Below are 57,671 nucleotides of genomic sequence, written 5' to 3' on the forward strand. Positions count from 1 at the left end.
GAGCGAGCAAGGTAATAAAGCGGTGCATTTCTCCGTAGAGATTCAATTCTTTGGCAATGTCTCTCGTAAATACCTTGAGCGCACAACCGTTGTCTTTGATGTCAAGGTTGGTTACTCTACGTACTAAGAAGTTGGCAATTTTGGAGGGTATTTTTTTTACCAGAGAATCTTTCCTCTTCTGACGTATTCCAGTTACGACATCATAATCATCTTGAACGGCATAACCCAACATTTCAGGAATATCACTTGGGTCATTTTGCAAATCGCCATCCATGGTAATAATATATTCTCCTTTGGCATGATCAATTCCCGCTGCAAGCGCCAAACTTTGGCCGTAGTTCTTCTTAAGTTCAATCAAGTGAACCCTTTTGTCGTTCATTCCCTTAACAACCTTGCGGGTATTGTCTGTTGAAAAATCATCGACATAAATGATTTCATAGTTATACCCTGCCAAACTCTCATGAATCTTTTCGGTTAAAAGAACAGCATTGTCTTGCTCGTTATAAAAAGGGACTACTATGGAAAGTAAAGAATCGGTAACTACGTTCATCGACTGCGAATTGCTTGGGCAAATTTAGGTATTTATTTATGATGTGAGTGTAGTAATTTTTCCGCTGCTCGAAAGGGGGATATTTTATTGTTGATCACATCATTAATCAAATTTTCAAGTTGCATAGCGACCTTTTTATCTTGATAAAACCGTTGTTTAAGTCGGTCATCAAGGGTTTGTAATAACCAATTTTTATTCTGTTTTTGACGTTTTATGTTAAAGAAATTAGACACTTTGTTTTCTGAAATATAGTTCAAAACCATCTCCCAAATTTCGTCAAGCCCGGTATTTTTCAATGCAGAACAACTTAGCACTTTGGGAACCCACCCATTTTCTTTTGGCGGGTATAAGTGTAGTGCCCTAGAAAACTCAACAGCAGCACTTCGGGCTCGCTTTAGATTGTCACCATCTGCCTTGTTGATCACAATAGCATCGGCCATTTCAATAATACCCCTTTTAATACCTTGAAGTTCATCTCCTGCTCCTGGCAGTTTTAATAACAAGAAGAAATCGACCATACTGTGAACGGCGGTTTCACTTTGACCGACACCTACCGTCTCTACAAGAATCACATCATAACCTGCTGCTTCACAAAGGATAATAGTCTCCCGAGTTTTTCGGGTAACTCCACCTAATGATATTCCAGAAGGGGAGGGGCGAATGAAGGCATTGTCATCTTTGACCAATTCTTGCATTCGGGTTTTATCACCTAGAATGCTTCCCTTTGTCTGTGTACTTGTTGGGTCAACTGCAAGAACAGCGACTTTTTTTCCCAGAGCAGTTAATTTCTTCCCAAAGGATTCTATAAAAGTACTTTTACCAACCCCGGGAACCCCGGTAATTCCGATTCGAATGCTATCCGTTTTTGTTGCCAAGCACTTTTCAATAATAGTATTGGCTTTTTCAAGATTCTCTTTTTTGGTGCTTTCTACCAAAGTAATAGCTCTGGCCAAAGCGGTTTTATCATTGTTAAAAATACCAGAGGTAAGTACTTCCACGGTGGGAATCAACTTCCGGCTATCTTGAATTTTAGCAATTCGTTCCGAAGATGTTTTTTTTTGAGATGCCAAATTTAGTTGTTGATAGGAATTTGAACGATGGTCTCATCCCATGACAAAGAGAGGTTTACCGGGTTTCCTTCATCAAAAGAAATCGTAAAACTTTCTCGTTCTGCGGAAAGTGAGTTTGACGGAACTTCGACTTGTACGACATCGGTTGCGGCATCCCTGGTGGTATCCTTCCCGCCGCTCAGAAGTGTAACACCCCAATCAGGTACCTCGCTATTGAATATAACCGACCAACTATCTTTGCCAGGAATAGTCCAAATAGCATAGGTGCCTGCAGGTAGCTCCTTGTCTATAATCTTAATTGCTGTTTTGGTAGTAAAGGTCGTGGGTTCATTCGCACCGGTTCTCCAAACAGCGTTATAAGGAACGAGTTCTCCAAAAATAACTCTACCTTTCTTAAAGGGACTTGAGTATGCAACTGACAAATCCATGCCATTTTGGGTATATGTTGCCACTTTTTGGGGACTAATTTTTTTGGTTTCTCCCTGCATATAAGGCCATGCAATAAATTTGAATATCAAAAACAAAGCGCCGAAAGTTAGCAGCAAGCCGATAAGCCATTTTTTTAATTTCATGTTTATATATTTAAAGTTAGTCTAAGTTACTAAATCGGTAGCTATTCGGGTAATATTGAGGAAAGCCTCCTACAAAAGGTCAAAAACAAAAAGCGATTCATTTTTGTAGATTTCCCCTGGACGAAGTTTGCTATTTGGGAAGTTTTTTTTATTCGGCGCATCGGGATAGTTTTGAGTTTCAAAACAAATCGCTGGAAATTCTTGAGGTGTATAGCATATCAAGGCAGGCTGATTTGTACTAATTTCCATGGCTATTCCTGTTTTTTGAGAAGAAACCATTCCTGCTATTTTTGACCCTGAGTCAAGCACGAAGGGTGTATCTAATCGCGTAGTGCCTATTTTCCTCTTCTTTAGAAAATCGAAGGATGTTTCCTTGACGGAAATCAATTTACCCGTAGGTAATAAATCCGTATAGGTTTCGACCAGTTTTGAACAATGCAATTGAAGATCATAGTCGTTTATTTGACTCTCATCATCCAATCTGAAATAGGAATGATTGGTCAAATTGACCACAGTAGTGCGGTCTGTAGATGCTTCATGTATGATATGCAATTGGTTGTTTATTAATTTGTAGGTGACAAATACTTTTAGATTTCCTGGATATCCTTCCTCCAAATGCTTGCTATGGTAAGATAGCTTTACAAAAGGTTGCCTGCCTTGATGTACCTCTTCAATAGTCCAGTATTTTTTACCAAAACCTTCTTTACCTCCATGCAGGTGCACACCGTCTTTTTGAAACAAATGATACATTTCACGATCTAGTTCGAATCCTCCATTGGATATACGTCCAGCATATCTTCCTACGCAGGCACCTAAAAATTTATTGTCCTCCAAATAGCTGTTGGGAGTATTGTAACCAGCAACAACGTTGACTGATTTTCCATTCTTGTCTTTTACCAGCACCTTTTGAATAATCGCACCGTAATCCAACACAATTAAGGTAATAAATGGGGTGCTGATGGTAACTTGCTTCATAAAATTCTAATAATTATCTGTGGAAAGCTTTCAATCAAATACGTAAGTTTCCGTTAAATCGATGTTCTTGCAATCGACTTATTTTTTGAATTCCATATAAAATTACCTGTTTTTTGCAACATCCTATTTTTTTGTTCGTCCTTAAAGTGAATTCAACGTCAAAACCAACAACGAAACTGCCAAATGTTTCAAATTGATATCGTAGAAGAGTGCAAAGCCAACAATCGCAAAGCACAATTAAAGCTTTACAAACAGTATTGTGAAGGAATGTTCTGTGTTGCTATGCGGTTTCTGAAAAATGCGGATGATGCGGAAGATGTCATACAGGAGGCATTCATAAAGGCATTTCAAAAAATTCATCAGTTTAAGGGCGATGTAAGCTTTGGAGCTTGGTTGAAACGAATTGTTATTAATACTAGTATTGACTTTTTAAAAACGAAACAACAAAAGTTGGTAGCATTGGATGAGGGTTATATGCATGTAGAAACTGATGAGAACTGGTCAATCGAAGCAGGTATATCACTTGATGATGTAAAATTAGCCATTGAAAGCTTACCTGAAAAATACAAGTATGTAGTGATGATGTTTTTGATGGAAGGTTTCGACCACAGTGAGATTTCACAGGTGTTGAACATTACAGAGTCGGCTTGTAGAACTAGGTTGTCACGTGGAAAAGGATTTTTAAAAGAATTACTTAAAAACAAAAGATATGTCTCAGGATCTTAGAGAATTATTCAAGAAAGATAGGGAGAAGCAGAAGCCCGTTATGAATGACGGTCACCAAGAACGGTTTTTGAAGCGTTTGGAGAAAGAGCTGCCGCAAATGAAGAAATCGTCATTCGGTCTGCTTAAAATTGCGGCGACGGTATTGATTTTACTCACTGCAGGATATTTTGGATACAAGAAGTACTCCGAAAAACCGATCAAAGAGATCATTGTGGAAGGGAAAAATGAAATAGTTGAACCCAAAGGTATTTCATTGGGCGACTTATCTCCAGATCTGGAAAAGGTAGAAAACTACTATGTGGCTAACATCAATTTAGAGCTATCGAAACTGGAGGTGTCACAAGATAATAAAGCCCTTGTTGATAGCTTTATGGAACAATTAGAGAATTTAGATTTGGAGTATAATAAGCTTAATGCAGAGCTAAATCAAATTGGCCCAAACGACGATACGATATCAGCCTTAATCCAAAACTTACAGTTGCGCTTGCAATTGTTACAGCAGTTAAAAAAGAAGTTAAACAATTTAAACACATCAAAAAATGAACAAGTCGAGACAAACACAATTTAAAATGCTCACTTTGCTCCTATGCTTCATCGCCATAGGGGTATATGGGCAAAAACAAACAAAAACCTTTAAGGAGACCTTTAATGTTTCTAGTGATGCGCTACTAGATATCAATACGAGTCATGCAGATATCGAGTTCGAAACATGGGCCAAAGCTGAAGTCGAAATTGAAGCAATTATTGAGATTGATGGGGCTACCGATGAAGAAGCTGAAGCGTACTTCGAAAATTCAGGTTTACAAATTTTAGGGAACAGCAATAAGGTTTCTATTAGCACGGGTTCTACGAATACATGGCTTTGGCCTCATGCACTTAGTGATGCACAAAATTTTCATATCGAAATGCCTGAGTTTCCAGATTTGCATACCTATACCTTCGATTTTGATTTCGACGAGTTGAGTAATATTCCTATTCCGCCCATGGCAAAATTTGACCACAAAGCCTTTAAAGAAGATGGTGACGCGTACTTAAAGAAATGGAAAAAGCAGTTTAATGAAAGTTATGATGAGGAGCATGTTGCAAAGTTAGAGGAATGGGCAAAGCGAATGGAAGAAAAGCAAGAGAAAATAGCAAAGAAAAGAGCAGAGATGATGGAAAAGCGCCAGGCCATGCATGAAAAACGAAATAGAGAACGAGCGGAAAGACACGAGAAGATGGCCGAAGCGAGAGCGAAGAGAAATGAAGAACGTGTAAAAATAAGAGAACAACAAATATTGAGATTGAGAACGGGTGATAGTGGGAATGATTCAAACGATCTTTTTATCATAGATAGCGACGGAGAAGGCAAGCCAAGTATTTTTTATCGATCTTCAGATGGTTTTCATAAAAACTATAAGGTCAAAAAAACGCTTAAGGTTAAAATGCCCAAAGGGATGAAAATAAAAATGAATGTGAGACATGGAGAGGTGAAACTAGCGGAAAACACCAAAAACATCAATGCCACACTTTCACATTCTAGCCTATGGGCGACAACTATCGACGGTGATAAAACAACGATTAGCGCTTCTTATTCTCCTATCAGCGTTCAGAATTGGAACTATGGTCAGCTACAAGCAAAGTACTCTGAAAATGTAGCCTTGAAAGAGGTGCTTAATTTACGTTTAAATGCTACCTCTTCTGATGTCACTATTGATCGTTTGATTAATAGTGCTTTTATTAAGAACGACTTTGGGCCGATACAGATTAAGTCGGTGTCGAATAGTTTTAAAGATATTGATATTACATTGCAGAATGCTGAATTGAATTTTAAGGCTCCAACTGTTCCGTTTACGATATACGTAAACGGAACATCGTCTAAGCTGATTTCTCCGGCGAGCATTACTTGGAATCAAACAAAGAATCATAATAATACGATTCACCGGGGTTATTTTAAGCGTGAAGATGCTGGGAGTTCAATAGTGGTCAATTCTAAGTACAGTGAAGTGGTTATGGAGTAATCAGTCTTTCAGCAAGATTGTACCAAAGATATCTGCATTTATCCAAGCTTGATTTTTATCTTCACCCGGAACAAAAACGGAACCTATAAAGTTTTCTCGCTCTGTGCTTTGATCATTATCGCAATAGGCAAGCGCAAAACCAATTTTTTTGTTAGCTTTTAGAATCGTTGCCCCGTTCTTACTTCCTTCGGTGTAGCTGTCATCGTAAATTTTAATGGCCATTTCCCAAGTACTTAGATTTCCTTCCGTAACTCTTTTTGAAGAAATATGCTCATTGTACAACTTTGGCTCCTTACTAGGCGCTAAGTCTACTACATTGCCATCTAATGCAATGTGATACCCAAAAGCATTGTGACTCTGTTGGTGAAGCCCTCCTGAGTTGTCTTCGTCAACAAAGACCTGAATTGAATCATCGTTCCACCATAATTTTAATGGTTCCTTTACGCGATCGTAGAGCGAATCATCGATAATTTCCACAAGTATATAAAGGTGATTTTCGTCCCAGTTTAGCTTAAAGCGACCATTAAAGTCATCATGCTCGTAGGGGCGCCCCAGCCAATTTTGATCTAGGAGATGCCAGGTCGCCATGTTCCATGAGTTTTCATTGCCTTTCCCGTCTATGGTGGGGCTTTCAGAAACTCTGTTTACTTCAATAATTTGATGGTCTTCTTTCTTCTGTGGTCCTAGATTACATGACCATAGGAAAAGCAATAGAAACAGTGGGGCAATTAGCTTCATAGGTTACAAATTTGGGGATTTGCAACTCTAATATAGTAATTTCTTACGTTTTTGATAGATTTTAATTCTTCAATTGGAAATAAAAAATCCGAATTAGTAAGAAAAAAAGCGACGAATAAGCCGCTTAAATTTAACAACATGCATTGCTAATGGGCCTCTTCCTTTAAGTAATCTCCAAAGTTTGCCTTGAATCGATTAAGTCTTGGTATTGAAACGTTGGTGATATAGGAGTTATTTGGGTGCTTCTTTTCGTAATCTTGATGATAGTCTTCTGCAATCCAAAATTTTGTAAACTCGGTAACCTCAGTAGTAATGGGATCTTCATCGTAAACCTTCTGTTCTTTTAACGCTCCGATATATGCTTCAATGATCTTTTTTTCTTCTGCATTCTTGAAAAAGGCAACTGATCTATACTGCGGACCGCGATCCGGTCCTTGTCTATTTAGGGTGGTGGGGTCATGAGAACCAAAAAATACTTGTACTAAGGCAGTAAAAGAAATCACTTTTGGATCGTAGTACACTTCTACCGCTTCTGCGTGACTGGTTAATCCGGCACCCACCTGTTGATAGGTTGGGTTTTCTTCGGTTCCACCAGCGTAGCCTGAAACCGCTTCTTTTACCCCTTTTACACTTTCAAAAATAGCTTCAACACACCAGAAACAACCACTAGCAAAATAAGCCGTTTCATATGCACTAAGGTCTTCTTGGGAAACTTTCGCATTATCTTTTTTTAATTCTTGCTGAGGCTCAGTATTTTCTTTTTTCTGATTCGACTGGCAACTCGCGGAGATAAACAGAATAGTTGCCAACAGACTAGTTTTTAAAATTTTCATGCTTTTCATTTCAAAGTTTGTAGACCAAGTTACAAACTCCTTACAGTATTGTTGGTAAAAATGTGTTAACAAATACAGGTGTTTGATGTTGATATTGCCAGCTGCTAATTAGCACAACGTAAAAACCCCGCTACTAAGCGGGGTTTATGTTTTAATAAAATTGTGTGCTACTTTCTAAGTAATCAGGTGCTTTTAGGGATCAATTGTTCCATTACCGAATACTTCGATTGCTGAAATCTTAGGCTTGTCTACGGTAGAGGTGAAAACAATATTTAGCTCTCCATCAGTAACCTCAATATCGTACATTTTAGTAATTGCTTTGGCAGGACCTTCGGCAACTTTGAAGACGTCAAAACTGTTTAATATAGACATTTCTTCCATATCTATATCAAAAATTCTACTACCTTCGCCACCTTCTTCTCCAGGTGCATCCGTCTTGAGAACCCCCCAATATATTTCTGCAAAGTGAAACTTCACAGTATATGTACCGTTTGTAACGGGGATGTCATACGAAAATGGGCCGTTGTTATCGTCATTTGCTGTTATGGTTTCTGTGAGGTAGATTTCATCAAGATCTGTATTTTCAATTTCAGTTATACTTGGGTGAGCTGTATAAGAGGCTAGAGAACCACCACGAAATCGTTCGTCGGCCGCCCATATGTCAGTTCCAATGGTAACTTCAGGCCCTCCAGAATTAATTCGCAAAATATTAGGTCCGGCTTCTTCTGTAGATTCTTCCGCATCTTGCGGGCAACCATCTAGTGCCGCAACACCAGCCTCATTAGGGCATGCATCATCGCCATCTGCAATTCCATCACTATCTGCATCTGGGCAACCACCCAAAGCGGCAAGACCAGCTTCGTTAGGGCAAGTATCATCTTTATCAGCTACGCCGTCACCGTCTGCATCTGGGCAACCACCTAAGGCAGCAACACCAGCCTCATTAGGGCAAGCATCGTCTTTATCAGCCACCCCATCGCCATCAGCATCAGGATCGGTCTGAACTATGGGGTCCGAATCATCGCTACCACAAGAAATGGGAATTAAGGCGAGAGAAAAAACAAATAAAATAAGTGCAATTCTCCAGATTTTTTTTCTTTTCATAATAAACACATTATAGGATTTAAACTGTTTCTTTTTCAAATTTTATGGCGTAAAACTATTTATCCTTGTAAAATTCACCAACTATATTTTTACTTAATCGACAAAATGCAGGAGCAGTTTTCATGCCCAACTACTAAAACTAAAATCTAATTTAACAGTAAAGTTAACATGAAATTACTATATAATTGCAGGCAACGAAAACTATAACCTCTTTTTTTTTAACAATTTAATGGGCAAAAACCCTAAAATTGCATGAAATTTATTTAGTAGTCAAAGTGTATGATTTCATCGTTTAAACGAATATGTAGCCGTCAAGCACCTATAGGTTCTGTACTCGAAAAGGGCATTTCAATAGACCATTATTGCTCACTAGACCTCAGTGTATCAAATTTAGCAATAGCCGATATGGATATCAGTGACCCTAAGAATTGTCAAACGTATATTGACCAAGTTCTGATAAAAAAAAATGCAGTTGTTGCCTACGGAGGGTATTTAGAAAAAAGGAATCTTTACGGTGGTACACCAAGTTTTACCAAAAATGGAACTGTAAGAAATATTCATTTAGGACTTGACTTTTGGACAGCCGCAGGAACCAAGGTGATTGCACCATTGATGGGGAAAGTACATAGTTTTCAAAATAATGCTAAATCAGGTGATTATGGTCCCACCATAATTCTAAGCCACGAAGTTGAAGGAGTTGTTTTCTATAGTCTGTATGGGCACCTCTCTTTGCCGTCTTTAGTAAACATGAATGTTGGGCAAGAATTTAAAAAAGGAGCTACCATAGGAACGCTGGGTACGCCTGATATCAATGTTAATTATGCGCCCCACCTGCATTTTCAGATAATACTCGATATGGAGGGAATGCAAGGCGACTATCCTGGAGTTTGTTCGGTAGACACCCTCGATTTTTATGCTAAAAACTGCCCTGACCCCAATCTGTTGCTAAAGATGTAAGTCGAAGCTACCGTCAAAAAGCACATTTTTTCGATAAGACGAAAATGGCATTGTTTCCTTTTAGCGAAGGTTTTCTACACTTTATCCTAGCTTTTGTCATTTAACTAAAATATGACCTCTTAAACGATTCAGAACCCTTCAGAATACGCTTGCACGAGTTATAATAATAACAAAATGCAAGACATGAAAACTATACTTACTTTGTTATTCGTTTTATTTATCGGGTTGGCTGCTCAAGCCCAGTCTGCTGTTGAAGATACCCAAGTTAAGGTAGAAACAATTGAAATGGGAATTGTGACCTCTACTTCTTATGAAAAGACTGAAAACGATAACAAAACTGAAGTAGCACGTTTGTACAAGTTCAAAAATTCTAGAATAAAAAAAGCTTTGAAATTCACCACAAAAAGAAATAAGGCCAAAATGGCTTAATCGCCGTGAAATTCTTTTTTAAAGAAGTTCCTCTAAAACAGCCCAAACATTGTTTGTAACAATTTTTTGCCCCTCTGCGGTGGGGTGAATTCCATCAGGTAGATTTAATTCTGGCTTTCCGGCAACACCATCCAGTAAAAAAGGAATCAATTGCAAGTCATTCTTTTCTGCCAAATCGGGAAATATGGTTCGGAATTCTCTAGTGTATCCTTGTCCCATATTCGGAGGTATTTGCATCCCCGCCAAAATAATTTTTGTTTCGGCATTCTTATCACGAACTACATCGATTATCGTTTGAAGGTTACTCCTTGTTTCATTTAATGGAATACCTCTTAAACCGTCATTCGCACCCAATTCTAATACAAAAATGTCAACCTTTTGTTTTAAAACCCATCCCAATCGATTTTTACCGGCAGCCGTGGTTTCTCCGCTAAGTCCCGCATTGATAACTGTATAATTTAAGTCAAGTGAATCCAACCGGTTTTGTATCAAGGAAGGAAAAGATTCTTTGGTATCCAAACCATATCCAGCTGTTAAACTGTTTCCGAAGAACAATATGGTTTTGGTGTCTTTGGCCTTAGAAATCTCGCTATCAACCTCTGTTTTCGCTTTTACTTCGTTCGTGGTTTGTTCATCTGCCTTTTTGGTAGCTGTATCACCACACGAAACCATCCCTAGAAAAACAAAAAAATAACTAAACTTTAAGAAGATGCGCATAACAGTAGGGTCTATTTATCAGAATCATTTCCTTATTTTGCAATTTGCTATCGGAAACTGAAATTTATGACAAAGATATTAAACGTTCGCAACCTAGGGAAGACTTATACAAGCGGTTCGAAGCGATTGACAGTATTAGATAACATATCATTTGATGTAGAGGCGGGAGCGACCTTTTCAATTGTCGGCCCTTCTGGTAGCGGGAAGACTACTTTGTTAGGGCTTTGCGCTGGCCTAGACAAGGCAGATTCTGGAAGTGTAGCCCTTTGTGGTACCGTCTTAGATACGCTAAATGAGGACGAAAGAGCGCTATTAAGAAATAAAAGTATTGGTTTTATTTTTCAAGATTTCCAACTGTTACCCACTTTGACTGCATTAGAAAATGTGAGTGTACCGCTGGAGTTGCAGGGAAACAAAAATGCTGCTGCAATTGCAAATGAGCTTTTGCAGAAAGTCGGTTTGGGTGAGCGAACAGATCATTATCCTTCTCAGCTTTCTGGGGGTGAACAGCAACGGGTGGCGTTGGCAAGGGCCTTCTCGAACAAACCTGCAATACTTTTTGCCGATGAGCCCACAGGTAATTTGGATGAGGAAACGGGAGAAAAGGTTATTCAATTGCTTTTCGAATTAAATAAAGAGGCAGGTACTACTTTGGTTATTGTTACGCATGATTTAGATTTAGCCAAGCGGACACAACATATACTACGTTTAAAAGGGGGAAAGATTTTAACCAATGAAACTATAGCCGTATCGTGAGCGATCGTCCGATAACTTCAAAAGCCGGTATAGACTGGCTCATAAAGATGGCTTGGCGAGATGGCAAAGCAAGTGGCAAGCGCTTACTGCTATTTATGGCATCGATTATACTAGGTATTGCCGCTGTTGTTTCCATACAATCTTTTAGTCAAAACCTGAAGGAGAATATCGCTTCACAGTCTAAAGCATTGATGGGGGCCGATTATATTATTGATAGCAATCAGCTTCCAACCGAAAAGGTTCAGAAAATCATAGACTCCTTAGGATCTAGTGGCAGAGAGGTAAGTTTTGCTTCTATGGCTGCTTTTCCAAAGAATGGTGCTACCAAACTAGTACAGATTCGGGGAATTGAGGGAGGGTTTCCCCTGTATGGTGAATTGGAAACCCTTCCTGCCACTGCTGCCGTTGACTACAAAACTAAAAAGGGTGCCCTAGTAGACGCAACGCTTATGTTGCAGTATAAATTAAAAACGGGAGATAGCGTAAAAGTTGGGGAATTAACTTTCCCAATAGTCGGTTCTGTTATTTCAGCTCCAGGCAGTAATGCCATTTCTACAACCGTGGCTCCGCCGATAATTTTACCATTTGCCTTTATTCAGAATACAGGCTTGCTACAGACAGGTAGTCGCTACAAATACAATTACTATTTCAAAGCCGAACCCGGTTTTGACGTGGAGGCTTTGGATGAAGAAATTGACCCCGTTTTAGACGCCGAAAACGCAGATTTTGATTCTCATATGTCAGTAAGTCGACGCCTGGGAAGACGCTACGAAAATTTTGCCAAGTTTTTGAATTTGGTGGCGTTCATCGCGCTGCTATTGGGATGTGTGGGTATTGCAAGTTCTGTACATATTTATATAAAGGAAAAGCTACGCGGTATTGCCGTTCTCAAATGTATGGGCGCTACTCGCAAACAAACGTTCTCGATTTACCTTATTCAGATTGCTGGCTTGGGGCTCATAGGTGGTGTGGTCGGAACCCTACTGGGAATAGGGCTTCAGCAAACTTTTCCATTGCTCCTGCAAGAGTTTCTTCCTTTTGATGTAGCGATTACGACCTCCTTTCAACCAATGATCATGGGCTTGCTACTGGGGGTGTTTATGTCTGTTTTATTTGCATTGCTTCCGCTGTTGTCTACATGGTATGTATCTCCTTTAGAAGTACTCAGGGTTCAAGAGGTAAGTTCTGTAGCCGTACAAAAGGCGGCAATTTTTGTCTTATTGGGTATTCTGGCCTTTGTCTATTTCTTTTCCTTATGGCTGCTAAAAGATAGCCGCTATGCTATGGCTTTTGTATTCGGAATTTTGGTAACCTTTTCTATCTTGGCCGGTGTTGCAGCATTATTCATGAAAGCGATCAAAAAATATTTCCCTGCTTCATGGGGCTTCACTGCTCGCACCAGTCTTCTGAATCTTTTTCGCCCAAACAATCAAACCATGGTTTTGATACTCGCTATTGGGGTAGGCTCATTTCTAATAAGTACTTTGTATTTTACGAAGGATATTTTATTGGCAAAAGCAACCTTGGAGGCCAATGTGGAAAACCCCAATATCATTTTGCTCGATATTCAAAGCAATCAGAAGAAACAAGTAGCTGAAACGATTGCTCCAAAGGGGTTGCCGATAATAGATAACATTGCTATTATCACAATGCGAATACATAGTATCAAGGGTGTACCTGTTAACGATTTGCGATTAGATACTACCTTGACCATGAAAAAATGGATTCTCAACCACGAGTTTAGGGTCACCTACAGAGATTCGTTGATTGCCTCTGAAAAGTTGGCTTCAGGAGATTTTAACCCTGAAGTGCCAGAGCGCGGACCTATTCCAATTTCCCTTTCCGATAATATTGCAAGCGATGCCCAGGTAGTTATTGGTGACACCTTGGTATTTAATGTACAAGGGGTTTTGATGGAAACAACGGTGGGAAGCATACGAACTGTTGATTGGGGCCGTATGCAATTGAATTTTTCGGTTGTGTTTCCTGAGGGAGTTCTTGAAGATGCTCCGCAATTTCATGTCATTACCACAAAAGCGCCAGACGAAAAAACATCGGCACAACTCCAAAGAGAATTGGTCAGTAAATTTCCAAACGTTTCGGTAATCGATTTGCGCCAAGTGCTAACCCTTATTCAGGGTATCCTTGACAAGATCTCTTGGGTAATAAATTTTATGGCTTTTTTTAGTATCCTAACCGGAATCATAGTACTTATAGGTTCTGTGCGGACGAGTAAGTACCAGCGCATTAAAGAAAGTGTTCTACTCCGAACTTTGGGTGCTAAGAGCAATCAAATACTTAAGATCACAGCGCTAGAATATTTGTATTTAGGAGTTCTAGGCAGCGGTATTGGTATTCTTCTTTCTTTGATAGGTGCTCAGTTATTGGCCTGGTTGGTTTTTGATGCTCCTTTTATACCTTCGTGGGTGCCTTTTGTCGTACTATTGCCTGCCATTACTATCCTAGTATTGCTAATAGGGTTAGGAAATAGTAGGAGTGTGTTGAATAGTCCGCCTTTGGAAGTTCTGCGCAAAGAAGCATGATTTGAGTTCAACTTCCAACAGATAATTTTAACAGATAATCCGTAACGTTTATTCGTATTTTGCGTCTATTAAAAAGAACTAATTTCAATATAACTCATAATATTAGAAAATGAAAAACTTGTATTTCTTAGCTGTTGCCATGCTTACCGTAGGGTTGAGCAAGGCGCAAACGGCTCCGATTAATGATGGCGAAGCGATGCCAGGAATTGTTTTGGAAAACATGAAACCCGAAATAAGTCCGAAAGACGACTTTTACAATTTCGTAAACGGTACTTGGATGGATGAAACCGAAATTCCCGCTGATCGATCTAGTTGGGGTGGATTTTCAGTACTTCGCAAATCAACCGATAACGATGTACTCGAAATACTAGCAAAAGCAAAGTCTAGTGGAAAATATGGTCCCAAGACTGATCAAGCGAAGGCTTTGGCCATCTTTGACACCAAGCTAGATACCGTTGCCAGAAACAAAGCTGGTTTGAAACCTCTTCAGCCTGCCTTGGATGCCATTGCAGGAATTCGAAATCTTGAGGATTTGCAAACCGTTTGGGCAACAAACCCTACTGTTTCAACCCCCTTTATTGGGCTTGGAATTTTTGCTGATTTAAACAATAGTTCAATGAACGCGGTTTATCTTGGCCCAAGTGGCCTGGGTCTGCCAGATAGAGACTTCTATTTGGAGCAGGATGAAAAGTCAAAGGAAATTCGAGAGGAGTACAAAAAACATACAGCGCGTATGTTACAAATGTTAGGTGATAGCGAAGCCGAGGCTATGGCTGCGGCCGAAAAGATCTTGGCCATGGAGACTCAATTGGCAGCACCGAGATTGAATAAGGTTGAGCGACGTGATGTGCGTAACTTAAATAATCCACTAAATTTAAAAGAAGCGGATGCGATGCTAAGTAGCATTGATTTGTCGAAGTGGATTAAAGATCAAGGGATTGAAAAAGCGTTCGATACACTACTTGTAACTCAGTTGAAGTATACTGAGGCTCTCGATACATTTTTAAAAGAGACAGCTATTGAAGATATTAAAACCTTAGTGCGTTGGGATACGTTCAACAGTGCAGCGGGCAGGCTTACTACGACTACGGAGAAGGCCGATTGGGCATTTTACAGTAAATACCTCAGAGGTTCTGAGAAACAACGCCCTGCTGATGAGCGAGCTCTTGCGACCGTGAACGGAGCAGTCGGCGAAGCACTTGGTCAATTGTATGTTGATGCTAAATTTCCGCCCGAAGCAAAAGCCAAGGCAGAATTGATGATAGCAAACGTAATTGAAGCGTTCAAAGCGCGTATTCAAAAATTGGATTGGATGGGCGATACTACGAAATTAAAGGCGATTGAAAAGTTAGATAAATTCACCGTCAAGATCGCATACCCGAACGAATGGAAAGATTATTCTAAAATGCAAGTTTCGGCAGATAAGTCGTACTTTGAAAATAGGGCCGCAGCCAGCGAATGGACCCGCATGGATAGTTATTCAAAAATTGGTGAGCCGGTAGATAAGAAAGAATGGGGTATGTCACCACAAACCGTAAATGCCTATTTCAACCCCTTGAACAATGAGATTGTTTTTCCAGCGGCGATTTTACAACCCCCTTTCTATAATTATCAAGCAGATGAGGCAGTTAATTATGGTGGTATTGGTGCGGTTATAGGACATGAAATTTCCCATGCATTTGATGATAGTGGTTCTCGTTTTGACGCCGACGGTAACGTCAAAAATTGGTGGACTGATGCCGATCTCGCTGCTTTTACTGAGCGCGGAGATGCTTTGGCTGCACAATACGACGCCGTACAGGTGTTGGATAGTGTGTATGTAAATGGGAAGTTCACTCTAGGGGAAAATATAGGTGATTTAGGTGGTGTTTTGGGAGCCTACGATGGCTTGCAACGTTTCTACAAGGAAAACGGAAGACCCGATGATATAGATGGTTTTACGGCAGAACAACGTTTCTTTATGTCATGGGCCACGGTTTGGAGAACCAAAAGTAGAGATGAGGCCTTGCGCACACAAATCAAGACCGATCCCCATTCTCCGGGAAGGATTCGTGCTACCCAGCCCTTATTAAATATTCAGGCATTTTATGATGCCTTTGACATTAAGGAAGGAGATGCAATGTACTTGGCTCCAGAGAAAAGAGTTAGTATTTGGTAAGTAATTGCGCCATAAAATTTAAAACCGATTTCTTGAAAAAGAAATCGGTTTTTTTATGACTACTTACGATCTCGATTTTAAATATCTTGAATTTGGACCTAATAAAGTTTTTCTTCTTGATTTTGATTGCACCAATGTATAGTGTAGGTGTTAAAACCTAATTTAATTTGCTTTCTCGTAGGCTTCTTTCAACCAATTCGTCAGTTGGTCGTCGACGTCTGCAGTTGAGGTAAGTTGCACTCTATGAGTGCACATAGTGCCAAACGGCCCAGAATTTCCGAGACGATCGGTAATGGGTTTGTCTTTTAACTTTAAACCCAGATCGATTCTAGTTTTGGTTGCGGGTTTGATGAGCGCAAATTGCTTCTTCCGAATGATACTTACACTAGTTTTTTTTGGAGTTTTTACCACATCTCTTCCAAAATTAGAAACCACCGATATCAATTTGTTATAGATCGGCAACAACGCCTCTTTACCCTTATATTGATTTGTAACCAAATCGGTAGCATCTTCTGTATTTTCTTTTGACAAGTGAATAATCGTATTAGCGAACCCGTGCGTAACACCGTGCTCACCTTTAAGGAACTTCATGGCTTCACCATGTTTGACAAAGTTGTGTTGTTTCAGAATTGCTTTCCATTCGTCTAAGGATTTGCCCGTTTTTTCAGGCATATTGTTGATCATGGTTTGAAGTGCTTTGTCCATTGTATTAGGTATTAATTAGGTATTTGTTTTACGGAGAATTTTTCTTTCTTATTTTTTTATCAATTTTTCCAAATCTTCAGGGGTACGAGGCAAGTCTTTACTGAGTACTTCGCAGCCATCTTCAGTTACTAAAACAACATCTTCCGTGAACACGGAAATTTGGTCGTCATGATTGTAGTACCAGGGTTCTACGGTGAATATCATACCGGGCTGCAACTTCGCATCGGCAAGCTTAGGATCACTGGTAGAAAGTCCTAAATGATGACCGAAGAACAAACCCACTTGCATGTATTTTTTTGCGTGATGAGGTATAATGCTATCTGTCAGTTCTTTGATGTTGGCAAAGGTGATTCCAGGTTCGATGTAGTCGATGATTTGATCGGCTATTCCAACTTCCATAGTTAATATTTTCCTTTGTATATCAGTGAACTTTCCCGAAACGGGAAATGTTCTACCGACATCACTCACGTAGTTTTTATATTCACATCCGACATCGAAAATAACCAGCTCACCATTGCTAAGCACACGGTTTCTTCGGTTGTAATGCGTGGCCAGGATGCGCCACGGCCAAAGTGAATTAGGTCCTGACTTGATAATAGATCCAAACGCCAACCGATGTGCACCATTCACCTTGTAGTTTCCTTCCAGTATTCCCTCTAAATAACGTTCATCGATACCCGCTTTGATCATTTTGGCGGCCGTTTTAATTCCCTCAATATTGATGGCAGTTGATTTGCGCATGATTTCAATTTCTTGTGGAGATTTAATCATGCGCACCCTAGCCACAGATTCATACATATTTTGAAATTTCAAACCTTTGTGATTGGTTTGCAACGCATTCAACAAGGTTTGAACTGGAGTAGGGGAGCTGATGTAGTCTTTGGAGGCAAAGCCAATTTCACCTGCTTGACCGTTGTCAATTAAAGCTATCGCCCCTTCAGATGCTTTACCATCCATAAGGTCCGAAAACTCAGAAATATCCTGTAATGTCAGTCCCGATCGTAGGGTTATTTCGCTATCGGTCAAAAGAGGTCTTCCAGGAAAATCATTAGGGCGCGAAGCACTTTCAAATCGTAAATCACGTTGCGGTGCGAATATCATTGAAGTTTGATTTGTTAAATCCAAAACCAAAATACTGTTGGGCAATTCCAAGCCAGTGAAGTAGTAGAAGTCATCTAACTGACGAAAAGTTTCCCCGAATGAAAAACCATCTTTGGAAGGAATTATAGCAAGACCTGTCTTTCCTGAATCTAGTAAATCTCTTGTCAATTTTGTTCTTCGGATTGCCAATTCTTCCTTGGAAAATGGCATTTCGGTCCATTCAAAATATAATTGCTCTGGCGTTTGTGTATATAGATTAAACGAAAAGCTAAAGGCCGCGGCTAGTACTAAGATGTTAAATTTCATATAGCGATTTGGTTATTGCTGGTAGAATGTATCTTCGTCTACCACCAAGGTGGTAAGTTCCACCGTATGTCCATCCAAATCTTTTGTATAGATAGAATGGAAATAAAAATGATCTTGAAAAGTGTATGTTAATCCTAAGGCCTTGTATCTTTCCTTTGCAAGCTCAAAATTTGTATTGGTTACATTAAACGCAAAATGATCGATGCGTATGCTCTTTCGATTTATCGCCGTCTTCTTAAGATCTAAATCTGCCGGAAACAAGGCAATTCCGGTTTTTCCAGAAAGCATAAAAATCGGATATTCACCCCATTTACTAAGCTTGTATTTTTGAAGACCTAATACGTTTTCATACCAACTGACAGCGGCTTCCATATCCGAAACGTTGATGGCAACATGGTCTAAGCATTCAAGTTTAAATTCAGCCATATGTGTTATTCTTCCTTGGGGTAGCGATCGGCAATAAGATTTAACTCCAAATCGTGCTCCAAATATGCTTTCGCTCCTGCCAGAACCCAGGAGAAGCCACCAGTGGCGTCTCGTATCTGTGCCATTATTTCGTTGGTTGTACCCCTTAATCCTGTATTCGTAATTGTTATAAAGGTTTTGTTAGCTCCCATTGACTTAAAAATCCATTCGGCAATTGCTTCTTTATCACTTCCCCATTGAATTATGATTTTTTCATTCGGAATAATCGATATCACGTAAATGGAGGCTGTATGATCGAACATTTCCCAGGTCCAATCAATGGTTTTTCCCTCTTCTAATTTTCCTGAACTTTTGGTGAACCAGAACTTGGTAGTAATTTCAGGATGTATAAAGGCATCGAAAACTTTAGCAATTGGTTTTCGGATCAACATTGCGGTTTCAGCATAATTGCCTTCGCTCTCCATTTTATTAGCATTTTCTACCGTAAAATAGAAATTAAAAAGCAATCGTAATGTTAAAAACGTCTACAAAATATCCTTAGGAAGTATTTTGCGTGTCCACGTTTTGACCCGCTTTACCTTGTCGACTTTTGAATCGGGGTTGAATGCTGAGGTAGTTTCCCAAGCGTTTTCTGGTTTGAATTCTTCTTCCATTCCGTTAAGAACAGATTTGGAAATTTGTTCTGAATGAATGATGGCCAAACACTCTGTGTTTAGGTTTGCACTTCTAGGGTCAAGATTAAAAGTACCTATGACCGTCGTTTCTCCGTCAATAACCATGCTCTTGGCATGTAGCCCAAATATCGGTTGGTATCCAATAGACGCCTGCAGTTCTCCTGTCATAATGCGTTTACGTTCAGCCGCGTCGGGTCTGAATTCAAAGATACGCACACCTGTTTTCAATAATTTGTTCCGGTCTTTTTGGTAACCACCAAAAGCTTCCAGATTGTCAGTAGAAGCTAAGCTATTGGTTAGTATACGTATTTTCACACCTCGGTCTATTGCTTCCTTGAATAGTCTTCTACTTAGTTCGGAGGTAATCAAATACGGGCTCTGAATATCAATCGATGTTTTAGCGTTCTTTACCAAGCGAATGAGTTTACTTGTAGAAATTCCGCCACCGCCAAGTCCGCTATTGCCATCATTTTTGCCTGGCTCGTCAGATGCAAATTCAACATCGTCAACCCAAACTAAAGCTCCAGATTGCTTTATCATCGGAAACACAGTAGGCAACTTTTTGATTTTCGTACGTACCTGAGGCCAAAAATTCTCCGGATTGCATGCATACTCGTGTAATTTGTCGAAACGGTTTTCAGCTGTAACGTTGTCGGGAAGTTCATTGATCAAATTAACCACATCAACACTTAAGTCACTATTCCAGAATTTTAGAAAGGAGGTGTTGACATCTTGGGTTTCTTTCCCTAGAAGCAATACATCTCGATCTCGAAAATTGTATTCATGGTCATAATCGAAATATTCATCGGCAATGTTTCTACCTCCCGTTATAACTACTTTTTCATCAACGATGAAGGTTTTATTATGCATTCGCTGGTTGGCCGAACGAAAATTAGTTACTAACTTTCCTAATTTGTTAAAAATGTTCTTTCCGAGATTAACACCAGGATTGTATACCTTAATGCTTATGTTTTCATGAGAATCCATTGTGAGAATATCTTGTATATCGGCATCGACCATGATGTCGTCAACCAATAAACGCACTTTCACTCCTCTATCGGCAGCCCGAACTAGATAATCACAGGCGATAAGACCCACATTATCCATAGAAAAAATAAAATATTGAATATCTATGGTTTGTTCGGCATATTCAGTCAGCCAAGCTCTAGTAATCATTGCACCTCCCCCGTCTTCCAATACATAGACCCCAGTTTTGGTTTCCATCAATTCGGCAATATCTTCCAACTCCTTTGACAGACTGGTTGAATCATTTCTATGAATGTCTTCGCAGAAGTTGGTTGTCAATTCTCCCGCTAAGGGATTTTTGTCTTCCTTACAGGAAGTGACCCATAATCCAAGCGCTAGGCCTAGTAGGTACAATCGAAGTTTATATTTTGTCATTGAATTGGTAATTCAGTATAAAATTACTGAACTATATCTATTTGTGAGGTCAAAGGCTGGGCTTTGTCATCAGAGCTTGAAACTTGAATGTAATGCCCGGCATTTACTTCAACTATTTGACAGGTTAAGACCATTTTGGGAATATCTTTATCTTCTGGGTTGGCTAAGTTGGCGACTGGTGTTAAGGTATAAGTACATTCGTCTACCCAATCGATTTTCAGTTTTAGTTTATAACCTAAAGCCTCATTTTCTTCAATTTGATAGTTGTGATTGCGTGCTATTTTGGTAACCCCATTTCTTAAGCTCTCCGTCTGAAAATTACCGGTTTTAACATTCGAACAATCTCCACATTGCAGATTGAAATCGGTTAGATATGCTTTGGTTATGGGTTGACCGCCGAGCGCTCTGGTCGCTTTAAGATACTTTTTAGCATTGGTGCAATCTTGACTATTCAAATATACTATTGATAACTTATATGTGGTATTAATGTACTTAGAGTCAATGGCGTAGGATGCTAAAAGCTTCTCCTTGGCCATTTTTAGACTTTTTTGAGCTTTTTTGTAATTTGAACGTACATTGGCATAATATTCTCCCAAGTAAGTTGTGGCATAATCTGTAAGAATAGGTGCACTGTCAGGCTCAATTTTTAAACCTTCGGTATATTCATTTCTGGCTTCGTCATAAGCTCCCAAGGCGGTATAAACGGCCCCATACCCCCAATAAACTCCTGAGTTTTGCGGATTGAGCAAATACGCTTGGTTGAATCGATACATGGCGGTTTTTAAATCGCCCTTATACAAATAATCAAAACCAATGCGAATCATATCGTGTGCGCCTTCAGATTTTGATTTTCCCGACCTAACAATGGAATTCACGAACCTAGTATCTGCGGCTACTTCTAACTTACTTTTTTCACTCTTGCCAAATTTGGGGAGCATACGAATATCGTTTTTGGCTTCTAACTGCCATGATTTTAGCGATGGCTGTTGAGCTTGAGCTCCAAGGTAGCAAACCAAAAAAAGCACTTTTATAAGATAACGCATAGGTTGAATTTAACCTATTTATAACGGAGCGTAGCTTTTTTTGTTGCTGTTAACCCACTTTTAACTATTCCCTCTTGGGGTTGTAAGGGTTCGCTCGATAATAGGTTTTTGGGTCAAATTTGCGATCTTCGAACTTTTCTGGGAGAATTTTAAAGTGAAGAATTCGATCTACCCTAAAGGCGCGGTAGTCCATTCTTAAGTGGCACCAAGCCATTAAGATCCATTTGTTGTCAGAATACAAGAGCATATAGGGTTCAACTTTTCTAAAGGAAGGTGCAGAGTTATCTAACTTTCGATAATTAATTTCTAAAAAATTAAAATTCGTGGCCGCTAGTTGAATTTCGGAGAGGGCATTACTGCTAATATTTTCGGACCGCTTGCCGAACACATAAATTTTTTCATTGAGCATTTCGCTTTTCTCCAGAATTGAGGAACGAAATACCGACTTAATCTTGGTAAGTGCCTCTTCAAAGTTTGCGACGAAAGAAGAGTCGTTTGACTTGCTAACCAAGTGCTGCGCTGTGATCAGGGCATTGGCCTCTTTTTCGGTGAATTGAACAGGGGCAACGGTATACCCGTCCATGAGGGTATAGCCTCTACCCTCGAGCGTAACCACAGGAACTCCCGCCTCAATGAGCTTTTGAACATCACGATAGATGGTACGTATGCTTACGTCAAACTTGTCTGACAGTTCGGTTGCTGTCAGCACACGTTTAGATTTTAGGAGCGTTAAGATTGATATAAGCCTTGCTAATTGTGTCATCTTGAACAAAGATAGCGAACCATCAAATAGTTCGCTATCTTATAGATTTTGCAAAGGTTAACTCCAAGAATGTAAGGCAACTTTATTTCCTTCAGTATCAAGTATTTGTGCCATAAATCCGTTTTCGCCAATGTCTGTTTTTGGCATTACTACGGCACCCCCGGCAGATTCCACTCGCGCTAAGGGTACACTTAAATCGTCTCCACCATTGAGATAAACAACGACACCTTGGTTGGAGGGTGTATAGCCTTCCATCTCAACAAGGCCACCACCAACACCATTATTATCTTCATCGTAAGCAAACATGCCGTATTTCATTTCAGCCATGTGAGCGTCTTTAATTGTAGTATCTAAGACTTTCATGTAAAATGATTTGGCTCTTTCAAAATTTTTAACTGGAATTTCGAACCAGCTGATTGCGTTTGTCATTGTATTTTGTTTTAAAGATTAAACTTGATACAAAGGTATTTGCTAAAATGTCAGATGATGTCAGGGGTATTTTGTTTTTCCGAGAACACTTCCTTTTTCCTACAAAAGAGTTTTTTAAAGTTAGTCTAGTTCTTACTATACTCGGCTTGTATGCGATCGATTTCATTTTTAAAGTGCATATAATCTGATTCGCCTATTCGCGTTTTAATTCTGTTAAGGAATTCTAGGAGTTTTTGATGTTCTCTTTCTGATAGTATTCCGTCATCGAGTGAGACATAGATCAAATCTTCAAAATGATTTCTGGCCTCTTTTGCGATTTCTATTTTTCGAGTTTTGTCATAAAAATGCTGATAAAAAAAAGTGGCTTCCTCATAGCTAATCTTCTTCTTAAGCGCGAGTTGATCTACACTTTCTTTAATGTCATCTATCTCGTTAGAAATAGTGTCATAGTCTTTGGCTTTGCTCTCAAATTCTTTAAAAAGGGCGTTTACCATCATAATTTGCTCAGAAATTATGCGTTCTCTCCTTTTGAATATAAAATAGCTTGACAGGGCTGAAACGATAATAAATGATAGCCCCACAATAAATTCGGTCAAGAACCCCTTTTCCTCCAAAGTTTTCAGTTGGGTGCTGAAGAAATTACTGGAGGCAAGTTTTCCATTATTCTTAACGGCATATTCAATAGGTTTTAGATCGTCACGCGTCATCTCATTTCTTGGGGCAAAACTATTCACATGCGTTACAAAGTAATTCAGCATCTCATCGAGATTATTCTCATTATAAAGCCGTCGCAGATTGCTCCATTGCCCAACCGTATAACTCTTATTGAATTTTTCCGCTATGATACGATTCGCCCTATTGAATGCATAAACAAACGGTTTTGCATTGGGTATCTGAGCAAGTGATTTTTGTTCATCTTGAAGTTGAGTTCTTAAATAGAAAATAAGTTCGGTTTCATCAGGTTCGATACTATACAATTTGCCAATTCTGCGATAGTGTTCTTCAGTAAGTAACACTTTGGCGCTCGGCATAACGTGCGCAACAGAAATCATGTGAAAGTTAGGTGGAATTACTATTGGTTTGCCACCAATTTTCATTTCCGTTTCTGGACTATAAAGCTTATACCAAATCTCTGGACCAAAGAATGTTTCCGGTTCAACTTTGTGCAAGTCATTGAAAACCAAAACAAACTTTTCTTCAGGCTTGGCTAAACAACGGTCAAAAAAATCTAGTAGTTCACCTTGTTGCCAGATACCATCTTTTTCTTCACCAATAAATCTTCGATGGTATTCCATATCGAAATTGACTGCTCCGAAAACACGTAACATGTGTGCATCGTCGGTAGCAATAAATTTGGCGAGACGATCAATAAGTGTTGAGGTGCCACTTCCATTAACACTTGAAAACACGGCGAATTTGTTGGCTACAACTTCATTTACATAATAGCCGAACTTTTTATATTCAACTGATGGCACAAAGGGTTGACCAATTCTCACTGAAATATCCTCCTGTGCTCCCGCGCGCCCGTGAACCGCTTCGAAAAGCTGTGACAATGAATCTTCGGCCATCGCTAAGGTGAGGTAAGAGTCATCTAGCTTTTTTTCCATTCTTGTCCACTCTGGGTCAATCTTATTCCGACTTCCCCAATAGACAAAGACTAGCACAGCGAGCATGATTATAAAAAGAAAACTATGTTTTTTTTTCATAATTAGTTTGTGTGAGGGATTGCTAACATCGTAATGGAATGTATTCTAAGGGAAAATAGGTATTTTTTTGAAACTTAGGGTTTGTATGTTATCCTTTTCGTTCTTTTTATTCGTGATATCCTTTTTCAACCAAGCGTTTGGAAATCCACCAATAATTGCCAGCAGGATCTATAACACCACCTTGGCGATCTTGGTAATCCATATCAGAGGGTGGAAAACTCTCCAAGGCTCCATTTTCAATGGCATGTTTATACATAGCATCAACATCGTTGACATAAAGGTAGAAAGCCGTACGCATATTTTGAAACTCACCGCGAGCCTGACTGATCATAAAACAACTATCTCCGATTTTTAAAATGCAATTGCCAATTTCATCGTTGCGACCCACAGAACGATTTATTTCTTCAGCCCAAAAGGCCTTTTTTAAAAAGTCGATCTCTACTTGCGGGTTGGCCACGAACAGGTAGGCGTTCACGTTTCGAAACCCTTCAGGAGTGTATGCATTATAAATAGATTTCATAAGTTTAGTTGCTTAGGGTTATACAGCTAATGATTGCTAATAGAAAAGCGCCTATAGCGCAGTAAGTGCGTATCCAATTTAGGGAATTCCATTTGTTTTCGAAACTATTACGTAATGTCTTTGCATCTTCCAAAGAGATGTCTTGCAAAGCGGTTTTGTCTAAAATGGTATTCATAGGTACGTTTCCCACAATGGTAATGACAATCACACCCATTAGATACAGCAAACTAGCGGCTAAAAGCATCCAAATTAGCTTTTGAGGCTGTAGTTTTAGCTGCAAAAAAGAGGCTAGTGGTAGCAATACTGCCGGACCGAATAGTGCCAGAAAAAAGGCTGGGTTCAAAATGGTTCGGTTCATTGCTTGAAAAGATTTGAGATATTCTACATCACTCAATCGACCTATACCAGTGGTAACAGCGTTTGACCAAGTAAAAAAGACACCCGCCATGATACCGGTCGATAGGGTTGCTAGAATTAAGATGATGGTTTGTGTTTTCATGCCTTTTAATTTTTAGATTTTTGCTACGGAAACAAAAGTATAGGGCAATAAGTTACCCTAATAGAACAAAACCGACAAAAGGAGTTAATAGGTTGTTTGCAGGAATTCGGAGGGTGTCTTACCCGTATACTTTTTAAAACTGCGTATGAAATGTGATTGATCAGCGAAGCCACTGTCGTAGCCAACATCTAGCAACTGCACATAATTCTCATTAGTCAGTAGTTTTAGCGAACTTTTAAACTGAATGATTTTGGCAAACTGTTTTGGGCTAAGACCTACCTGCGCATTGAACTTTCGCTCAAATGTGCGCTCGGCCAAATAGACCTGATCGCGTACTGCTTTTACTGACAGTTGCCCACCGTGTTCCAAGATCAAGCTAATTGCCTGTTGAATTTGATCATCTTTGGGTACAGAATGATGGGCGACAAGTTCTTCTGTTAATTTTGATAGAATGTCAACCCAGTCTTCTAAGGCTTCTGTAGCTCGCAATTTTTCAGCATAAGCTTCTATGTTGATTTGTTCAAGTTGAAAGAGATTATAGCAATCATCGTTCAATTCTTTCGGGTTTACATCCAATAGATACTGGGAGGCAAAAGGGTAGAGCTGTAAGACCACAAATTTGAATGGTCCCGATATGTCAAGCGAAACAGGGTCTAAGGTTTGCCCATATAAAAACAATTCTGATAGTCTCTTATTGCTTGGAAGCAAATAACACCCATTCTTAGCTGTATAATACATAATTCCCGGATAGCCATCGGCATACAGCGGAATATTGGTATGTGCATTTAGCTCGGTCGTTTCCATAACCATAATCGAATTTACATATGGCCTAAGGTTCTCTGGAGGCATGAATTGCACTTCTCGCATACCTAAAAATACGATTTCTAACTTTTCTTCGCTCACAATTAGCTCAAAAAACACCGATTAAAAACCACTTCAGTCGATAAGGTGTCTTCGCTTCTGAATTCACTTGTCGAGCAATTGCTACACTTTATCTTAATTTTTGTCAGGCACCGAAAAATAAGGCACTTTGGCGATTGAAATCGAACTAAAACCTCAATCTGCGGTTATTTTGATGTAACCCCAATGATTAAAATACCTACTTATGAAGTCTATAATTACACTTCTTTTTATCCTTTTCTGTGGCGTAACTGCCTTTGCAAATACCAACGACCACGGCGTAGCATTGAACCCTCAAATCGAAAGTTATGTTCAAATTCAATTTTCTCAAATGGGCGATCTTTTGGATAATGGCATTGTTGTTGCTACAGAGTATAATGAAGTTAAAACAGCAAATGAAACAGAAGTTGCTCGTTTATACAAATTCAAAAACTCTAGAATCAAAAAAGCCCTAGCTTTTAAAACGAAAAGAAACAAAGCCAAAATGGCATAAGACTTAAACCCAATAAATTATATACCATGATCGTACTAGTATCTCTAATTCCTGCTGTAGTTCTTACTACAATGCTTTTAAGAGTTAAAAAACAAACGAAAGAATTGAAGCCTGTAAAAGTACGGGTTCAAGATAGCAGAAGACCCTTTTAGTCTTCAAGAAAAAAGTTCCCCCTCTCTAGCCGTAACATTAGGGTACGGCTAGGGATTTTTGTCACCTATTGACACCATACTAACTAGTTCAGCACCAAGCGATTCCCTACGGGGAGGCTTGGTGCTTTTTTAATGCCCGCTTATAGCGGTTTTATGAATTGCTCATAAATTCTAAAATTATAGCGCTTATTTGCTCTGGAGCGTCTTCTTGTAAAAAATGCCCGCAATTTGGAATTATCCGAACATTCGATTGGGGTAAGTTCTTTTTAACTTTTATCATAGTTCGATCTACTCTCGGTAAAATCTTATCATGTTCTCCATAAATAATTTGAATTCGCCCTTTGTATAAATGCAGTTTTCTCTCAATTTCGGAAAACCCTTTCAGGCTTAATCTTTGTACGCTTTTCAAAAGCACCTTTCTTGAATTTTTATCAGAGAAGGGCTGTTGATAATTTCGTATGACCTCTGCTGTTAATTTGCTCTTATCAAATACTCCTATTTGCAACGCTTTTTTAATACCGTTTGAACTTGTCAACCAATTTTTTATGCCCGGAACAACGGTAGCTAACCCAAATAATTTTACCGCCCATGAGAATTTTGGATATACCAGGGTATTGAACAAAATTAATCGGTTTACTTTTTCCATATGTTGAACCATCCAATACAAACCGATTGGCCCACCCACATCATGCACACCTAGAGAGATACTATCAATGTCTAAATTTTTTAAAAAGCCCGATATGACGCGGTTATAGTATCTAAAACTAAACGAATCTTCAATTCTTTTGTCCGATTTGCCATATCCTGGCAAATCTATGGCGATCACCTGATAGCTTGCTGAAACCTCGTCAATGATATTTCTCCATAAGTAGGAAGAGGTCGGAAACCCATGAATAAGTAAAATTGGTTCTCCGACCCCTGCTACCAAGTAATGAATTCTTACATCATCTACAACAGTATATTTGCTCCCTATTTTTTGGTTCATTTCTTTTTAATTGTTGCGGCCTAGAAATACGAACAACAAAGACTAATACGACGATTTTATTCTTTGATTCCGGGCTGTAACAGCTTATAGTCTGTTTTGGCCTTCTCAGCCGCGACCATATCTTTTACCTCTTGCAACAATGCTTTTGCGTCATAAATAATACCATCTTTAATGGTATACTTTATACCTCCTTCACGTATAACTTTATTGTCTTGCGTTAGTTTTATTGCACCTGTACCATACAATACCTTTAAATTGGCCAAAGGGTTGGCGTCGACAACTACAAAATCTGCTAGTTTACCAATGGCTACCGAACCGATTTTCTGATCCATGCCTAAGGCTTCAGCACCGTTTAAGGTGGCGGAGCGAATCACTTCTAAGGGATGGAATCCTGCTTCGCGAAGTAGTTCCAATTCGCGAATAAAAGCAAACCCATACAATTGAAATATGAATCCAGAATCGGAGCCAGCGGTGACGCGACCTCCTCGATTTTTATATTCGTTGATAAAAGTCATCCAAAGTTGAAAATTCTCCCTCCAAGCTACTTCCTGCTCTGTACCCCAATCGTGCCAATAGCTTCCGTGAGAAATCTTGCTGGGCTGGTAAAAATCCCAAAGGGAAGGTAAGGTGTAATCTTCATGCCATTCGGCACGTCTTGCACGCTGTAAATCACGGCTCGCTTCATAAATGTTAAATGTGGGGTCTAGGGTAAAGTCAAGGTCAAGTAATTCTGTCATTACATTTTCCCAATGCTCTGAATAGGGCTTTGCAGCCTGTGCCCAAAGTTTTCCAGCGTTTTCAAAACGGTGTTGTTCATTCTGGTAATTGTAATCTAAGGGATAATCTTGTACTGTGCGACTGTCAAATAGCGCTTCTGGGAGCCCGTACCAATGCTCCATGGAAGTTAATCCTGCTCTGGCGGAGTGCAATACATTCCATCTTGCAACACTTAATTGGGCATGGTGACATGCCGAGCCGAGCCCCAGTTTTTTATTTTCATCTAAGGCAGCGGCCATGATTTCTGGTTCCGCACCAAAGAATTTAATACCATCAGCACCTTCCTTTGCATTTGCCCGCACCCAGGCTCTGGCTTGCTCTGGGCTAGATATCGGAATATCATTCAGAGGGTTAAACCCTGCACTTGTTTGGCCAAACCGCGTGTAGCTAAAGATTCGTGGAGCAACGATCTCGTTCTTAGCACTTTTGCGTTTCAGATCTAGAGACCAATCGGGACCTCTTCCTCCAACCTCTCTTGCGGTGGTTACCCCATGTGCCATCCAAAGTTTAAATACATAATCGGGCTCTGCGCCTTGAGATGTGCCACCAATGTGGGTGTGCATATCAATAAAACCCGGCATCAGGTACATGCCATCACAATCTAATTCCTTACCGCCAGCCTTTAGTTTGGGTCTTTTCGACTCGTCAATAGGTACCCCATCATACCCTACTACCTGAATCTTTTTAATTATATTTTTTTCAACCACAATATCAATTGGCCCTTGTGGAGGTGCTCCATTGCCATTGACGAGCATAACGCCTCGAATAATGAGTTGTGAATGAGGACCATCTCCTTGTGCAGTTTGTGAGAAGCTGCTTAGACTCCAGAAGAGGGTGAAAAGTAGGAATAAACTTGTTTTTGTTTTCATTTCAAATGGTTTTATTGTTATTCCTTTGATCTGGAAAGCGATCGTAAGGGAATCTTTTTAGGTATCGATTAGTTCTGTTTAGTCGTTTGCATCTTTTATTTGATAGTGGCAGGGGTTTTCAAACCCTCCGGCTTCCCAACTGGTGTACTCATCTTCCCGCGAATGAATAGAGGAGCTCCTATTTTCCTACTTTTCACCTTTTAATAGCTTTTATATGCAGAAAACTGGGAAACTTATTGAGTTCTTTAAAATGTCTTCGGTCGTATTTTTCAAATTCCGCTACCGGTTTAGGCTCGATAAGCTGGTCAATATAGAAACCATTGTTGGTGATTGGTTGTATACATTCCATCAAAGGTCTTCGGTAGCTATGCATCTTGATTCGTTTTCCGAATCCGCTCCAAGTAGCCTTTACGGCTTCGACTTCAAAGTACTTTTTAGACTTGAAGTATAAATACTCGAAAAAAGGATGTTCAATGGAGACTACTAAAGCTCCCTTTGGTTTCAGTACTCTGCAAAACTCTTTCATAGCTGGTTTCCAATCCTCTAAATAGTGCAGGGCCAAGGCGCAAACCACGATGTCGAAAGATTCATTTTTGAGTGTTGCCATTGGTTCTGTCAAATCATGCACAAAGAATTTACCCGTGTACTTGTTTCTTTCTTTGGCCAATTGCACCATTCGGGGGCTGATATCGAACCCCGTAACAGATGCCCCTTCTTTTAAAAAGATCTCTGCATATTTTCCAGGTCCACAGGCGGCATCTAAAATTGTCATTCCGCTTACCTCACCAATCAACTTTAATGTGTTCGGCCGATCGTAGTACGCATTGTGCGGTTTATGTTCGATAAGTGCATCATAGCTTTCCGCTAAATCTTCATAAGTAGCTCTAATTTTTTCTTTCATGCATTTAATCTCTCGCTGGAATATTGATTTTATCTCCCAAAAACAAAGCGTTTAAGAAAAGACGGTTGGTGCCGTACCAACTGCCTCTAAAATTGGGATTGTCTGCGAACAAAACTACCCTACCACTTCCTAATTTACTAACCACTAGCGATGCCGAGGGTTTTAGGTACTCCTCCATATTCTTTTTGGTAATGAAGCCGTCAATATGAGGGTTTTTGGCATACTTTGCTACCGTTGCATACTCGTTTTTACTCGGTGCTAACCAAACCGTATTATTCTTATAAACCGGAATAGAACGGTCATGGTAGCCAAAAGCCAATGGATGTGTGATGTCTAAATCTGCTTTGAGGATTACTCCGCCAACACTTTCCTTGCCTAAATTTTCACCAGCATCGACATAGGGCTTTCTACCGACTACTATGGTCGAATCTTTTTTCAGAGAATCTCTTTCTACATTCGTTAGTTTTTCCTTGACCCATTTTTTATCTATTACCCATTTGGTAGCCGTTCCAATAGTAATCAAAGTATTTCCTTTACGTACCCATGCCTTGATTTTTTCTTGTTGCTTTTTGGTTAAATTATAGCGACCAGAAACCATGACCAACGTAGTATACTTGTCAAAATTGGTTCGGTTGAAATTGCGCAACGGTATCTTACTAATAGGCATATTCATTCGAGTATCGAGCAAATGCCAAACTTCACCAGCCTCATATGAACGTGTTCCATCTCCGATGAGCATGGCAGCTTTAACCTTTTTAACTGGCTGTATATAGCGACTGCCTAAGTCAATTCCTTTTAAACTGTATCCAGAGTTCACGGCATAGGTGGGCACTTCATATTTCTTTTGCGCCTTTTGTACCAAATCATACACTACTTGTGCATTTTTCTTTTGAAGCGAAACAGGAAGTACCAGTGACCCGTAGTTGAACGATTTTGAATTGGCCCCTACCTTTACTGTGAAAGGTTTAAATGCAGAGGAAACTACCAATCCGTTATTTTGCAGGTAATTCAAGGCTGCAGGTGCATTGTAATCATCCCAATCAATGACATAGGCATAATCAGATTTTTGTACTCCAACTACAGTCACAAGATCGTCTGTACTTTCTATTTTCTCTTCCATGTTAAGGTTGGTGACAGCCCTGTATTTCATATTGTAGAAATTTGCCACAGACCATGCAGAGGCATCATAATATACACTATCGCGATACTTTGAATAGGTTTCGAACATGGTTTGTACCATTCGATATTGGGGTTGTCTGGTAGGAACTACATAGCGATTTCCTGATGTAAACACATCGATGTCATGTACCAAAAGTTTATCTATAAATGCCTTGGTTCGGTTTTGGTCGTAATCATCTCCGAACGAATATCCGCGTATTTTTTTCTTGGCAGCGTTGGTCAGTGCACTTTTAAAGAAATCCTGCTGATACTTGTACATATAAGCCTTGTTTGCTACTGCCGTTTTAACCGTTGTGATACTGGAGGTATATTGATTGCGAATGGTAAAAGGGAAGGTGATTTTTCCAAAAGCGGTTTTTTGTTCATGTCCGCGAGAACTCGCTTGTTCAAACAATAAGGCCAAAGCCCCATGCAAGTCAGGATATGAAGATCCATAACCAGGGTAGGTACCATCAAATACCTCTTTGGTAAAATAAAAAGAACCGATACTGTCTAAAGCTTTTGCAAATTCAGCCCCGAACATATTGTTTAGGTCTTCATAGTTTTCTTTTGGCATGATAGGGTCAAAGGAAGCGTTGGTCTTCATGGGTTCAAAGAAGTAGCTGGCTTGGGTTCCCATTTCATGAAAATCGGTTACCACATTGGGTAGCCATTCATGAAACCATTTGAGTTTACCTCTACTTTCGGGGTTTATGGCCAACAGCCAATCGCGATTTAAATCGAACCAGTAATGATTGGTTCTTCCCCCAGGCCAGTATTCATTGTGTTCCGCATCTTGCGGATCTGTCACATTGGGGGTGCCTTGATACATATTTGCCCATTGGGTATGCCGGTCACGCCCGTCTGGGTTAATGGTCGGATCAATCATTACCACAGCATCGTTCATATACTTTAATATCTCAGGGCTATTCGAGGCAGCAAAGGTATATGCACTTAACAAAGCAGCTTCAGAACTAGATGGCTCATTACCATGTACGTTATAGGCGAGGTTGATGAAAATAGGAACATCCCCATAATTTGAAACGTTTTTGGAGGGGTCTGTAAAAGCAAGATGTTGTTGTTTTAAATCATCTAAATTGGACAAGTTCTCAGGACTCGTAATCGTAAGAATAACTAATTTTCGACCTTCATGTGTTTTCCCATATTGGTATATAGATGCGCGATCAGAGGTTTCTGCCAGTTTCGTTAAATAGGCCACAATCAAATCGTGTCGTGTATGGTGCTCTCCGATACCGTATCCTAAAAATTCTTGGGGCGATGGAACTGCCTCATTAAAGGGATGGAATTTCTTGTAAAAATAATCTTGTGCTTGTACTGTGGTGCCAAAACAAAGCACCAAGAGGAGTAATCTATATAGCATTAGAACGAATTTAAATTAGTCGTACTAAATATAGGTATAAAACTAAGAAATACGGGACCCTTTGTTTTTGGGTTTTAGGCAGGTTGTGCCATAGGCGGAATCTGCTGTTTAATTTCCTTAAACTTTACAATGTAATGTGTGCCTTTACGAGTGATATCACGAACAATGGAACCCCGTAACTGCCGAGCCAAATTATGAATCAATTTAAGTCCCAACGATTGCGTGGTTTTATGATTGATGGTTTCAGAATAACCAACTCCAGTATCCCCAATATTCAATAAATACTCATCATATTCACCCTTGCGTAATTTGATAAAAATATGCCCCTGAGTGTCATCAACAATTCCATATTTCAACGCATTGGTTACTGCTTCGTTTATCAATAAGCCCAGTGGAATAGCAGTATCTATATTCAGTTTCACATCTGGAATATCTATGTCCAAGGTTATATTACTACTCGTACCTTTGATAGAACGTACCAAATATTCTGCCAGCTCCTGTACGTAAGATTTGTATCCAATCTTTGAAATATCCTCACGCATATATAACATTTCATGAACCATGGCCATAGAAATGACCCTGTTCTGACTACTTTTTAAAAGACTTTTGGTGTCCTTGTCCGAAACATTTCGAGATTGTAAGCTTAGTAAGCTAGACACGGTTTGTAAATTGTTTTTTACCCTATGGTGAACCTCTTTAAGTAAAGTTTCTTTTTCATTGATTTTACGTTCCAATTCATCTTTGGTTTTATACAAATTGTGGTGTGCACTCAGTAAATTTTTTCCAAATACCCCACCCAACAAATAGACCGAAAATAGCACGCTAAGAAGCGCAAAGATGTTTTTTGATTTTTCGGGAACTACATTTGTTGCAAAGCTGAAGTCAGCTATGCTTTGCGAGTAGATAAGAACAATGATCAACAGGCATAAGTTGAGATAGAGCGAACCGTAAGATTTGGTCGTGACATAACCCGCAATAACAATTATTGCAAGCACAAAAATAAACGGACTGTTGATACCCCCACTATATAAGGTTATTACACTAGCTCCGGTTAGGGTCATTACAGACACAATATTATAGGTAGTGGTTAGGTTTTTATGATAATAGTACAGAATGGTATTCATGAGATTTAGAATACCAAAGCTTAAAAACACAAAGGGAATTACTTCGGTTATATCTAAAAGAAAAAGACAAACACAAGCGAATACAATCGAAAAAGCGGAGGTGAAATAATTTACTTTGAGAACCAACCGTGCCTTATTCTTTAGCCGTTCTTCAAGTTTTCGATTCTTTTCCATGGTCCCGTGTTTAATGGTTGGTTTTAGAAATTGAGGCAATCTAAAATTAGCAAAGCAATTTTTTTGTAAAGCTAAATATGTTTTGGATTATATTCCAATTTATAGCTTTTTATTTAAAGAACTATAATTTAGCTGAGCTATACGACGAAATTTATAGACTTCTTCAGTTCGATTCAGATGCTCACTACAGAAGTTAGGAATACGTATGTTAAGGATCGAACCCTAGTCTAGGCTACAGGACTTAGGGTTTGTTGTATATCTTTAAATTTGATAATGTAAGTCGTGCCAATTTTTGAATCGTCTTTTAACACAGATCCTTGAAGTTGTCTCGCTAAGTTGTGAATTAATTTAAGACCTAGAGATTTTGTTGTTTTCGAATGAGTTACCTCAGAGAACCCTATACCATTATCACTAATTGTTAGTATATAATTGTTCTCACCTTCTGCTTCTTTTTGAAGACCGATTTCAATAAGACCCTCATTTTTGTCCTCAAAGCCGTATTTCAAGGAATTGGTTATGGCCTCGTTTATCAACAGACCCAAAGGAATGGCCGTATCAATACCTAGCTTTATATCAGGAATGTCAATATGTAAATCTATTTTAGGACTAGAACCAACCACAGATTTAATAAGAAAGGCGGTGAGTTCTTGAACATAGGGTTTGAATTCAATTTTAGAAAGATTATCATTTGTATACAGCATTTCATGAATGATAGCCATTGAAATAACGCGATTTTGACTGCTCTTGATGATTTTTTTAATTTGCTCGTTGGTAGTGTTTCTACCTTGCATACTCAGTAAACTAGAAACTGTTTGGAGGTTGTTTTTTACCCGATGGTGTATTTCTTTTAGCAGAATTTCTTTTTCGAGGATTTGTGCCTCGATTTCTGTTTTAGACTTGTACAAACGATGATGAGTCTTTAGTAAGTTTTTTCCAAAAATGACACCCAGTAGGTAGACAGAAAATAAAGCGCATAACAGCGCAAAAATATCTCGTGACGGTTGGGGAATTTCATTGGTAAAAGAAAAGAAAGCGCTATCGAACTTTCCTAAGGTATAAATAATGCAGACTATGCTTAAAATAGTATACAAATAGATTTTTCCAAAAAGACGCGTTACAACGTATCCCCCAAGAACAATAAGCGCCAATACAAAAAGAAAAGGACTGTTGATTCCGCCACTGTATAGCACTATTATGATGGTGCTAATCACCGAAAGTAGTGAGGTTGCCACAGCCATTACAATTAAACTGCGGTGACGTTTAAAAGCAGCTATGTTTAAAAAATTTAAAATAGCATAGGTGAAAAATGCGTACGGTACAATGTTTTTTGCTTGAAGTAAATACAAACAGGCTATACCGAATGCTAGACTCATAAACGATGAGGTATAGTTGAATTTTAGTAACAATTTGGTCTTGTCGCTAAGTCTACTCAGATTTTTAGTCGAATTTTGCATTACCAATCTTTTAGAAAGCAGGTGAACGCCAAGTGATTAGGGCTAGAAGGGGGACGCGTAATCTAAAATTACCTTTAATTGGGTAATAGCGCTGGAAAATGTGGTGAAACTAGCAATTTATGTGGTATACATGTTAATTAACGGTATAACCTAGCCTATGCTGCCCTTTTTAATGATTTTAAACAATACAAAGGGCGGCTCAAATGAGGCCGCCCTTTACGCCGTTGTTCTTCTCAGGTCTAGTCTTCAGTCAATACCCATTCGCCTTTGTTGATCAAAGGTTCTGCTTGTTTATACTTCACGACTTTGCTTTCGCCTGACATTATATTTTTGATGGTCACACGATCATTTCTTCCTATTTTTTTATGCTCGCGTACAATGGTTTCAGTAACTGCAGGTCTACCACCTTGATTTTGACCAATCGCCCTGCTTTGGGCGGCCCGCTCATCACTATTCGGAATTTCCTCTTTACTGGTCTTTAGGTTTTCCTTAGGTCTGCGGATATTATCTGCTTGCTGAATCTCGTTGGGGTTGCCACTGGGCAACTCTCCTTTAAATAAAAATGAGACTACTTCTTTGTTAACCTTTTCAATCATCCCTTTGAAAAGCTCAAAAGCTTCAAATTTATAAATCAACAATGGGTCTTTTTGTTCGTGAACCGCCAGTTGCACAGACTGTTTCAATTCATCCATCTTTCTAAGATGTGTTTTCCATGAATCGTCGATTATGGCCAAGGAAATATTTTTTTCGAAATCTGTTACCAACTGTGCACCATTACTGTCATAGGCTTCCTGAAGATTGGTAACCACATTCAGAGTTTTAATACCATCTGTAAAGGGAACAACGATACGCTCAAAGCTATTTCCTTTATCCTCATATACATTCTTTATTACTGGAAAGGCAGTCGCAGCATTCCGCTCTATTTTTTCCTTATAATGGTCGTAAGCGGCTTTGTATAATGTTCCTGAAATCTCTTGAACACCCTGCTTATCAAATTCCTCTTCAGATACAGGAGAGGTCATTGAGAAATACTTAATCAACTCGAATTCGAAATTCTTGTAATCATTCGTGGCTTTGTTCTGTTCCGCAATTACTTCACAGGTATCATATACCATATTGGCAATGTCTACTTGAAGACGTTCTCCTTGTAAGGCGTGTCGTCTTCTTTTGTATACAACTTCACGTTGTGCGTTCATTACATCATCATATTCCAATAAACGCTTACGGACTCCGAAATTATTTTCCTCTACCTTTTTCTGGGCACGCTCAATAGACTTCGTCATCATGGAATGCTGAATCACTTCACCTTCTTCAAGCCCCATTTTATCCATCATCTTGGCCACTCGGTCAGAACCGAATAAGCGCATCAGATTATCTTCTAAGGAAACATAGAACTGCGAACTTCCCGGATCACCCTGACGTCCTGAACGCCCTCGTAATTGCCTGTCAACACGACGCGAATCATGGCGTTCCGTACCTACAATGGCCAATCCGCCAGCTGCTTTTACTTCGTCTGATAGCTTGATATCTGTGCCACGACCTGCCATATTCGTTGCGATAGTAACCACCCCAGCATTTCCTGCCTCGGCTACAACGTCTGCTTCTTTCTTATGTAATTTAGCATTCAATACATTGTGTGGAACTTTTCGAATATTCAACATTCGAGAAAGCAATTCTGAAATTTCTACAGAAGTTGTACCAATCAAAACGGGTCTTCCCTGTTGTGATAATTGGGTCACCTCATCAATAATCGCATTGTACTTTTCCCGTTTGGTCTTATAGATCAAATCGTTTCTATCATCACGGGCAATTGGGCGATTCGTTGGAATTTCCATAACATCCAACTTATAAATTTCCCAGAACTCACCAGCCTCAGTAATCGCAGTACCCGTCATACCAGCTAATTTACTGTACATTCTAAAATAGTTCTGTAAGGTAACGGTGGCGAAGGTTTGTGTAAGTGCTTCGATCTTTACATTCTCTTTCGCTTCAATTGCTTGGTGTAACCCGTCTGAGTAACGACGACCGTCCATAATACGACCGGTTTGTTCATCAACTATCATTACCTTATTATCCATGACCACATACTCTACATCCTTTTCAAACAAGGTGTAGGCTTTTAACAATTGGCTCATGGTATGAATGCGCTCACTCTTTACGGTAAAATCTTTGAATAGTTCCTCTTTGAGTTCGGCTTCCTTTTCAATTTCGAGATTTTGGTTTTCTATCAAGGCAATCTCACCGCCAATGTCTGGCATCACGAAGAAATCTTTATCTTGTTCTCCAGAGATATATTCAATGCCTTTATCTGTAAGCTCAATTTGATTGTTCTTCTCTTCGATTACAAATAAAAGGTCTTCATCTACCTTTGGCATTTCCCGGTTGTTATCTTGCATATAGAAGTTCTCTGTCTTCTGTAACAACTGTTTTACACCTTCTTCACTTAAAAACTTGATAAGAGCTTTGTTTTTGGGCAAACCTCTATGTACCCTGAGCAATAAAAATCCACCTTCTTTGGAATCTCCTTCAGCGATTAATTTTTTCGCTTCCGCTAAAACTCCTGTCAAATGCTGTCGTTGTTTTTGAACGATTTCACTAACCTTTGGCTTCAACTCATTAAATTCATGCCGATCACCTTCAGGAACCGGACCCGAAATAATAAGAGGTGTACGGGCATCATCCACGAGAACAGAATCGACCTCATCTACTATAGAATAGTTGTGCGGACGCTGCACTAGATCTTTTGGCGTATGCGCCATATTATCTCTTAAATAGTCAAAACCGAATTCGTTGTTCGTTCCATAAGTGATATCTGCGTTGTAAGCTGCCCGTCTTCCGTCAGAATTCGGTCTGTGATGGTCAATACAATCCACTGAAAGTCCGTGGAACTGAAAAATCGGAGCCATCCAAGCGCTATCACGTTTGGCTAGGTAATCATTGACTGTAACCAAATGTGCCCCATTTCCGGTAAGGGCATTTAGGTAGAGCGGAAGGGTAGCAACAAGTGTTTTACCTTCCCCTGTTTGCATCTCCGCAATTTTACCTTGATGCAGTGCGATACCACCTATGAGCTGCACATCATAATGAATCATATCCCAGGTCACTTCTTTTCCAGCGGCATCCCATGAATTTTTCCAAATTGCATTATCTCCCTCAAGGGTAACATAGTCATGACTACCTGAAAGCTCTCTGTCATATTCAGATGCAGTTACAGAAAGTGTAGTATTATTCGCAAAGCGTTTTGCTGTTTCTTTTACTACAGCAAATGCCTCCGGTAAAATTTCGTTTAAAGTATCTTCCGATATTTTATAGGCCTCTTCCTTTAGTTTATCGATTTCTGCGTAGATGTCTTCATTCTTATCAATATCGGTAGATGCGTTTACCTCTTCTTTTAAAGCTTCAATTTGGTCATCTAAAGCCTTACGATCTTCTTTGATCTTTGCCTTGAATTCTAATGTTTTTGCCCGAAGTGCATCGTGACTTAACCCCTCAAGTTGTGCTTCAAAAGATCTGATCTTATCGACCATTGGTTGCAGTTGCTTGACGTCTTTCTGAGACTTATCACCTACAAATGCTTTTAGAACCGAATTTAAAAAACTCATAAATGTATTTTATATGGATGAACCGCATTTGAGCTGCGGTATGGTATCGTTTATCTTCAAATGCTTTTGGTTGAGCAAAAGGTATTCCAGTTTCCAATTTGATGGAAAAATAATCAGTAATCTGACAAAATTACCGAAACCTTAGGAAAGTCCATAAAAAAAAGCCCCAAATGAGGCTTTTTAACTTCGAATTCACTCGAAATGTTATTAATATTCATCCTCATTCCAGAGGTAATCTTCTTCAGTGGGATAATCAGGCCAAATCTCTTCGATAGATTCATATATTTCTCCACCTTCTTCCTCCATAGACTGTAAGTTTTCAACAACCTCTAAGGGCGCTCCTGTACGAATCGAGTAATCGATTAATTCGTCTTTGGTGGCTGGCCATGGCGCATCACTTAAATACGATGCTAATTCTAATGTCCAATACATGGTAATAGTTTGATTTTAAATTTTTGCAAAAATAATTTTTAAAAGCAAATAGCCAAGTTTTTTAGCGATTTTTATTAAAAATTTCTGCCGTGAATACTCTGATAACGAAGAAATATCAATTTTATTAGCCTTTTTTCTCAGGAATCCACTTGATTTCTTCTACTTGTAAGTCTGAAGACAATTTTCGTGCCAATAAAAAGAGGTAGTCGGAAAGTCTATTGAGGTACATCAACACCTGGGCATCAAAGGGCTCGTGTTCATTAAGTAGCGAAGCCATCCTTTCCGCACGACGGCAAACCGTACGCGCAATGTGACAGTATGACACCGTAGTATGCCCACCAGGCAGTATGAAATGGGTCATTTGAGGCAACTTGGCATCTATAATATCCATTTCTTTCTCCAGCAGTTCGATATCGCTCGCATCAATTTTGGGAATATTTAGGCGTTCTTTTCCGTTTTTTAAGACCGCTTTTTTTGGGTCTGTGGCCAAAATCGCCCCGACGGTAAAAAGTTTATCTTGAACTAGGGCCAAAGTTTTTTTAGAGTGCGCGTCAATTACTTGGTCACGAATTAAACCCAACCAAGAATTAAGTTCGTCTATAGTACCATAACTTTCTATGCGCATATGGTGCTTGGCGACACGAGTGCCTCCGAATAAGGCGGTTGTACCTTTATCGCCTGTTTTAGTATATATTTTCATTTGAAAGATTCAAGTTCAAGAATTAACTAGAAGGTCAAAAATAGTAAGGCGAAAGTTTAAAAGTTTATCGGTTTGATACCTACGTATCTGTTATTCCTTTTTTTTATCATCTCTTTTATAATCTTCCATAAACTTTCTTGACTTGCGCGCTTTTGATTTATTTCTGGTAGTTAATGAAATAATGAGGTAAAGCATAAAAACGCCCCCCAAAATAATATACATCGTATTATTACTCATGACCAAATTGCTTATACTAAAGTTACAGGATTAAATCCGAACCTTAAAATGTTCCTTTACTTGTTCTTTTCGAAAGAAAAGTGCACCGCAATAAAACATATCTATGGAGACGGTTATGATCTCACTTGCTTTCAAAGTTTTCCAAATATTGGTAGCGTTCTTATTGCGATGGATATTTTTAATAAAAATCATACTATCATTGTGAACAAGGCCATTGTAGCAACTCAAAATATGTGCTGTAGGATGATCTAAATAAATTAAATCAAAGGGAGTTTTATGGGAGGGTTTAAGTTTAAATTCATGTTGGATTTTATTATCAATTCTAGAATCTTCAGCGTCAATCTTGATATTTTTAATGGCAAAATAGGGGATGCTTTTTAGAACAACCTTGTCACACTTTGAAGTTTTGAATTTCGTTTTTGCATACAAGCACTTGGTCAAATAGTCATATACAAAAGGAGAGTGAATGCCATGTTGATTGGTGGCCGACAGTAGATGTTTGAGATATTGGAGGAAGTAATACATCATTCCATCATCGCCGAAAGCTCAAACCATCTTTCGGTCTTTGTTTCTATTCCATCATTGATTTCTTTCAAGTTTTTTGAAAGCTCGGTAATATCATCTACCGACAAATCTCCTGTAACGAATTGTTGTTCTATTTCTCCTTTTTTAAACTCTAATTTCTGGATTTCCTTTTCCAGTTGTTTGTATTCTTTTTGTTCCAAATAGGATAGTTTTTTACTCTTACTATCTGTTTTCCAGGTACTCTTGCTTGTATTGGTTTCTTTGGTTTTTTCCTTAGCTTTTTCCTTTACCGCTCTCATTTCTAGAGTCGAACTATCTTCATAGGCTCTAAAATCAGAGTAGTTTCCCGGGAAATCTTCTACCACAGCATCACCTCTGAACACAAAAAGATGGTCTACAATTTTATCCATGAAATAACGGTCGTGGGAGACCACTATTAAGCATCCTGGAAAATCTAAAAGAAAGCTTTCCAAGACATTCAGGGTCACAATATCAAGGTCATTGGTGGGCTCATCTAAAATCAAAAAGTTGGGATTCTGTATCAGTACCGTACACAAGTATAGTCGCTTGCGCTCTCCACCACTCAATTTTTCTACAAAATCATACTGTTTTTTTCTATCAAAAAGAAAACGTTCTAGCAGTTGCTGGGCCGAAATTTGCCGTCCTTTGGCTAAGGGAATGTAGTCTCCGAATTCGCGAATGACATCAATTACCTTTTGACCTTCATTAATAGGTATTCCCTTTTGGGTGTAATACCCGAATTTAATAGTATCACCTTTAACTACCTTTCCTGAGTCTGGTTGATCATTTCCGGTTATGATATTCAAAAAGGTAGACTTACCCGTTCCGTTTTTACCAATAATACCAATACGTTCTCCTTTGACAAAGTTATATTCGAACTTGTCTAAAATTGCTTTTTCAGAATAGGCTTTGGAAATCTTGTGAAGTTCGAGAATTTTGCTTCCCATACGTTCCATATTGATTTCTAGCTGAACTTCATGCTCCTTGCGTCGTTGACTAGCCTTTTCCTTTATTTTATTGAAATCGTCGATCCGCGATTTTGATTTCGTGGTTCGCGCTTTAGGCTGCTTTCGCATCCAAACTAATTCCTTTTTAAAAAGCAACTTGGTTTTATGATGGGCAACAGCTTCTTGCTCGATTCGCGCTTCTTTCTTTTCCAAGTAATACGAATAATTGCCTTTGTACGGATACAACTTACCATTATCTAATTCTATGATCTCGTTGCATACACGTTCTAAAAAATAACGATCATGGGTCACCATGAACAAGGTCATATTCTCTTTGGCAAAATACTGTTCTAACCATTCGATCATCTCTAGGTCGAGATGGTTGGTCGGCTCATCTAAAATCAAGAGTTCGGGTTTGTTGATAAGTGCATTCGCCAATGCCAAACGTTTCTTTTGCCCTCCAGAGAGCAAGCCAACGTTCACATGAAGGTCTTCTAATTTTAACTTGAAGAGTATTTGCTTGTATTGGGTTTCAAAGTCCCATGCCTGATGATGTTCCATAGCCTCAAATGCTGCTTGATATGCATCTTGATCATCCGAATTCTCCAGCGCTTTTTCATAAGCCGCGATTACTTTGAGTACTTCATTGTCTGAAGCGAAAATTGTCTCCTCAATGGTCAAATCAGGATTCAGATCAGGCTCTTGCTCTAAAAAAGAAACACGAATTCCTTTGCGGTAACTGATTTGCCCCGAATCTGGAGAATCACTCCCAGAAAGCATTTTTAAAATCGATGTTTTTCCTGTACCGTTTTTTGCGATAAAAGCTATCTTTTGCTCTTTATTGACACCAAAAGAAAGGTTTTCAAAGAGCACCAATTCGCCAAAAGATTTAGATATGTTTTCTACAGTGAGTAGGTTCATTAGTTCATTTAAAAGTTCAGCGCTATGTGTTTTGAGGTCTTTCCGATATGCCAAGGCTATGGATCAAAAATAGATAACGAATGCCCAAGGCTACTAGAAGGAATATGATTAATGGCGAAAAAATCTGAATTTTAAATAGCCACAAAATCCCAGTAATTGCCATTCCTATCAAAAGAATCCATAAGTATTTTTTAACCCATACTGGGGCAACTTTAGATTTAAGCAAGATAAAGGCAAGAACCAAATTAAAGGGAAAGGCCCATAATAGATTAAAATTGGCTTTGGTAAATACGTGATCAGTCATAAACCATAGAAAAAATAGGAGTAAACCAACTGCGCCTGTACTAAAGAACAACACAAAATCCAATCCCTTGTTTCGCCTGTTATTCTTATGATCAAAATAAGTGATGACAACCACCACAAGCATCAGAAGAATCATCCAAAACAAAGGTGTAAGCAGCAGTGGGCTTCCACTTTCCAACGGTTTTGCGGTAACCAACAGTTCTTCTTTGGTTACAAAAGCTTCCCCGTTTATGGTCGTATTCGTCATTTGTTTATCTACATATAGGGGCAAAAATTGATGCTCCCATGGGGTTGCTTTTCGGTCTATGATAGCGCCTAGAGCTAGATCAATTCCAAAAGTTGCCCAAGCATTTTCATCTAGATTTTGGTGAATCAATTGCCGAAATGTAAAAGGGTTTTGAATATGTGGGTAATTAAATTTTAATTTATCTCCCAAACCTTCCTTTAAAACCTCTGGAATTTTCGTAGCGCAATTGTCAAAGAGAAAATCATACAAATAGTAGCGGTTTTCGACGCGATAGTTGTTTTGAAGAAAAGCGAAAATCTTGTTTCTTTCAGCCTGCGATAGGTTCAAAGTTTGCTCTTTTACCCACCTGTTTTCTCGTCTATATGCCTCAAGAAAGCCATCGGTCTTATAGCCCGACATTCTATAATTCAGCTTCCCACGAGCAAATTTCAAATAGAATGCTGGCGGATCGAAATCAAATCCGCCGTAATCGTATATACGGTCAATCCCTATGCTGGGGTCTTGAATTCGAAATGCACTGTGTCCAAAACTTGAATACAACTCATCTCCAGTTCCAACGGTAAGCAGGCTAATCTTAGATAAGGGCGAAAGCAGCATTTCTTGTGAAAAGCCAAGGGCGGAAAAGCTTAGTAAAAGAAGTATTGCTATTTTTTTTAACTGCATTTTTTACGGTAAAATTACTCAAATGCAAATATCACAATAAATAACGGACTAAACCGAAACCTAGAAAATTGTATTATTTTTACTGAAACGACCTAGAATGAAAAGACATCTTCCCAACCTCATTACGCTATTGAATGTCTTTTGTGGATGTGTAGCAACAGTATTTGCGGTTTTGAACCAATTGGAACTCGCCGCGGTTTTCGTTTTTCTGGGAATAATTTTTGACTTCCTTGATGGTCTAGCTGCTCGAGTCTTAGATGTAAAAAGCGAGTTAGGGCTGCAATTAGATTCTTTGGCAGATGTAATCACGAGCGGTTTAGTTCCGGGTATTGTTATGTTTCAACTGTTAGCCATGTCGATGTCTGGTGGATGGAACGTAGATTTATCTTCAGAAGCAGCCGATGCTACCTTTTGGGTGGGGTTAAAAGTAGCTCCTTTACCTTTTGTAGGTTTTTTGATCACCATGGCCTCTGCATATCGTTTGGCCAAGTTCAATATTGATGAGAATCAAGTTGCTTCCTTCATTGGTTTGCCTACACCGGCAAATGCCTTATTGATACTGTCGCTACCCTTGATATTGTTATATCAACACAATGACTTTTTAAATGGAATAATTTTGAACCAATGGTTTTTAATAGGGGTGACCCTACTGAGTGCTTTTCTTCTAAACTCCAAAATCGAACTATTTGCCTTAAAATTCGACAACTGGAATTTTCAAGATAATGCCCTTCGTTACATTTTTATTATTGTTAGTCTGGTGTTGCTGGTCACCATGAAATTTTTGGCTGTTCCTGTTATCATTGCATTTTATATTTTGAGTTCTCTAATTAGCAAGGTTTCTACAAAATGAATATCACCGATCTATTAATCAAACAAACCCAAGATGCACATTCTTGGACAAATAAATTAATTGACTCAGTTCCTTTGGAACAATGGGAAGATACGCCTGACAATTTGATATCTAACATTAGCTGGCAGGTAGGGCATTTGGTGATTAGCGAAAACTACCATTCGATTATAGTCGTTTCAGGATTTGATGAGGAAATTATGCAAAAGATTGATTTGCGCGACCTTAATCATAAATACGGGTATGACAGTAACCCAAAAGATCATATAGGGCAAAGTGACCCCGAGGTACTCAGAAGACAATTGCACTATATGCAGCACAAGGTCATTCAAAATATTTCTACCTTGACTTTGAAAGATTTAGAAGCCGAGGTAGAACAACCTATAAAACAAAAACACCCCGTTGCTACAACAAAGTTAGATGCTGTTTCTTGGAACATTAAACATACCATGTGGCATTGCGGTCAGATTGCTTCAATCAAGCGACTGATCCACGGAGGATTTGATTTCGGGCTACCTAAACGCAATTGAAAATATAGAAAAGGATATAATAATTTAAAATCAGAGTAGTATGAACCTTAAAAAATTGATTGCTATAGTGGTTATGGGTTTGGTCACCCTAAGCGCATGCGGTGAGAAAAAGACCAAGAATATGGAAATCGATACTTCAGCGGTTGAAGAAGCAGCCGTTCAGATAGAAGAAGAAGCAGCTGCGAATGAAGCAAAGATTAAAGCGGCTAAAAAGAGAGTGGCAGATAGCTTGAAAAAAGTTGATAGCCTTAGACAGGTGAAAGAACACGGTCACGTTCATTAGAAATAGCCTTGCAATGCTGAGGAAAACTATTGTTTTTGTACTCCTATGTTTGGTTTCGTTGACGGCCTATGCCCATGGAGTTGATGATGAAACACAGTCTTTTTTGTTAGGCAATAAGGGAATCGCCTTTGGCCCCTTTCTCTATATCGGGGCTAAACATATGCTTACCGGATATGATCACTTGCTTTTTTTGGTAGGGGTGATTTTCTTCTTGTATCGCACTCGAGAAATTTTATTGTACGTTAGTTTTTTCACCATTGGCCATAGTCTAACACTTTTGCTAGGGGTTATGGCAGACATCAATGTGAACGCCTATTTAATCGACGCTGTAATAGCCTTGTCTATTGTATACAAGGGCTTTGATAATTTAGGAGGATTCAAACGTTTTTTCGGAGAGCAGCCAAACACCAAAATTGCAGTATTGATTTTTGGATTGTTTCATGGTTTTGGTCTGGCAACGAAATTGCAAGAGTTCGAATTTGACAAAGAAGGTCTTTTTGTCAACTTATTGGGTTTTAATCTCGGTGTTGAAATTGGGCAATTTTTGGCTCTGGGCTTAGTGCTTTTAGTACTAGGTGTTTGGAGAAGGTACAGTAGTTACATTAAATTTTCTAATATCACCAATATCGCATTAATGGCTGCCGGATTTCTCTTATTAGGATTTCAATTGGCAGGATATTTTACTTCATAAACGTAGCACATGGATCAGTCAAATCAACCCGTAATGAATAAAAAACAATTGCTTAAATCAGTTATTTGGGCTTTTGTGATTGGCACTATTGTTTTAGTTACCGCTGTTTTACCAGCAGAATACGGTATTGATCTGCTGGGTACAGGAAAACTCTTCGGTTTCAGTAGATTATACATTGAAGATACTCCGAAAGAAGCCACTGAAAATAATTTGATAACCCTACAATCCGATGTTGAAATACTTAAACTGAAGAAATTAGGGTCTCCCGAAGGTGTGCCTAAACCGATTGAAGCTGGCAATCCTCCTCCAAATGAGCAACTTGCCTCGCGCAGTGATAGTATTAGCGTTTTAGTGGCTGCAGGAAAAGGTATCGAGTATAAGTTCAGAGCGTTAAAGTTGGGTAGCATTAAATACGACTGGAACACCAGCAATAATGATATCGTTTATATTGATTTTCATGGAGAGGTATATCAGGAAAATCCGCCCGAAGAGATTTTTTACGAAAGTTATACCTTGGCGTTTTCTAATAATATGGCGGGCACGTTCACAGCTCCGTTCGAAGGAAAACACGGATGGTATTTTAGAAACAAAAACGATAGAGATGTTATCGTTACCCTACATTTACAAGGTCAATATGAGCTCTTGGAAGCGTATAGTCAGACAAAATAGGCCATTTTTTCCTAATATGGGTACTTTTGATTTGGCTACACAAAGTTTTTAAAGATACAACGTCTGATTGTTGGCTTCTTGACGAAACACTTTTTGATCTTCTTCGATATGACATCAGAATTATATTTCAAAAACTATAAATAGTATCTTTATATGGCTTTGAAAAATAATTGGTAGTTATGAGTAGGTCTCGTAGACATGTGTTTTTTGTGTTATTTTTTCTTGTATTCGCCTGTTCCATACATGCACAGAATAGAAGTGTAAATGACAAGATCAAACCGGCTTTTGAAAAATACTTCGGATTACCCAGAGCTTCGCTTTTTCTGCATTTAAACAAAAATGCCTTTGTACAAGGGGAGCACCTTTGGTTTAAGGGCTATTTGTATAATCGATTAAAAGCCCTTCCTTTTGATGAGCCAGTTAACCTGTACGTTGGCATTTATGACGACGATGGAAACCAAATCAAGCAACACCTTTTTATCAGTAAGGATGGTTATTCTCAAGGTCAGATAAAAATAGATTCTACGCTCAAAAAAGGGCGGTATTATTTAAAGGCATACACGAGTTGGATGCGCAATTTTAAAGAAGATGATGCGTTCACTCAGCAATTCACAGTTTTGGGTGAGGCCGTTGTTTCAGGTAAGGCATCTAGTGATGCGCGCTACGATATTCAATTTTTACCGGAAGGCGGACATTGGGTTACAGATGTGCAAGGGGTATTGGGAATAAAAGCTATAGACGAAAAAGGGAAGTCTGTTGCTTTTCTTTCGGGAGTAATTCGAAATCAAAAAGGGGAGAAGGTAAGCTCATTTGTTACCAATCAGTTCGGTCTGGCAAAGGTTACCATGGTTCCTGCAAAGGGAGATACCTTTTGGGCTAGTGTGCAAACCGGTAATGGTTCGACCAAAAGAATTGCCCTTCCAAAGGCAGCGGAATTAGGATTAGCGCTTTCAGTAAAAAATATAGCGGATAATCGTATTATGATTTTGGTGGGTACTAATGCGCAAACTAAAAAGCAAATAGGGAGTAAACCACACTCTATTTTAATTCATCGTGACGGTCTGTTAAAAAATGTAGAGGTGACGTTTGCGAAAGAAGATCACTACGTGTCGCATATACTTGAAAAGAAAGAATTCCACAAAGGAATGAATGTTATTACGTTGGTTGATTATAAAGGAGATCCAATAGCCGAACGTCTGTTTTTTAATTTTGACAGAGTTCAAGATGAAGTTATCAAAGCTGCTGTCAAAAGCGCGGGAAAAGACTCATTGTCCATTGTTTTATCTTCTTTTAAAGAAGCTGAGGTATCATCATTAAGCATATCGGTGTTACCGAAAGAAACTAAGGCTTATCAAAATGATTTCAATATTGAGAGCTCTTTTCTGGTAAAACCTTATCTCAAAGGGTTTGTTGAAAATTTGAGATACTACTTTGAAGAGCGTTCAAAGGTCAAAGAAAGCGAGTTTGATCTTTTGCTGCTTACACAAGGCTGGTCGAAGTACGATTGGGAAAACATTTATGGAGACCCCCTTGAAAAAAGGTACGATTTTCGAACAGGAATAGATGTCCTAGGTCAAATAAATTCGGCGCTTCCGAAGAAGAGTCAACTGCTTTTGTATTCTGGTAAAAACACCAATCCTCAAATAGTTTCCACCGATCAGGGGTTACAGCTTTTTAGTCTTAACAACTATTATTTTGAGGATGGAGAAGAGTTAAGGCTCACCATTCTAAACAGACGGGGAGATTTAGAACGACCGAATTTGTATTTGAGAACTGATACAGGAGCCATTGAAGATAAAATATACGAGTTATATCCAAAAGGTTTTGATAATTTGATAGCCCCAAAGTTCAATTCGGTAGCAGTCAACGATTTTGTTTTACCTGATAATACCATAGCATTAGAAGAGGTCATTGTAAGTGAAGATAGAAGAAAAAAAAAGATCACCACCCCTGTCATTCCAGAACGGAAAATAAAAAAAATGACCTTGCAAACAGAACGCTTATTCCCGAATCTAATTGATTTAATTCGTTCGAATGGTTTTAACGTTTGGGAAATGCCAAATACGGGATACGACCGTATACGAATCACAACCAAGAGACCACTTGTCTTTTCTTTAACCCAACCTTCACCTATTCTGTATATTGACGATGTACGCTATTCTGATTTTAATATTCTCTTAGATTTTAAAAGCACCAAAATTGAAAGTTATTTTATCGATAGATCGGGTAATGGTGAACCTGGCGGGGCTGGTGGAGTTATTCGAGTGTATACTAGAAAGGAGGGCGAGATGGGAGCATCAGGCAGCCAAAAACCAGACCGAAAAACTAAATTCTTCACGCATAAGCTGAGCGGCGGTTTTACAACTTTAAAGAAATATTATACGCCAAAGTATAGGAGTTTTGTCGATGATTCGTTTCAAAATTTTGGAACAATTCATTGGGAACCAAACCTTGCCTTAGATGCTAATGGGAAGGGTGAATTTAAAATTTACAATGCTGGTCTTCAGGAGATGATATTGTATATAGAGGGTATGCACACGGATGGAACCTTGTTCTCATCTAAAAAAGTACTGAAAGTATCACTCAATCAATAGCCAGTTAAAAATCTAGCTTCTTCTTTCTGAGTTCGAAGTTTTGCCCCAAATATACTTTGCGTACCATTTCATCTGCAGCCAAATCTTCAGGAATTCCTGATTTTAGAATACCACCTTCGAACATCAAATACGAACGCTCGGTAATGGCCAAGGTTTCTTGAACATTGTGATCGGTAATTAGAATGCCGATGTTTTTTTCTTTCAATTGGGCAACTATACGTTGAATGTCTTCCACAGCCACAGGATCAACGCCAGCAAAAGGTTCATCAAGTAAAATAAATTTAGGATCGGTAGCGAGGGCACGGGCAATTTCGGTACGCCTTCGCTCACCACCAGATAGCAGATCACCACGATTCTTACGAATATGACCCAGACTGAATTCGTCAATCAATGACTCCATTTTCATTTCTTGCTCTTTCTTACTGAGCTTGGTCAATTGAAGCACACTCATAATATTCTTCTCGATACTTAGCTTTCTAAAAACCGAAGCTTCCTGAGCCAAATAACCTATGCCGTTTTGAGCTCTTTTATACATGGGAAATTTGGTGATTTCCATATCATCCAAAAATATTTTCCCTCCGTTTGGTTTTATAAGCCCAACTATCATATAGAAGGAGGTGGTTTTTCCTGCACCGTTAGGGCCTAGGAGCCCGACAATTTCTCCTTGATTTACCTCCAAAGAAATTCCTTTTACCACTTTTCGACCTCTATAGGCCTTCATGATGTTCTCTGCTCTAAGCTTCATTTTGAGGTACGAACTACGGTTTACGATTTACGAAGCAGTTCATCTGATAAATTTTTGAACTTATAAGCTTCTAAACTTTATTTCAATCCAAATCTAAAACATATACTTCCGGTTGGTGGAAGAATGCCTTATTTTTTAACTTTTTTTGGCACGATCAGCGGCTAGCTTTGCTTCTTTTTTAGCTTGACTTTTCAATACTCTTTTGGAAATATAAATACTAATTTGGTATAATACCAGTATAGGAAGTGCAACCACCACTTGGCTGGCGATATCAGGTGGTGTAATTACTGCAGCCAAAATCAAAACTACAACTAACGAAATCTTACGATATTTTCTTAGTATTTCAGGCGTTACCAATCCAACTTTGGTTAGAAAATAGACAATTATAGGTAGTTCAAAAATGAGGCCACATGCTATTACAGATGTCCTTACTGTAGAAACGTAGGAGGCAAGATCAAATTCATTCGTGACCTCTGCACTCACTTGATAGGTACCTAAAAAATTGATTGATAATGGGGCAACAACATAGTAGCCAAATAATGCCCCGCTGAAAAATAACAAGGAGGCGGAAAAAATGAATCCTTTGGAGTACTTACGCTCATTGGCATGCAAGCCCGGACTGATAAATTTCCACATTTCGTATATCACATAGGGGAAACCTACAATGAAACCAGCCCAGATAGAGGTCCATATATGGGCTGAAAACTGACCGGCCATCAAACGACTTTGAATAGTGAAGGGAAGTTTGTCAGCACAAAAACCAGAATCGATACCCAGTAAGGTAGCCACCTTGCAAAAGAATTGGTAGGTGGGGAAGTCCATTTTTTTTGGCCCGAATAATATGGTATCAAAAATAAACTCGCGCATCAAAAAGGCAACTGATCCAATAATAACAATGGCCAGAGTAGAACGTATCAGATGCCATCTTAGTTCTTCGAGATGGTCTAAAAACGACATTTCATCAGGGGGCGTGGTAGTTGCTTTTGCCATTGTTAAAGAATGCCTTCGTTGATTAGGTTGTGCAAATGTACAATACCCATATATTTTTTACCCTGTACAGCCAACAATTGTGAGATACCTTTTTTCTGCATCAATTCAAGTGCCTTTATAGCAAGTACTTCGGTTTCTATGGTTTTTGGATGAAGACTCATCACATCTTTCGCTGTTAAACCATTGATGTGGTCATATTTATTTAACATGCGTCGAATATCACCGTCAGTTACAACACCTACAATTTCCTCATTTTCAACTACCGCCGTAACGCCCAACATCTTTTCAGAAATCTCAACAATTACGTTCTTAATATCCGAATCTGGGCTTACTTCTGGTTTTTGATTGTTCGCTACAATGTCTTCTACCCTAAGGTATAGACGTTTTCCTAAAGCGCCACCGGGGTGATATTTTGCGAAATCGTTGCTGCTGAAGCCTTTTAACTCTAAAAGACATATGGCCAAGGCATCACCCATAACCAATTGAGCGGTTGTACTTGTAGTTGGGGCCAAATTGTTTGGACAAGCCTCTTTTTCAACAAAAGTATTCAAGGTAAAATCGGCCTGTTGGGCAAGGAAAGAATCTATATTACCTGTTATTGCTATCAATTTGTTTTGGCCTCTTTTGATAAGCGGAACTAACATTTTTATTTCTGGGGTGTTTCCGCTTTTCGAAATACATATGACAACATCATTTTCTTGAATTGTACCTAAATCACCGTGAATGGCATCTGCTGCATGCATGAAAATTGAAGGTGTACCAGTGGAATTTAGGGTAGCAACAATTTTTGAAGCTATGATAGCGCTTTTTCCAATTCCCGAAATTACGACCCTACCTTTTGATGAAATTATACAAGAAATAGCGTGGGCAAATTCTTCATTCAAAAAAGAACCTAAATTGTGAATTGCTGCGCTTTCGGTTAGTATGGTTTTCTTCGCTAGATCAAGTATAGCTTTGGTATCGCTCAAGGTATAAATTGAATTATAAGTTGCTTTGTGTAAAGAAAGTATTATATTTAAGACTACAAATTTACGTAAAGTTAAGTATATCCAAATCTTTTGAATTAAAACAAAGTTAATTCTACTTTTTAGCTATTTAAAAGCTTAGAAATCCGTATCTTACAGAAACTGCGTGTTGCTATTAGTCAGTAATAATTAGTATTGAATGAAAAACCAGGGTTTAGTTTTGAGTGAACTCGATTTACATGCTTCGTTAAAAAAATATTTCGGATTCTCCGAATTCAAAGGTCTTCAAGAACAAGTAGTTAAGCATATAGTTCAAGGTAACAATACCTTCGTAATTATGCCTACCGGTGGTGGCAAATCACTATGTTATCAATTGCCTGCTTTAATGCAAGAAGGTACTGCTATTATTGTTTCTCCACTTATCGCTTTAATGAAGAATCAAGTAGATGCCATTCGCGGTATTTCGTCGGAACACGGTATTGCACATGTTTTGAATTCAAGTTTGAACAAAACCGAGATAAAGCAAGTTAAGGAGGATATTTCAAGCGGAATTACCAAACTGCTTTATGTTGCTCCTGAATCTTTAACAAAGACCGAATATGTAGACTTTTTGCAAGAACAGACGATATCTTTTATGGCTATCGACGAGGCACATTGCATCTCAGAATGGGGTCATGACTTTAGACCAGAATACCGCAACTTGAAATCAATAGCGAATCGCTTGGGAGATAATATTCCCATAATCGGATTAACTGCTACGGCGACGCCGAAGGTACAGGAGGACATTATTAAGAATTTGGGTATAACAGATGCAAAGGTGTTCAAAGCATCATTTAACCGCCCAAATTTGTTTTATGAAGTGCGCACGAAGACCGAAAATGTTGACAGTGATATTATTCGTTTCGTAAAACAGAATTCAGGAAAATCTGGAATCATTTATTGTTTGAGTAGGAAGCGTGTACAAGAACTAGCGCAAGTATTACAGGTTAATGGTGTAAGTGCCGTGCCTTATCATGCCGGGTTTGATGCCAAAACGCGCTCAAAGTATCAAGATATGTTCTTGATGGAGGATGTTGACGTGGTTGTTGCTACCATAGCATTTGGAATGGGAATCGACAAACCCGATGTACGTTTTGTAATTCATCATGATATTCCAAAGAGTATAGAAAGTTATTACCAAGAAACCGGTCGCGCCGGAAGAGATGGTGGTGAAGGTCACTGTTTGGCGTTCTATTCTTATAAAGACATCGAGAAGCTCGAGAAGTTTATGTCGGGTAAACCGGTTGCCGAGCAGGAAATTGGTAATGCGCTTTTACAGGAGGTGGTAGCTTATGCGGAGACTTCGATGTCACGTCGAAAATTTATGTTGCATTATTTTGGGGAAGAGTTTGACGAGGTGAACGGGGAAGGTGCTGATATGGATGACAACACCAGAAACCCAAAAGAAAAGCAAGAGGCAAAAGAGAATGTCGTTAAAATACTCCAAGTGGTTCAAGGAACTGTTGAAAAATTCAAGTCTAAGGAAATAGTGCATGCACTTCGCGGAAAGACGAATGCGCTAATTGCCTCCCACAAAACAAATGAAAAACCCTTCTTTGGTATTGGTTCAGACATGGACAAGGGGTATTGGATGGCCTTGATACGCCAAGCTTTGGTGGCGGGGCTGTTGAAAAAAGAAATTGAGCAATACGGAATTCTGCGGGTGACAAAAATGGGAGAGAATTATTTAAAAAAACCTACCTCTTTTATGATGACTACAGACCATGTATATTCGAAAGAATCTACAGATGCTATTGTTAGTGCTTCTAAAGGTGGGGTAACAGATGAAAGGTTGCTAAAGCAATTGAAAGCGCTCCGAAAGGCTGAGGCGAACAAAATGGAAGTTCCGCCCTATGTCGTATTCCAAGATCCTTCGCTAGAAGACATGGCTTTAAAATACCCTATTTCCATGGAAGAATTGCTCAATATTCATGGAGTAGGAGAGGGTAAAGCAAAGAAATTTGGTAAACCTTTTGTGGAGTTGGTCAAAAATTATGTGGAAGAGTATGATATTCTGCGTCCAGATGACTTGGTAGTGAAGAGCACCGGGGCTAACTCAGCATTAAAACTATATATCATTCAGAACGTGGATCGGAAATTACCTTTGAATGATATTGCTTCCGCTAAGGGACTTGAAATTCCCGAACTCATTAAAGCAATGGAACAGATTGTTTTTAGCGGAACCAAATTAAATCTTGGTTATTGGATTGACGAGATTCTTGATGAAGACCAACAAGAAGAAATACACGAGTATTTTTTGGAAGCGGAAACAGACAAGCTAGAAACGGCCATGGAGGAATTCGATGGTGACTATGAAGATGAAGAACTGCGATTGTATCGTTTAAAATTTTTCAGCGAAGTGGCGAACTAAAACTTGTTTTGGAATACTAAAAAGCCTTCACCATTTCTGGTGAAGGCTTTTTAATCATAGCTAGTGAAGACTAGGCTCCCTCTTTCGCCTCTATTGCCATTTCACAACCATATTCATCCATAAAAAAGTTGTCTAAATCATCAGCTTTTAGGGCCAAGTTCTTGATATCCTGTTTTATGGTTTCCGCATGCTCCGTGAATATATCCGAAAGATGCGCACGATATGATAGGAAGATTTTGTTTTCATGAATACCCAATGAATACGGATTTACATGATCTTCTAACAAGTATTCCGTCAGCGCTTTTAGGTTTTGTTTTGGCAGCTTGTTCATGGGCGAGGTGGCCACCAAATAATCTCTTTTGAAAACAAAGATTCTGACTAGGGCACTTCCTTGGTGGAATTCCCAAAAGTCTCTTCCGGCTCTTCCCAGAACGGGGTTCATACCCAACTCGACCAAAGATTCTTCTACAAATTTGGCAAAATGACTTTTTTCAAATTCTTCCCAAATAGCAATGTCCATATCATTTCCGCAGTTATTGCAGAATTCTGTTTGTTGTTCAGTATACCCATCACATGAATTGCATTTTACCCGGAACACATGATCTTCAAAAGAGAAGTCGTTCATTTCTTTGACCAAATCGATATGTTTGATGCCAAAACCAACATTGTCGGCTTCCGTAAACTTTGAAGTAGTTACACCAACTATGGTTCCTGCTTCGTCTAACATCGGCCCACCTGAATTTCCTGGATTTACAGCGGCATCGGTTTGGATGTAGTGTCTGGGTCCCATAGGTTGACTTGTAGACGATATGATACCTTCTGTAACCGTATAGGGCATCCCAAATGGATATCCGTGTATGTACATCTTTTGGGCGTTTGAGATACCTACATTCTCATCTAAAGTAATTGTTGTTTCTACATTTTCAAACCCTTCAACATATAGGAAGGCCAAATCTACTTCTGGGTTTACCATAACCACGTTGGCTACAAGGCGGTCTTTTTTGTAATCTTCCACAGCGACGGTTTTTGATCCGGCGACCACATGATAATTAGTGATTATGTGATTTTCTCCGGCAACCACAAATCCTGTTCCGGTTCCTGAAGCCGTTATTATTTTAAATACTGATTTTCTTATATTTTCCATGATGATTTGCTTTTAAATTTTAGACCTGATTATCCGAAGAGCTTAGCGAACAGACCTTTGCTTCCACTTGCTGCTTTTGTGCTTCCGTTTAAGAAACCATAATAGGTTTCGAGTAACTTTGGAGCCGCTACTTGAGGTTCGAGACCCGAAACATTTTCCAAAACACTATAGATGGCATTTTTATGTACTTCCTCTACATTAAAGTTGTAAAGGATATATAGAAAATTGTATTGTAAAAAATAACAAAGCGAGAAGTTATCTCCATCCTTCACATAACGGGAAACCGTTGCCTCTAATTTTTTGGCATCATCTTGTAAAATTTGAACCGAACTTCTCCATTTTAACGAAATAAAGGCATCGGCATGATAAATATCTTTCATGAAGTCTTCTTTTGACTTTTCACAAAGCTGTGACATGAAATTGGTGCCCTTGTCAATGCGGTGCTGGAACTCTATTTGATTATTGAATAGGGTAAAAATGTATTCTTGCAGTTTGGTACGCAAGGTTCCATGAACATAGGGCATGTTCACAATCTTCAGTAGCGAGATCACGATAATATCCCATTGAAAGGCATCCCATCTTTTTTCTCTAAAAAAGGCGCTGTAACCTTTATACTCGGTCAATACAGTACTGATTTGTTGCCAAACCTGTTCGACTTCCTCCCCCGCCAAAGGTTGTGTATTGGTTTCCTTATAAAAATCGGCCTTGTATTTTTCTACGAACTCATCATCATAATCGTCTGCATAAACACAAATCTCACGCAATACATCGTATACCTTATAGGGTTGACAAAGCGTTATAGGTGCTTCGTATTCAAACCAAAGGGTGTCTTCTTTCAAATGAATTTGCGCTAGGGTTAGCGGATTGAAATTTACTTCAGCAATTTTGCGATACAAGGCTACTTTATTTGTTTGCTCAGTAGCCCTCAAAAAAGGTGCTTTTACTGAAAAGGTAGTTGCTGAAATATGTACTTGAATTTCTGCAGAACCTTGGCCACGAACCAATTCAATATTTCCGCTAGTATCTTTGCCACTAAGTAAATCAGGATTGACGTAGTTAATGGTTTCTATAAGAGCGGTTCTAAAGTCTTTGGCATCGTAGGCGTCCATCGCCTTGTCCCAATGGGAAACTGCTGT

Annotated in this window: 53 protein-coding genes and 1 pseudogene (2 of these 54 only partly in view); 16 read left to right on the forward strand and 38 right to left on the reverse strand. The window is 39.0% G+C overall.

What is annotated here, in order from left to right; all coding sequences use genetic code 11:
• The 4 genes from ABJN95_RS19875 to ABJN95_RS19890 form a co-directional block, all read right to left on the reverse strand.
• Positions 1–550: the 5' portion of a glycosyltransferase family 2 protein gene (locus tag ABJN95_RS19875; protein WP_348373079.1), read on the reverse strand. Its footprint begins 410 nt before the window's first position; only the first 550 of its 960 coding nucleotides appear in the window; the start codon lies at positions 548–550; its stop codon lies beyond the left edge, outside the window.
• 32 nt (positions 551–582) lie between these two features.
• On the reverse strand, positions 583–1,620 hold the full coding sequence (gene meaB, locus ABJN95_RS19880) for a methylmalonyl Co-A mutase-associated GTPase MeaB (RefSeq protein WP_348373080.1): 1,038 nt from the start codon (positions 1,618–1,620) through the stop codon (positions 583–585).
• A 2-nt stretch (positions 1,621–1,622) separates the two neighbouring features.
• The gene (locus ABJN95_RS19885) at positions 1,623–2,192 is read right to left on the reverse strand and encodes a DUF2911 domain-containing protein (RefSeq protein WP_348373082.1); all 570 of its coding nucleotides are present in this window, start codon (positions 2,190–2,192) and stop codon (positions 1,623–1,625) included.
• A 69-nt stretch (positions 2,193–2,261) separates the two neighbouring features.
• Positions 2,262–3,167 (reverse strand): aldose epimerase family protein, encoded by a 906-nt coding sequence (locus ABJN95_RS19890; protein WP_348373083.1) that lies wholly within the window; start codon positions 3,165–3,167, stop codon positions 2,262–2,264.
• Between the two features lie 183 nt (positions 3,168–3,350).
• On the opposite strand from ABJN95_RS19890, the gene ABJN95_RS19895 reads away from it, so the two are divergent.
• From ABJN95_RS19895 to ABJN95_RS19905, 3 genes are read left to right on the forward strand one after another with little or no spacing between them, the layout of a single operon-like run.
• A complete protein-coding gene (locus tag ABJN95_RS19895) occupies positions 3,351–3,893 on the forward strand; it encodes an RNA polymerase sigma factor (RefSeq protein ID WP_348373085.1) in 543 nt (180 codons plus the stop codon).
• Entirely contained in the window at positions 3,877–4,461 is a 585-nt protein-coding gene (locus ABJN95_RS19900) for a hypothetical protein (protein WP_348373086.1), read from the forward strand. Before ABJN95_RS19895 ends, ABJN95_RS19900 begins: the two co-directional genes overlap by 17 nt.
• On the forward strand, positions 4,433–5,893 hold the full coding sequence (locus ABJN95_RS19905; protein ID WP_348373088.1) for a hypothetical protein: 1,461 nt from the start codon (positions 4,433–4,435) through the stop codon (positions 5,891–5,893). The genes ABJN95_RS19900 and ABJN95_RS19905 overlap by 29 nt, the downstream gene beginning before the upstream one ends.
• Here ABJN95_RS19905 and ABJN95_RS19910 read toward each other — a convergent pair whose 3' ends face one another.
• From ABJN95_RS19910 to ABJN95_RS19920, 3 genes and pseudogenes are all read right to left on the reverse strand, one after another.
• Positions 5,894–6,631 (reverse strand): sugar-binding protein, encoded by a 738-nt coding sequence (locus ABJN95_RS19910; RefSeq protein ID WP_348373090.1) that lies wholly within the window; start codon positions 6,629–6,631, stop codon positions 5,894–5,896.
• A gap of 146 nt (positions 6,632–6,777) precedes the next feature.
• Positions 6,778–7,464: a peptide-methionine (S)-S-oxide reductase MsrA gene (gene msrA, locus ABJN95_RS19915; protein WP_348373091.1), complete on the reverse strand. Its 687-nt coding sequence runs from the start codon at positions 7,462–7,464 to the stop codon at positions 6,778–6,780.
• A gap of 192 nt (positions 7,465–7,656) precedes the next feature.
• Positions 7,657–8,457 (reverse strand): annotated as a pseudogene (locus ABJN95_RS19920) (malectin); the annotation flags it as partial.
• 390 nt (positions 8,458–8,847) lie between these two features.
• Between ABJN95_RS19920 and ABJN95_RS19925 the strand changes: the two are divergent.
• Positions 8,848–9,525, forward strand: coding sequence for a peptidoglycan DD-metalloendopeptidase family protein (locus ABJN95_RS19925; protein ID WP_348373092.1), 678 nt, complete (start codon positions 8,848–8,850; stop codon positions 9,523–9,525).
• Between the two features lie 183 nt (positions 9,526–9,708).
• Positions 9,709–9,954: a hypothetical protein gene (locus ABJN95_RS19930; protein WP_348373094.1), complete on the forward strand. Its 246-nt coding sequence runs from the start codon at positions 9,709–9,711 to the stop codon at positions 9,952–9,954.
• An 18-nt stretch (positions 9,955–9,972) separates the two neighbouring features.
• Here ABJN95_RS19930 and ABJN95_RS19935 read toward each other — a convergent pair whose 3' ends face one another.
• Positions 9,973–10,671, reverse strand: a complete 699-nt coding sequence (locus ABJN95_RS19935; RefSeq protein ID WP_348373096.1) for an arylesterase — start codon at positions 10,669–10,671, stop codon at positions 9,973–9,975.
• A 66-nt stretch (positions 10,672–10,737) separates the two neighbouring features.
• Here ABJN95_RS19935 and ABJN95_RS19940 point away from each other — a divergent pair, with 66 nt between their 5' ends.
• The 3 genes from ABJN95_RS19940 (at position 10,738) to ABJN95_RS19950 (ending at position 16,128) form a co-directional block, all read left to right on the forward strand.
• Positions 10,738–11,427 (forward strand): ABC transporter ATP-binding protein, encoded by a 690-nt coding sequence (locus ABJN95_RS19940; protein WP_348373097.1) that lies wholly within the window; start codon positions 10,738–10,740, stop codon positions 11,425–11,427.
• Positions 11,428–11,474: 47 nt separating this feature from the next.
• The gene (locus ABJN95_RS19945; protein WP_348373224.1) at positions 11,475–13,970 is read left to right on the forward strand and encodes an FtsX-like permease family protein; all 2,496 of its coding nucleotides are present in this window, start codon (positions 11,475–11,477) and stop codon (positions 13,968–13,970) included.
• Between the two features lie 139 nt (positions 13,971–14,109).
• The gene (locus tag ABJN95_RS19950; RefSeq protein ID WP_348373225.1) at positions 14,110–16,128 is read left to right on the forward strand and encodes a M13 family metallopeptidase; all 2,019 of its coding nucleotides are present in this window, start codon (positions 14,110–14,112) and stop codon (positions 16,126–16,128) included.
• A 162-nt stretch (positions 16,129–16,290) separates the two neighbouring features.
• On the opposite strand, the gene ABJN95_RS19955 is transcribed toward ABJN95_RS19950, so the two are convergent.
• From ABJN95_RS19955 to ABJN95_RS20010, 12 genes are all read right to left on the reverse strand, one after another.
• The gene (locus tag ABJN95_RS19955; protein ID WP_348373099.1) at positions 16,291–16,833 is read right to left on the reverse strand and encodes a DUF4287 domain-containing protein; all 543 of its coding nucleotides are present in this window, start codon (positions 16,831–16,833) and stop codon (positions 16,291–16,293) included.
• A gap of 48 nt (positions 16,834–16,881) precedes the next feature.
• The gene (locus ABJN95_RS19960) at positions 16,882–18,240 is read right to left on the reverse strand and encodes a Xaa-Pro peptidase family protein (RefSeq protein ID WP_348373100.1); all 1,359 of its coding nucleotides are present in this window, start codon (positions 18,238–18,240) and stop codon (positions 16,882–16,884) included.
• Between the two features lie 12 nt (positions 18,241–18,252).
• Entirely contained in the window at positions 18,253–18,666 is a 414-nt protein-coding gene (locus ABJN95_RS19965) for a VOC family protein (protein ID WP_348373102.1), read from the reverse strand.
• A 5-nt stretch (positions 18,667–18,671) separates the two neighbouring features.
• A complete protein-coding gene (locus ABJN95_RS19970) occupies positions 18,672–19,130 on the reverse strand; it encodes an SRPBCC family protein (protein WP_348373103.1) in 459 nt (152 codons plus the stop codon).
• Between the two features lie 60 nt (positions 19,131–19,190).
• Positions 19,191–20,741: a phospholipase D family protein gene (locus ABJN95_RS19975; protein ID WP_348373104.1), complete on the reverse strand. Its 1,551-nt coding sequence runs from the start codon at positions 20,739–20,741 to the stop codon at positions 19,191–19,193.
• 23 nt (positions 20,742–20,764) lie between these two features.
• Positions 20,765–21,784, reverse strand: a complete 1,020-nt coding sequence (locus ABJN95_RS19980; protein WP_348373106.1) for a tetratricopeptide repeat protein — start codon at positions 21,782–21,784, stop codon at positions 20,765–20,767.
• Between the two features lie 64 nt (positions 21,785–21,848).
• Positions 21,849–22,493: a WYL domain-containing protein gene (locus ABJN95_RS19985; RefSeq protein WP_348373107.1), complete on the reverse strand. Its 645-nt coding sequence runs from the start codon at positions 22,491–22,493 to the stop codon at positions 21,849–21,851.
• Between the two features lie 111 nt (positions 22,494–22,604).
• On the reverse strand, positions 22,605–22,976 hold the full coding sequence (locus ABJN95_RS19990; protein ID WP_348373108.1) for a VOC family protein: 372 nt from the start codon (positions 22,974–22,976) through the stop codon (positions 22,605–22,607).
• Between the two features lie 125 nt (positions 22,977–23,101).
• Positions 23,102–24,682 (reverse strand): hypothetical protein, encoded by a 1,581-nt coding sequence (locus tag ABJN95_RS19995; protein ID WP_348373110.1) that lies wholly within the window; start codon positions 24,680–24,682, stop codon positions 23,102–23,104.
• 106 nt (positions 24,683–24,788) lie between these two features.
• A complete protein-coding gene (locus tag ABJN95_RS20000; protein ID WP_348373111.1) occupies positions 24,789–25,202 on the reverse strand; it encodes a hypothetical protein in 414 nt (137 codons plus the stop codon).
• Positions 25,203–25,206: 4 nt separating this feature from the next.
• The gene (locus tag ABJN95_RS20005; protein WP_348373113.1) at positions 25,207–25,701 is read right to left on the reverse strand and encodes an anthrone oxygenase family protein; all 495 of its coding nucleotides are present in this window, start codon (positions 25,699–25,701) and stop codon (positions 25,207–25,209) included.
• An 84-nt stretch (positions 25,702–25,785) separates the two neighbouring features.
• Positions 25,786–26,604, reverse strand: a complete 819-nt coding sequence (locus tag ABJN95_RS20010; RefSeq protein ID WP_348373115.1) for an AraC family transcriptional regulator — start codon at positions 26,602–26,604, stop codon at positions 25,786–25,788.
• Positions 26,605–26,806: 202 nt separating this feature from the next.
• Between ABJN95_RS20010 and ABJN95_RS20015 the strand changes: the two genes are divergently transcribed.
• Positions 26,807–27,094, forward strand: a complete 288-nt coding sequence (locus tag ABJN95_RS20015; RefSeq protein ID WP_348373117.1) for a hypothetical protein — start codon at positions 26,807–26,809, stop codon at positions 27,092–27,094.
• 303 nt (positions 27,095–27,397) lie between these two features.
• Here the strand turns inward: ABJN95_RS20015 and ABJN95_RS20020 are convergent, their stop codons facing one another.
• The 13 genes from ABJN95_RS20020 to ABJN95_RS20080 form a co-directional block, all read right to left on the reverse strand.
• Positions 27,398–28,231 carry an alpha/beta fold hydrolase gene (locus tag ABJN95_RS20020; protein WP_348373118.1) on the reverse strand — a complete coding sequence of 278 codons (834 nt, stop codon included), beginning with the start codon at positions 28,229–28,231 and terminating at the stop codon, positions 27,398–27,400.
• A gap of 56 nt (positions 28,232–28,287) precedes the next feature.
• A complete protein-coding gene (locus ABJN95_RS20025; protein ID WP_348373120.1) occupies positions 28,288–29,877 on the reverse strand; it encodes an amidohydrolase family protein in 1,590 nt (529 codons plus the stop codon).
• A 193-nt stretch (positions 29,878–30,070) separates the two neighbouring features.
• Positions 30,071–30,778, reverse strand: a complete 708-nt coding sequence (locus ABJN95_RS20030) for a class I SAM-dependent methyltransferase (protein WP_348373122.1) — start codon at positions 30,776–30,778, stop codon at positions 30,071–30,073.
• A 4-nt stretch (positions 30,779–30,782) separates the two neighbouring features.
• A complete protein-coding gene (locus tag ABJN95_RS20035; protein ID WP_348373124.1) occupies positions 30,783–33,317 on the reverse strand; it encodes a M14 family metallopeptidase in 2,535 nt (844 codons plus the stop codon).
• A gap of 74 nt (positions 33,318–33,391) precedes the next feature.
• A complete protein-coding gene (locus tag ABJN95_RS20040) occupies positions 33,392–34,615 on the reverse strand; it encodes a histidine kinase dimerization/phosphoacceptor domain -containing protein (RefSeq protein WP_348373125.1) in 1,224 nt (407 codons plus the stop codon).
• A 227-nt stretch (positions 34,616–34,842) separates the two neighbouring features.
• Entirely contained in the window at positions 34,843–36,069 is a 1,227-nt protein-coding gene (locus tag ABJN95_RS20045) for a sensor histidine kinase (RefSeq protein ID WP_348373127.1), read from the reverse strand.
• Between the two features lie 239 nt (positions 36,070–36,308).
• Positions 36,309–39,671 (reverse strand): preprotein translocase subunit SecA, encoded by a 3,363-nt coding sequence (gene secA, locus ABJN95_RS20050; protein WP_348373129.1) that lies wholly within the window; start codon positions 39,669–39,671, stop codon positions 36,309–36,311.
• Between the two features lie 207 nt (positions 39,672–39,878).
• Positions 39,879–40,103 carry a DUF2795 domain-containing protein gene (locus ABJN95_RS20055; protein WP_013994285.1) on the reverse strand — a complete coding sequence of 75 codons (225 nt, stop codon included), beginning with the start codon at positions 40,101–40,103 and terminating at the stop codon, positions 39,879–39,881.
• Positions 40,104–40,227: 124 nt separating this feature from the next.
• Positions 40,228–40,803: a cob(I)yrinic acid a,c-diamide adenosyltransferase gene (locus tag ABJN95_RS20060; protein ID WP_348373131.1), complete on the reverse strand. Its 576-nt coding sequence runs from the start codon at positions 40,801–40,803 to the stop codon at positions 40,228–40,230.
• A gap of 90 nt (positions 40,804–40,893) precedes the next feature.
• Positions 40,894–41,040, reverse strand: coding sequence for a hypothetical protein (locus ABJN95_RS20065; protein ID WP_348373132.1), 147 nt, complete (start codon positions 41,038–41,040; stop codon positions 40,894–40,896).
• A 30-nt stretch (positions 41,041–41,070) separates the two neighbouring features.
• The gene (locus ABJN95_RS20070) at positions 41,071–41,568 is read right to left on the reverse strand and encodes a hypothetical protein (RefSeq protein ID WP_348373134.1); all 498 of its coding nucleotides are present in this window, start codon (positions 41,566–41,568) and stop codon (positions 41,071–41,073) included.
• Positions 41,565–43,454, reverse strand: coding sequence for an ABC-F family ATP-binding cassette domain-containing protein (locus tag ABJN95_RS20075; RefSeq protein ID WP_348373136.1), 1,890 nt, complete (start codon positions 43,452–43,454; stop codon positions 41,565–41,567). The genes ABJN95_RS20070 and ABJN95_RS20075 overlap by 4 nt, the downstream gene beginning before the upstream one ends.
• A gap of 22 nt (positions 43,455–43,476) precedes the next feature.
• Complete coding sequence (locus ABJN95_RS20080) at positions 43,477–44,667, reverse strand: DUF4105 domain-containing protein (protein ID WP_348373138.1); 1,191 nt, start codon at positions 44,665–44,667, stop codon at positions 43,477–43,479.
• A gap of 97 nt (positions 44,668–44,764) precedes the next feature.
• Here ABJN95_RS20080 and ABJN95_RS20085 point away from each other — a divergent pair, with 97 nt between their 5' ends.
• From ABJN95_RS20085 to ABJN95_RS20110, 6 genes are all read left to right on the forward strand, one after another.
• Positions 44,765–45,517, forward strand: coding sequence for a CDP-alcohol phosphatidyltransferase family protein (locus ABJN95_RS20085; protein WP_348373139.1), 753 nt, complete (start codon positions 44,765–44,767; stop codon positions 45,515–45,517).
• Positions 45,514–46,044 carry a DinB family protein gene (locus ABJN95_RS20090; protein WP_348373141.1) on the forward strand — a complete coding sequence of 177 codons (531 nt, stop codon included), beginning with the start codon at positions 45,514–45,516 and terminating at the stop codon, positions 46,042–46,044. Before ABJN95_RS20085 ends, ABJN95_RS20090 begins: the two co-directional genes overlap by 4 nt.
• Before the next feature lie 40 nt (positions 46,045–46,084).
• Positions 46,085–46,327 carry a hypothetical protein gene (locus tag ABJN95_RS20095; protein ID WP_348373143.1) on the forward strand — a complete coding sequence of 81 codons (243 nt, stop codon included), beginning with the start codon at positions 46,085–46,087 and terminating at the stop codon, positions 46,325–46,327.
• A gap of 13 nt (positions 46,328–46,340) precedes the next feature.
• Positions 46,341–47,018, forward strand: a complete 678-nt coding sequence (locus ABJN95_RS20100) for a HupE/UreJ family protein (RefSeq protein WP_348373144.1) — start codon at positions 46,341–46,343, stop codon at positions 47,016–47,018.
• 9 nt (positions 47,019–47,027) lie between these two features.
• Positions 47,028–47,687: a hypothetical protein gene (locus ABJN95_RS20105; protein WP_348373146.1), complete on the forward strand. Its 660-nt coding sequence runs from the start codon at positions 47,028–47,030 to the stop codon at positions 47,685–47,687.
• A 179-nt stretch (positions 47,688–47,866) separates the two neighbouring features.
• Positions 47,867–50,281 (forward strand): hypothetical protein, encoded by a 2,415-nt coding sequence (locus tag ABJN95_RS20110; RefSeq protein ID WP_348373147.1) that lies wholly within the window; start codon positions 47,867–47,869, stop codon positions 50,279–50,281.
• Between the two features lie 4 nt (positions 50,282–50,285).
• Here ABJN95_RS20110 and lptB read toward each other — a convergent pair whose 3' ends face one another.
• The 3 genes from lptB to ABJN95_RS20125 all read right to left on the reverse strand — a co-directional run bounded on the left by lptB (position 50,286) and on the right by ABJN95_RS20125 (position 52,984).
• The gene (gene lptB / locus ABJN95_RS20115) at positions 50,286–51,026 is read right to left on the reverse strand and encodes an LPS export ABC transporter ATP-binding protein (RefSeq protein WP_348373149.1); all 741 of its coding nucleotides are present in this window, start codon (positions 51,024–51,026) and stop codon (positions 50,286–50,288) included.
• Between the two features lie 135 nt (positions 51,027–51,161).
• On the reverse strand, positions 51,162–52,016 hold the full coding sequence (tatC, locus tag ABJN95_RS20120) for a twin-arginine translocase subunit TatC (RefSeq protein WP_348373151.1): 855 nt from the start codon (positions 52,014–52,016) through the stop codon (positions 51,162–51,164).
• Between the two features lie 2 nt (positions 52,017–52,018).
• The gene (locus ABJN95_RS20125) at positions 52,019–52,984 is read right to left on the reverse strand and encodes a KpsF/GutQ family sugar-phosphate isomerase (protein WP_348373152.1); all 966 of its coding nucleotides are present in this window, start codon (positions 52,982–52,984) and stop codon (positions 52,019–52,021) included.
• A gap of 196 nt (positions 52,985–53,180) precedes the next feature.
• Between ABJN95_RS20125 and recQ the strand changes: the two genes are divergently transcribed.
• Positions 53,181–55,391, forward strand: a complete 2,211-nt coding sequence (recQ, locus tag ABJN95_RS20130; protein WP_348373153.1) for a DNA helicase RecQ — start codon at positions 53,181–53,183, stop codon at positions 55,389–55,391.
• Positions 55,392–55,461: 70 nt separating this feature from the next.
• Here recQ and ABJN95_RS20135 read toward each other — a convergent pair whose 3' ends face one another.
• Both ABJN95_RS20135 and ABJN95_RS20140 read right to left on the reverse strand, forming a co-directional pair.
• The gene (locus ABJN95_RS20135) at positions 55,462–56,535 is read right to left on the reverse strand and encodes a trypsin-like peptidase domain-containing protein (RefSeq protein WP_348373154.1); all 1,074 of its coding nucleotides are present in this window, start codon (positions 56,533–56,535) and stop codon (positions 55,462–55,464) included.
• Between the two features lie 29 nt (positions 56,536–56,564).
• A protein-coding gene (locus ABJN95_RS20140) for a hypothetical protein (protein ID WP_348373156.1) crosses the window boundary here: on the reverse strand, positions 56,565–57,671 show its 3' portion. Its footprint extends 57 nt past the window's final position; only the last 1,107 of its 1,164 coding nucleotides appear in the window; its start codon lies off the right edge, out of view; its stop codon occupies positions 56,565–56,567.

Source organism: Maribacter sp., from assembly GCF_039974175.1.
Taxonomy (GTDB): domain Bacteria; phylum Bacteroidota; class Bacteroidia; order Flavobacteriales; family Flavobacteriaceae; genus Maribacter_C.

Coding starts and splice junctions, on each gene's coding strand:
- ABJN95_RS19925 (WP_348373092.1), top strand. CDS start 8,848: ATGATTTCATCGTTTAAACGAATATGTAGCCGTCAAGCACCTATAGGT.
- ABJN95_RS19900 (WP_348373086.1), top strand. CDS start 3,877: ATGTCTCAGGATCTTAGAGAATTATTCAAGAAAGATAGGGAGAAGCAG.
- ABJN95_RS19975 (WP_348373104.1), bottom strand. CDS start 20,741: ATGACAAAATATAAACTTCGATTGTACCTACTAGGCCTAGCGCTTGGA.
- lptB (WP_348373149.1), bottom strand. CDS start 51,026: ATGAAGCTTAGAGCAGAGAACATCATGAAGGCCTATAGAGGTCGAAAA.
- ABJN95_RS20030 (WP_348373122.1), bottom strand. CDS start 30,778: ATGAAAGAAAAAATTAGAGCTACTTATGAAGATTTAGCGGAAAGCTAT.
- secA (WP_348373129.1), bottom strand. CDS start 39,671: ATGAGTTTTTTAAATTCGGTTCTAAAAGCATTTGTAGGTGATAAGTCT.
- ABJN95_RS20105 (WP_348373146.1), top strand. CDS start 47,028: ATGGATCAGTCAAATCAACCCGTAATGAATAAAAAACAATTGCTTAAA.
- ABJN95_RS20110 (WP_348373147.1), top strand. CDS start 47,867: ATGAGTAGGTCTCGTAGACATGTGTTTTTTGTGTTATTTTTTCTTGTA.
- ABJN95_RS20070 (WP_348373134.1), bottom strand. CDS start 41,568: ATGATGTATTACTTCCTCCAATATCTCAAACATCTACTGTCGGCCACC.
- ABJN95_RS20035 (WP_348373124.1), bottom strand. CDS start 33,317: ATGCTATATAGATTACTCCTCTTGGTGCTTTGTTTTGGCACCACAGTA.
- ABJN95_RS20085 (WP_348373139.1), top strand. CDS start 44,765: ATGAAAAGACATCTTCCCAACCTCATTACGCTATTGAATGTCTTTTGT.
- recQ (WP_348373153.1), top strand. CDS start 53,181: ATGAAAAACCAGGGTTTAGTTTTGAGTGAACTCGATTTACATGCTTCG.
- ABJN95_RS19890 (WP_348373083.1), bottom strand. CDS start 3,167: ATGAAGCAAGTTACCATCAGCACCCCATTTATTACCTTAATTGTGTTG.
- ABJN95_RS19905 (WP_348373088.1), top strand. CDS start 4,433: ATGAACAAGTCGAGACAAACACAATTTAAAATGCTCACTTTGCTCCTA.
- msrA (WP_348373091.1), bottom strand. CDS start 7,464: ATGAAAATTTTAAAAACTAGTCTGTTGGCAACTATTCTGTTTATCTCC.
- ABJN95_RS20000 (WP_348373111.1), bottom strand. CDS start 25,202: ATGAAATCTATTTATAATGCATACACTCCTGAAGGGTTTCGAAACGTG.
- ABJN95_RS19945 (WP_348373224.1), top strand. CDS start 11,475: ATGGCTTGGCGAGATGGCAAAGCAAGTGGCAAGCGCTTACTGCTATTT.
- ABJN95_RS19930 (WP_348373094.1), top strand. CDS start 9,709: ATGAAAACTATACTTACTTTGTTATTCGTTTTATTTATCGGGTTGGCT.
- ABJN95_RS19965 (WP_348373102.1), bottom strand. CDS start 18,666: ATGGCTGAATTTAAACTTGAATGCTTAGACCATGTTGCCATCAACGTT.
- ABJN95_RS19995 (WP_348373110.1), bottom strand. CDS start 24,682: ATGAAAAAAAAACATAGTTTTCTTTTTATAATCATGCTCGCTGTGCTA.
- ABJN95_RS20025 (WP_348373120.1), bottom strand. CDS start 29,877: ATGAAAACAAAAACAAGTTTATTCCTACTTTTCACCCTCTTCTGGAGT.
- ABJN95_RS19970 (WP_348373103.1), bottom strand. CDS start 19,130: ATGGAGAGCGAAGGCAATTATGCTGAAACCGCAATGTTGATCCGAAAA.
- tatC (WP_348373151.1), bottom strand. CDS start 52,016: ATGGCAAAAGCAACTACCACGCCCCCTGATGAAATGTCGTTTTTAGAC.
- ABJN95_RS20015 (WP_348373117.1), top strand. CDS start 26,807: ATGAAGTCTATAATTACACTTCTTTTTATCCTTTTCTGTGGCGTAACT.
- ABJN95_RS19960 (WP_348373100.1), bottom strand. CDS start 18,240: ATGAAATTTAACATCTTAGTACTAGCCGCGGCCTTTAGCTTTTCGTTT.
- ABJN95_RS20080 (WP_348373138.1), bottom strand. CDS start 44,667: ATGCAGTTAAAAAAAATAGCAATACTTCTTTTACTAAGCTTTTCCGCC.
- ABJN95_RS20095 (WP_348373143.1), top strand. CDS start 46,085: ATGAACCTTAAAAAATTGATTGCTATAGTGGTTATGGGTTTGGTCACC.
- ABJN95_RS19950 (WP_348373225.1), top strand. CDS start 14,110: ATGCTTACCGTAGGGTTGAGCAAGGCGCAAACGGCTCCGATTAATGAT.
- ABJN95_RS20005 (WP_348373113.1), bottom strand. CDS start 25,701: ATGAAAACACAAACCATCATCTTAATTCTAGCAACCCTATCGACCGGT.
- ABJN95_RS19955 (WP_348373099.1), bottom strand. CDS start 16,833: ATGGACAAAGCACTTCAAACCATGATCAACAATATGCCTGAAAAAACG.
- ABJN95_RS20060 (WP_348373131.1), bottom strand. CDS start 40,803: ATGAAAATATATACTAAAACAGGCGATAAAGGTACAACCGCCTTATTC.
- ABJN95_RS19940 (WP_348373097.1), top strand. CDS start 10,738: ATGACAAAGATATTAAACGTTCGCAACCTAGGGAAGACTTATACAAGC.
- ABJN95_RS19935 (WP_348373096.1), bottom strand. CDS start 10,671: ATGCGCATCTTCTTAAAGTTTAGTTATTTTTTTGTTTTTCTAGGGATG.
- ABJN95_RS20020 (WP_348373118.1), bottom strand. CDS start 28,231: ATGAACCAAAAAATAGGGAGCAAATATACTGTTGTAGATGATGTAAGA.
- ABJN95_RS20055 (WP_013994285.1), bottom strand. CDS start 40,103: ATGTATTGGACATTAGAATTAGCATCGTATTTAAGTGATGCGCCATGG.
- ABJN95_RS20040 (WP_348373125.1), bottom strand. CDS start 34,615: ATGGAAAAGAATCGAAAACTTGAAGAACGGCTAAAGAATAAGGCACGG.
- ABJN95_RS20045 (WP_348373127.1), bottom strand. CDS start 36,069: ATGCAAAATTCGACTAAAAATCTGAGTAGACTTAGCGACAAGACCAAA.
- ABJN95_RS20065 (WP_348373132.1), bottom strand. CDS start 41,040: ATGAGTAATAATACGATGTATATTATTTTGGGGGGCGTTTTTATGCTT.
- ABJN95_RS20135 (WP_348373154.1), bottom strand. CDS start 56,535: ATGGAAAATATAAGAAAATCAGTATTTAAAATAATAACGGCTTCAGGA.
- ABJN95_RS19895 (WP_348373085.1), top strand. CDS start 3,351: ATGTTTCAAATTGATATCGTAGAAGAGTGCAAAGCCAACAATCGCAAA.
- ABJN95_RS20090 (WP_348373141.1), top strand. CDS start 45,514: ATGAATATCACCGATCTATTAATCAAACAAACCCAAGATGCACATTCT.
- ABJN95_RS19885 (WP_348373082.1), bottom strand. CDS start 2,192: ATGAAATTAAAAAAATGGCTTATCGGCTTGCTGCTAACTTTCGGCGCT.
- ABJN95_RS19980 (WP_348373106.1), bottom strand. CDS start 21,784: ATGCGTTATCTTATAAAAGTGCTTTTTTTGGTTTGCTACCTTGGAGCT.
- ABJN95_RS19910 (WP_348373090.1), bottom strand. CDS start 6,631: ATGAAGCTAATTGCCCCACTGTTTCTATTGCTTTTCCTATGGTCATGT.
- ABJN95_RS20075 (WP_348373136.1), bottom strand. CDS start 43,454: ATGAACCTACTCACTGTAGAAAACATATCTAAATCTTTTGGCGAATTG.
- ABJN95_RS20100 (WP_348373144.1), top strand. CDS start 46,341: ATGCTGAGGAAAACTATTGTTTTTGTACTCCTATGTTTGGTTTCGTTG.
- ABJN95_RS19990 (WP_348373108.1), bottom strand. CDS start 22,976: ATGACAAACGCAATCAGCTGGTTCGAAATTCCAGTTAAAAATTTTGAA.